A 57,671-nucleotide genomic window follows, 5' to 3' on the forward strand; every position below is an offset into this window, starting at 1 on the left:
TACCGATCAGTTAGGAAGGGAAGTGATTCAGCTAATTAATGAATACAGATCTCCGGGCCGCTATACGTTAACATTCTCAGCGGAAAAACTAAACATGGCATCCGGAGTTTATTTTTATTCATTGTCGCTGGGTGGAACTTATTCGGTTAAAAAAATGGTTTATATGAAGTGAGTCTTATGAATCCTTTCAAAGAATTGTCTATCTAATTGATATCAAAAAAGGAGAAAAAAATGAAAAAAAACGTTGGCGGTGCTGATAAATGGTTAAGAATAATTGTCGGACTTGTAATTATTGCTCTCGGCCTGATATACAGTTCTTGGTGGGGTCTAATCGGCATTATTCCAGTATTAACAGGATTAACAGGATCTTGCCCGGCATATCTTCCGCTCGGGATCTCAACTTGTAAAACCGATTCAGAGAAGAAGTAAGAAACTGGTTTTTTATTCAAGTTTGTTTCAGGGACGGGCGGATTCTAGATTCACCGTCCCTTTCTTCTATTCTAAAAATCCCTCAAACCGAAGTAATTAACTTACCTGCATTATTCAAATTAAGATTTTTCAATACTTTGTCTTAATTGAACACTTTTTTATATTTAGAGCGGAACAATAGCAGAATACTATTTGTGAAAGAATTTGAGATAAAAATATCGAGCGATTATGATAAAGTATCCAAAGTCAACATTGATGTAAGAAGTATACTTGAGGACGAAGGTGTTGAACCTCATATTCTAAACGCCTTTGAAATATGTATTATGGAAAGCATTAACAATGTTATAAAGCACGCATATAAGGGTGAAAATAATAAACCGATCCTGGTAAAATTAAAAACAGATAAAAAAATGATTGAGCTGGAGATTATTGATAAAGGAACACCTAGAACTAAATTTGAAATTCCCGATCTAGATTTTGATCCAAAGGATATAAATAATTTACCTGAAAGCGGAATGGGTCTCTACATAATTAAACAACTGATGGATGAACTGACATACGAATCTCACAACGGTGAAAATCACTTTATCCTCAGAAAGTGGCTCTACTGAAATCAGTGATCACTAATTCCAATCTGCAAGGAAATAATTGCCTCGAAAAATTTTTATACTGTTATTATTAGCAACCATCTTATACGGTCAGGATTCCACACGCAGCGAGGCATTTAAAGATACCCGATATTATAAGCCCCCAATTTTCAAAGCGAAGTATCCTTCATATTCACTTCTTGCCGGATATCTTCTTGTAACCGAAGCGAACAGGGGGGATCCGTTTGCTCAGCATGAACTCGGAATCAGATATCTGATCGCCCAGGGTTTTCAGGCCGATACAGTAAAGGCAGTCTATTGGATCAGAAAAGCAGTTGATCAGAATCTTCCTGCAGCCCGTTTCAATTATGGCATTCTGCTTCATAATGGAATCGGCGTACCCTGGAATCCGTTTGAAGCATACTACAATTTTAAATTGGCCGGTCAGGCGGGTTTACCAGAAGCACAGTTTGCCTACGGAATTCTTCTGACAGATAATTTAACCGTCAACAGAAACCTGAACGAAGCTTATAAACTGATAAGTAAGTCTGCAGCTGCCGGGTATGAACCTGCAAAGGCAGTACTGAAACAATTCGAAAGGATGAATTTTATACCCGTTGCCGAGAAAAGCAACGTTGAAAATACTCCCGTTATTAATGATGAAACGGCTAATATTATTAATCCGGATTGGGATCTCGATTTCTATGATTTTGATGAACCAGTTGAAAAAAACAGTGACGATAATATTGAAGAGATTCTGATGAAGAACACCAAAAATTTAAAAAGAATTCTAGGTCTGGATGAAGATGAAAATATTGGTTTAAGTGATACAACAGGTTTCGGAATCCTTAAATTTGCATCCGACAACGGAAGCCCCGAGGCTCTCTTTATGAACGGCAAGGCCCGCGAGAATGGAATCCTCTTTGAAAAAAACATTGTGCATGCCGCATCAAATTATTTAAGAGGCTATCGGCTCGGATCCTTTAAAGCCGGGGAAAATCTCTTCCGGTTGATGCAGGACGAATCCTTTTCGAATCTTCTTAAGGAACAAATTAAATCGGGAGATCCCGAAGCAAAATATGTCTGGGCAGGTATAGCTGCTCTCGGCTATAATAATCAGATAACGGATAAACAGGCACTCGATTTTCTTAAATCGGCTGTAGATCAGAAACATGTACCTTCAATGATTGAACTCGGACTTCTATACAGTTCTGGCAATCTCGTCGAAAAAAACAGGGAAAGAGCAATTGAATACTGGAAAATGGCCCAGAATCTTGGCAGTAAGGAAGCGGAGGTCAGAATTGCCTTTCTTGAAGTAGCTGAAGATACGGGCAAATCGAATATTCAGAACCAGATACAGATCCTAAGAAAGGCAGCAAATGAAGGTTCAGTACTTGCTGAGGCACTTCTCGGTCTCTGTTATGAGAAAGGTCTGGGTGTAAGAGAAAATAAAGCTGTTTCGGTAAGACTATACAGACGTGCATCGCAAAGAGGAAATCAGGCAGCTATGAATTCCCTTAAGAGACTTTATGATGAGATACGCCCGCCAGAAGAGGAATTTGTTATCTACGAATCCGACTAGACTACTTTCAAAATCACCATTGTGAGATCGTCATTCTGGAGTGCTGATCCACGGAAATTCTCAGCCGCTTTCAACAACGCCGTTTTAATCTCTTCGGCCGATTTATCACAATTACTGCTTATTAATCGTTTAACTTTATCCTCACCGAATAAATCTTTCACAATATTCATTGTCTCCGTTAAACCGTCTGAATAGAAAAATATGATGTCGTTTCTCTTTGGAACGAAAGAAATTTCTTCAAGTGTTTGCTCAAATAATCCTTTGTCATTTAAGCCGATCCCCATGCCTGTGGAGTTAAGAACAGAAAATTCCTTTGTCGCACTTTTGAAATGATAAGCCGGGGGATGTCCCGCCCTTGCAAAAACAATCCGCCCATCCTTTTCGATAGAAGCAATTGATAATGTAAGAAAAAATTCTCTTCTCAGATTCTTGGAGAAATATTTCTTTAGGTTTATCATAATCTCTTTTACGCCGGTGAAAATATCAATTAAAGAATATAATATGGATTGAACACGAACCATGTAAAGTGCGGCAGCCATTCCCTTTCCTGATATATCACCAATAATAATATATGTCCTGTCGGGTGTTTCCAGAATGTCGAAATAATCGCCCCCTACCTCCCGTGCCGGTTCATAATAAGTTGCCACTTCGAATCCTTGAATACCGGCAGATTTTTTCGGAATTAAGTCGAACTGAATTTTACGTGCAACATCAAGTTCCCCCTTTACCGAAAGTTTATCGGCTAATTCAAAAGCAAGTAATAATATTGCAATTAAATAGGCAGAAAAAGTATAGAGGGAATTAGCTTGAGAATAACCAACAAAAAAGAAGAGAAGTGAAATAAGGAAAAAAATTCTCCGCGCAGGAGTCAGCTTAAGTATAAATGCGTTGAAGAGGCTTCTTATAAAAATTAGTCCTCGGATTAATTTGTTTTTCGATTGATCGGGTTTTGGAATATCAGCTTTGAAAAATTCATAAACCTCGCTGGCTTCCCGCTTAATTAACCGCTCAATCTCCTGATAGCTCAGGTCGGATGTATATAAATCAAATATTCTCTTTATAGGATTTTGTCCCGACACACTAATCCCCGGTTGACATCAGTATAATTTAAAACCCCCGGATTTTTAGACGAAACAATCGAAAATTTGTTGGTGAATTTATAATAATTAATTCAGTCTTTCCAGACGGGACCTCAGGTGTCTTTCAGTAATGCCCAACAGCCTGGCAGCCGCGCTTTTATTGCCGTTAGTGCGGTTTAAAGCCTCGGTTATCATGGCTTTTTCGAAGGATTTGATTTTTATCTCGTAACCTTCGTCAAGATTGTACGGATCGAATTCACCATAGGATGCTTTTTCCGTCGGAGTAATGGGAAGATCCTCTTTCCTGATATAGTCGTCACGGGAAAGTACTATTGCTCGTTCAATCATGTTTTCAAGTTCTCTTATATTGCCCGGGAAATCATATTTAATTAACTGGTCCAGAGCTTCCCGGGTTATTCCCTTGATAGGCTTTCCCATATTAATGCTGAATCTGTAAATAAAATGATCGACAAGAACGGGAATATCATCCTTTCTATTTCGTAAATGAGGCAGGTTTATGGTAACAACATTAAGTCTGTAAAAAAGATCTTCCCGGAACTCATGATTCTTAATCATCTCCTCGAGATTTCTGTGAGTGGCAGCTATAATTCTTACGTCGGTGCTGAAGGTTGAATTGCTGCCGATCCTCTGAACCTCACCAAATTGAATTGCACGAAGTAATTTTACTTGAACTGAAAGGGGAATATCTCCCACCTCGTCAATAAAAATAGTTCCACCGTTTGCTTCTTCAAATCTACCGATCCGACGGTTTATCGCGCCTGTGAAAGATCCTTTTTCGTGTCCGAATAGTTCGCTCTCCAGAAGATTTTCAGAAAGGGATGCAACGTTTACAGTTACGAACGGCTTTTCTTTTCTGGGACTTGCAAAGTGAATTGCCTTTGCGATTAGTTCTTTCCCGGTTCCGCTTTCACCTCTGATTAATACAGTCGATTTGGTCTGCGCAACCCTTGAAGCAGTACTCAAAACACTCTCCATCGATTTGGAGCGGGAAATAATCGACTCGAATTTAAATTTATCCTGAAGCTGTTCCCGAAGAAATTTATTCTCCGATATCAAATGTTTCCGTTCTTTAATTTTGTTCAGGATATTCTCAAGTTCATCAAGGTCGATCGGTTTTGTTAAGTAATCGAAGGCACCGTCCTTCATTAGATTCACGGCACTTTCAACAGTACCGAATGCGGTCATTACTACTACATCTATTTCAGGATTCAGAAGTTTAATATTCTTAAGTACGGTATGACCGTCCCAGCCGGGCATTTTGAAATCAGTTAATACAATATCTATTACATTTTCCTGTGCTATCTTAAATCCGCTTTCGCCGTCGCCAGCGGTATAAAGCTGGTAATCTCTTTTGGCCAAGAAGGTTTTTAATGATTGTAGCTGAGAGACTTCATCGTCTATTATCAGAACAGAAAGATGGTTCATATTGATACCTGTGAAAATACTTTTGGAATTGTAATTATAATTTTTGTTCCCTTACCCTGTTCGCTTTCTACGGATATCAATCCGTTATGCTCGGCAATTATACGCTGTACAATACTCAATCCTATTCCGCTTCCTTTGGTTTTGGTAGTGAAATAAAGATGGAAGATTTTTTCTTTATCTTCGGCAGGGATTCCGCTGCCGTTATCGGCAAAGACTATCTCAACACTTGAAGCCGAATTTTCTCTTACTCCAATCTTTATTTGTCCGTCCACATTCACGGCATCAATCGCATTCTCAATCAGATTAATAAATGCCTGGGTGATTTGAGTGCGATCCCATTCCACTTCACCTTTCCAGTTTTCGTATAAATTCAGTTTAATGTTTTTTTCGTTCAGCAAGGCAGAATACTGTCTATATAACTGTTCAAATAATTCGGTGGAATTAAAAACGGAGGGATTCACCGGCTGGGGTTTTGAAAATCTAAGAAAACTTTCAATTGTTTCATTTATTCTTCTTACTTCCCCGTACACAAGTTTTGTTAAATCTCTGAATTCTTTTTCATTCTCTTTAGGTTCGAAATCTTTACCAAGCTGCTGGGTTATTGTGCCGATGGCATTTAATGGATTTCTAATTTCGTGTGCTACCGAAGAAGCCAGTTTTCCCATTTCAGTGAGTCTTTCTTTCCTCTTAATTTGACTCTCCAGCCTTTTCACTTCAGTAAGATCTCTCATTACAAAGATCAGGTTTCGTTCTTTCTTCTCATCGAAAAATTCACTTTTAGATAATAAAAAAAGCCGGAATGCACCGTTTATACTGCACTCAATCTCTGAAATATGAGAAGGGGAATTTATGATTCTGCTGCATTTTTCCTTATCGAACAGTGAGTATAGATTTCTGCTGCTTTGTGTCTCTTTGTTGAATAGTTGAAGTGCTGCGTTGTTGAAGGATTTTATATTGAAATCCGGGTCGATCACTATTATCGCATCACTCACATTGTCAATTATCTCTTTCGAATATTTTTCAATTGCGGTAAATTTATTCTCGAGAAGATTGAAATTCTGTTTAACGAATATAAGTGCAAGTATTATAGATCCGAGTACGAACAGCACGATTCCGAGAATAATGAGACGGCTTACGGTGTCCTCATTGATATCATCCAGAGGTTCAAGCGATAGACCGAGCCGGAAGATTCCAATAACCTCATTATTATGGTAAAAAGGATGAATTGCTTCGAATACTTCTATCGAATCAATCTCGGCAACACGCCATGCATATTTGTCCTCCTCCAATCCTTTTCTTAGAAAGTTGGATGAATCAATCGATTCGAGCCCCTCAACAATCCCTGAAGCTGCAATAATACCTTCCTGATCCTGAAGTGCTACATAATTTATTTGAGGATTTTCTGAAAGACTTCTTAATAAGATTCCGAATCCGACCTGGGCTCTGAACTCCAAAAGCTTGTCGGCATCAACATTTAGAACTATGGCGCCTCCGTCACCCGAACTTATTGCAACTGCAAAACGGTAGTCCTCACTGTATCGGGATTGTTTAATGCCGAAGATCAGCGTATCGGAAATCGAATCGAAAATCGGTAAAAGAAGTTGATCCGGACTTTCGTCATCTTCTCTTTCCGGATGACCTTCTATGCTGTTGGAAAAAATTTTATTTCCTTCTCTATCAAAAATATTTATTCTGAAAATATTATTCTTTTTGGCTATCGATTCCAGAAGTGAGTTTGAAATCATTTTTCTGCTGTAGAGAGTTTTTATCATCTCTGCATTATTAAGAAGCCTGCTTTTCATCTCCTCTTCAATTTTTTCGTAAGAAAGAAGAGCATTGTTTGAAGATACCAGAAGCGATTCAAGTAGTGTTCGGGATTGCTGCTGCATTAGCTGCAGCATCTCTTTTCTGCTTTGATTGAGCTCTACAACTACCGATACGCCAATTATCAGCGCTGTTGCAAGAAAAATCAAAACGAGGTTTTTCGGCTGGATAATTATTTTTTCAAGAAACTTCACTTCCGGTTCCCTTGTTCATCTCTAATTTAGTTAAAAACCTGAAATAATATGAAGCGAAGATTACCGGATGGATTCAATTCTTCTCATGGTCATTTTTAGTTCCGAGAGCGATATTGGCCACTTCCACGGGCATCAAGTTATGCCTTAGTGCGATATCCTTCAATTTATCATCAAGCCCAGCTTCAATTCCTTTCAGTTTCAGGTTGGCTATAGCTGTTTCAACATTAATATCGTTTTCAATGCAGATCTCCTGAATTGTTTTCCTGCCGAATCCTCTCCCTTCGCCGGCTGCAGCATTAGAGTTACTGCCGGTTCTTTTTAACAGGTTATAAATCCGGTTGGGTGAGATGTTGTTCAGCTTTGCAATCTCCTTTATACTAATATCTTCTGAGGGAACGGATATATTTTCGTTGCCGAGCCTATTTTTTATCTCATCAGCCGACATTTTTATTATGGAGGAGAATTCTGTCAGTAATAAATCCTCGGCATGCGGGATGGGCGGTTCATTTGAATCGTTGGACCAGGATTCCTTCAATTGCTCACCGAAATCCATCACCGATTTGAACGGGGCAAAATCATAAATCACCATTACAAAAAAAATCAAAATGACAATGATCGAGAAGATCAGTTCTAATCGTAATTTAATTTTCGACTCGAATTTTGTTTTTAGATATGCTACAAAAGGTTTCCAGTTATAAAAAAGATGGAATCCCGCGGCAATTATAAATATGAATGTGAATATTGTATGAACCGATTGCCATTGACTTTTTAGTAAGCCCAGGAATCTCCAGTATGACCAGTTAGCCACTCTTCCCGGAGGGGCAAAGTAGAGTATAATTCCTGATACGATAATTATTAAAAATGAAATTGTAATGTAAAGACTTATGAAACCGCGCCAGCTGAACCTCTTTTTCATCCTTTCTCCTAAAATTCCAGACTTAAACTAAGGTTTATTGAATTTGTATTGTAGTTAAACCAGTAACTATTGGATTTGTTATTTATTGATTGGAAGTTGAGTCCCACATTTATTCCTACATTCTCTGAAGAATCGAGAGGAAAATTTTTATTGAGAAAAATACTAAAGATGCTCTGTGTATCCGTGCGCATTATTTCAGTGTCGTATAATGATAGCTCATCGTAGACACCCTGGGACGGGTAGGATTTCTTATTAAAATAATAACCGGCTTTAAAAGTCAGATCATCAAAAAGGATTTGAGTCAGTTCAACAGAGATATTATTTCCCTCATAGTTAACAGGGTCATCAAAAATCTCGGATTCGTCACCGTACACCATATTTAACTCTTTAATCTGATCAGCAAACCCGTTCGTAATTGATCTGTTGGTGAATTGTGCCGCGATTCCGGTCTTTTCAGCAAGAGATTGCGCTACCCTTATATACGAAACAAGTTGTGAGATGGAGGAAATATTCTTATCCGTGAAAGTTTCTGTAACGGAATTATTCAATTCGTCGATATAAGTTATGCTCGATTCCTCGGAAGGATTCAGGTATTTTTTATAATTAAACGTTCCACCCAATATTACTGTTGTTTCTGTCTCGAAACCGTGATTAAAATTCGCGCCGATACTCCCTTTTATGTTATCGAGAATGGAGATGTTATTATAAGTTGTTAAGCTGACATTAGGATAAATTGAAAAATAGAGATCGCCGATGTTGAATTGACTTCTGTAATAGGCGGTTAAATTATTGTAATCGAAGTAGGAATAGAGCTCCTTATTAAGGCGCTGTTCGAAGAAAATTCCCAATGAAGAGTTCTCGAACTCTTTCCATGCTGCAACCTGATGCCAGTAGAAATTCCTGTCGGGTACGGCGCTTAAACTTATAAAGCTTCCATAATATCCTATTGCGAAGATGCTGAGATCGTTTTCAAGGCCGAAGTCGTACGATGAAATCATCGATGGAGTCGGGAGGGGGGAACGGAAGGGATTCGAGTTATATTCCTGATCTGTCGAAATTCCGAGCGTCCATTGTGCATTGGAAATATTTGAAAGCAGAATCAGAATTGTAATTGCGAGTATTATTCTACTTAATTTAACTCCAGCTCTTCTTTCTATCATACATTCCTCATCTATTAAAAAGGGACTCTAATAGAGTCCCTCTTGTTAATTTTTCTAGAATAATTAATTTAGCAAATTACTTCTTGCCCCATTTTTTACCGCCCCGGTTTGTATTCTGTGCAGGGTCTCCGGTTCCATCGCTGTTTCCATATTTCTTTCCGATACCTTTGTTACCGGTTCCATCTGCCGGCCCGATACCGCCCTGACCCATTTTGCCTTTTCTACCTTTTCCGGAAGCATTGTCCTTTATACCGTCGCCGTCAAGGTCAACAAACCTGCCGTGTGCATTCTTGTTTTTTAAAGCAAGGTAATCCGGATCTAGTCCGTTTGGAATACCGTCTCCGTCATGATCGGGTGCGTTGTCGTTATATCCGTCTCCATTTTTATCAACAAATTTTTTCCCGTGCTCTTTTGGAGGGGGGGGATTTTGAGTCTGGGCAGAAATATCTGAGTATGCAATCAATATTGCCGAAAGAATAAGAATTGAAAATATCCGTTTCATTTTATGCCTCTCTTTCTATAACACTTATGAATTAAATTCTATTATTCAGCAGAGATTTTCATGCCAGTATTGAAATCACTTAATTCTTTTAATAAATGAATGATTATTTCGTGATTGACTGCCCCTCCCGACAAATTGGTCGTTCGAATTCGCCCGTTTTGGCGTAATAACTTATTTTTTCTTTGTAAAGTCTCAATCAATTGAATTGAGCCAATACAATTCTTCAAAATAAGCATATACTCTATTTTTGCCGGGGAATGGGTCGCTTCATTCTTTGGAAATAATACTCAGCTTTCCTATTTTTGAAATGTCTTAGAGTGAAAGTTCTATTTATCCGCTTTAAGGCACGATTGGAAAAACTGTTTGATTTCAATCGTTTTTCTCTCACAATAGAAAGGTATTATGGTCTGGAAGTTAATCCTTTTCATCCTGATGGCATTTGTAATTGTTGCCGGGATAACGTTTCCAATTGTTCCACAACCCTCTTCATGGTATGAATTCCCCAATATTCCGGGATTAGAAGAAAAGGCGAAGATAATATTTTTTCATGTGCCTACTGCCTGGCTCTCTGTTATAGCATTTCTGATGGCAATGGTATATGGAGTAAGATATTTGAAAAATAAGAATCTGGATGAAGACGCAAAATCGGCCGCTGCATTACAGCTGGGAATGGTCTTTGCCATACTTGCTACAGTTACCGGATCTATCTGGGCAAAATTTACATGGGGCGCATTCTGGCATTGGGATCCGCGGGAGACAAGTATTTTTATTTTGCTTCTGATTTATGGATCTCTCTTTGCTTTAAGATCGGCAATTGAAAATGAAGATAAAAGAGCCCGGCTCTCGGCAGTCTATTCAATTATTGCCTTTTTAACCGTGCCATTCTTTATATTCATTATGCCTAGGATAATGGTAGGACTTCATCCCGGTTCGGCAAACGACGATACGTCCGGTCCGGTAGTTGATTTTAAAATGAATGCAAATATGCAGCTTGTATTTTATTTGTCACTGCTGGCTTTTACAATTCTCTACTGGTGGATGTGGAAGATCCGGTATCGTTCAATAATAATTCACGAAAATCTTTCAAAGAAATAAATTGAGGTAGAAATTGGAAGGCGGATTTTTAGGATTTCTTGAGAACAATTCAATCTACATTGTGATGTTCATTGTTCTTGTTGTCTGGCTCGGTATCTTTCTGTTTTTAATTAACACAGATAAACGGCTAAAAATAATCGAAAAAGAATTGAGTAAAGTAATATCCGAAGGGAAGGAGAATCAGTAATATGAAAAATAAATATATGTTCGGCGGATTTATCATAGTTGTTTTCCTTGGAGTAATGATATATCTGTTCACCCAGACCAATGTTGCTTATGAAAACAGTTTTGCAAAGGTAATGGAAACCGAGAAGACTGTTAAAGCAACCGGGAGCTGGTTAAAAGAAAGAAATTATGAAGTTGATAAACAAAACGGAATTTTTTCGTTTTATATGAAAGACGATCAGGGTAAAATAATGAGAGTGATTTACAATGGTACTATTCCTAACAACTTTGAGTCATCTACCAGCGTGGTTGTAACGGGTAAATACCAGAATGGTGTCTTTCATGCAACCGACATTCTTACCAAATGTCCATCCAAATATCAGGAGCAGCCGGTTCAAAACGCGAGCTCGTAAAATCAGCTAACTAGGAGTATAAGATGATTGGTAATATAGCTTTAACTCTGGCCCTGCTGGCCGGAGTCTTTTCTGTTGTAATGTATTATTTGACCTTCAGGGGTTATCAGAACACTCTTTCACTGGCGCGTATCGGGTATCATACCTCGGCAGTTATGGTTCTGGCTGCAAGCGCCCTGCTTCTTCATGCAATTCTTACTCACCAGTATCAGTATAAATATGTTTACAATTACAGCAACAGCGAACTTCCTATCGGACTTCTCATGTCCACATTCTATGCCGGACAGGAAGGAAGTTTTATGCTCTGGATTTTATTCACAGCAATAATCGGCCTTATTCTGCTCGATTACACTTCCAAACGTGGCGACCTCGAACAACGGGTAATGATGGTTTTCGGATTGGCGTTAACATTTTTGCTGGTAATGGTTAGTCCTCTTTTAAAAACCCCGTTTGAATATATCTGGAATACACCCGATTTCATCGATCTGAAGAGTATTAATCCGGCTTATTATTCGCTGCCCGCACTTCAGAACTTTATGTTCAGCGATCCTCAGTCCAACAAACAGTTTGTACAGATTAGCAGCGAACTTAAAAACATTCTGACGGCAAATAATATCTCTGTAAGCGATTTTATTGTCGAGGGTAAAGGTCTCAATCCTCTTCTCCAGAATTTCTGGATGCAGATCCATCCGCCAATTCTGTTTGTTGGATTTGCAATGTCGGCAGTTCCATTTGCATTCGCAATGGCAGCATTGTTAAAAAATGAGTATAAGGATTGGGTTAAACAGGCCTTGCCTTGGGTCCTATCCGGTACAATGGTTCTCGGCTTGGCTATTATGCTCGGCGGTTACTGGGCTTACGGTGTTCTTGGCTGGGGAGGTTACTGGGGATGGGATCCTGTTGAAAACTCTTCTCTTGTTCCATGGATTGTTGGTGTCGCATCTATACATACACTCCTTGTTCAGAGAAAGACTCAGGAAAAAGGAAGCGGAAGATTTGTTAAAACCAATCTTATCTTAAGCATCCTTACCTTCGTTCTCGTTATTTACAGTACTTTCCTTACTAGAAGCGGAATACTAGGCGATGCTTCGGTTCACTCATTTGTTGATCCCGGTATGACTGTTTATCTTTTCCTTGTATTGTTTCTCGGGCTTTTTACTGTTATTGGTCTTGGAATGGTAATTTACAGGTGGAAGTATCTTACTGCGAATTTCAACGAAGAAGCAAATCTCCTATCGAGAGAACTCGCTCTTTTTACCGGTGCTGTTGCTCTGCTCGCTTCTGCTATAATCGTACTTGTCGGAACTAGCGCTCCAATTTTCGGTCAGACTGTTGAAATTAAATTTTATAATGAACTTAATCTTCCAATCGCTGTGATTATCGGACTCCTTAATGGCGGAAGCCTTCTTTTAAAATGGAAATTGACTGAAACGAAGGATATCTGGAGTCAAACCCGTTTCTCACTGATTGCGTCGGTTATTCTGACTGCTCTTATAGTAATTTTTGGCGGCGTAATTGAGTTAATGCTGATTGTACTTCTCTTTTCCTCCTCATTTACTCTGTTTGTTAACGGGGAAATAATGATTAAGATATTGAAGGGAAGAAAAAGTTATCTTGGCGCGTATATAGCCCATATCGGCATTGCGGTCTTTCTAATCGGAGTTGTTGCCAGCGGTGCTTATTCGGATCAGAAACAGGTCGACCTTGTAAAAGGGGAAAGTCTAAATGTTCTCGGCCACGACCTTACTTTTCTGGGTTATGAACCGATCGATAACGGAAAAAAATATGCTTTTAATGTCGAGATAAATAAAAACGGCTCCTCAAGAGTAGCTAAACCGATTATGTTTATTGCCGAATTTAATAATAGTCTGATGAGAGAACCAGATATTCTCGTTGGGCTTACAAAAGATTTTTATGTCACTCCTGTCGGATATGAGGATGGCACAGAAGAGAACCATAATCACGGCAGTGTATTAGCTCTTACTAAAGGCGAGACAGTCGACTATAACGGAATGAAAATAACATTTGAATCATTTGAAATGCCTAAAGATGGAATGGCGGCTATGTCTGCAGGTAGTGAATTCAAAATCGGCGCTCTTATTAAGATTAATGATAACGGAAAAGAATATTCACTGAAACCCGCAATTGTAATTCAGGGAGACGGTAGAAAATCGGAACCGGCCGTTTTAACCGATAAAGGTCTGACTTTTGAATTATCTAATATGGAAGCAGGTTCTGGTAAAATAGAACTTACTATTACAGATTCTAATGAACAAAACCAGCAGGAACAAACTTCAATAGCTAAAAAAGAAGTGTTGACCGTTGAAGCTAGCATAAAACCATTTATCAGTCTGGTCTGGATTGGTGTTCTTCTGATGGTTGCCGGTTTCTCGGTAGCCGCTTTCCGAAGATCTAAAGAATCTTTATTATAAAGTTATTGATTGAATTAAAGGCGGCTTTTAGCCGCCTTTTTTTTATCACCCGCTCTGTCCTATCAATACGAAATTTGTTCACATTATAGAACAATATTCAGCATTAATACATCAAATAAGAGTATAATTAAGTAATTTATCTGGCACTTTAATTGACACATTATAAAATCTCAACAAAGCCTGGTGATGATTATGAAACGATTTATTCTTTTCATGCTGATAATTTCCTCCGGAATTTTAAGAGCGCAGTTCGATGTTGGAGCTGTTAAGCTTGGCACTTTCAGCCCCTCGGCCACCGATGCCGGTTTTATTATCGGTTATGAGGGCGGCTGGCATATCGATGATAATTTTCTATTCGGATGGAGCGCCGACTGGTTTCACAGAAATTATGTGGACAGGAAACTTGTAGATCAGTACAACGATTTCTTCGGTCCGATTCAGAGCGATCTTAATGAATTACGTGCCAGGACTAATCTCCATTCCATTCCGCTAATGATTTCAGTAAATGCTAATCAGTTGATTGCTCCGCGGACCAGAGCATTTATTACCGGGAGTGCGGGTGTAGAAGTACTCCTGATCTTCTACAGAAATTATCAGCGCCCTCAGGATGACGAATTTGAAGGTGCATTCGATTTTACCTGGCGACTGGGCGGCGGGATTTCATACGAATTGGGAAGACGCTCGGATGCTTTTGTTGAACTCACCTATCATTCATCTCGCCCCGCGTATGAATATGAAGTTGAAGATGCGCAGACGGGAAGGACAAGAATTTTTGAGAGAAGTTTCGACATGAGCGGTATTATGATGAGGGTCGGTTTCAGATTCTTTTTCTAAGAGGGAATGTTTACCGACATCCACTCCTCTTAAGACCTCTTTATTTTTATACCTCCTTGACTTTTTGTCAACCGGAATTAATATTTCCAAACATTAATTCTAAAACAAATCGGAACAGATCATGTCAAATCGAACGATACCACAAATGTTTGAAGATAGCGTTAAAAAATACGGCAAGAACGTTTTAATGTGGGAAAAGAAAGGTGATAAGTTCAGAGGGACTACGTATGTGGAAATGCAGGAAATGGTTCATCTATTTGCCGCAGGGTTGATCTCTTTAGGAATTAATCATGGCGATAGAATCACGCTGATTTCTGAAGGAAGGAATGATTGGGTAATGGCCGAGCTCGGTATTCTTTTTGCAGGCGCGGTTAATGTACCTATCTCCGTCAAAATTGAAGAACCGAATGATTTAAAATTCAGAATCGCTCATTCGGGTTCGCGTATGGTTATCGTATCAAGAAACCACTATCAGAAAATCCGGAAGATTAAAAACGACCTCCCCGATCTAGAAAAAATCATAATCCTCGATCAGATGGAATCCTATGACGAAGATGAGTGCAATTCTTCGGAAGTATTTTTAGCAGGGAAAGAATTACTCAAAAATCATAATCCGGAATTAGAGAAACGCTGGCAATCCGTCAAGGAAAGCGATTATGCCACTATATCTTATACATCCGGAACTACTGCCGATCCGAAAGGGGTTGTGCTTACGCATAGAAATTATACTGCCAACGTCGAACAGGCAACAGCACTTCTCCCAATTCCCGAATCATATGTATCTCTTCTTATTCTTCCCTGGGATCATTGCTTTGCCCACGTTGCGGGAATTTATACACTGATGAAAAATGGCGCCAGTATGGCCTCAGTTCAGGTAGGCAGCACTCCTCTTGAAACACTTAAGAATATTCCTGTTAACATTAAGGAAATAAAACCAACTTTTTTACTGAGTGTTCCGGCACTCGCAAAGAATTTTAAAAAGAATATTGAAAAAGGAATTCGCGATAAAGGGGAGAAAGTAGAAAAACTTTTTAATGCTGCATTGAATACCGCGTATGAATATAATAAGGAAGGATGGAATAAAGGGAGGGGATTCCAAAAACTGAAGAAACCTCTTCTTACTCTTTATGATAAAATAATATTTAAAAAGATAAGAGAAGGATTTGGCGGCCGGCTTGAGTTTTTTATAGGGGGAGGCGCTCTCCTCGATATAGAACTTCAAAAGTTCTTTTATGCCATCGGGATCCCGATGTTTCAGGGTTACGGCTTATCGGAAGCTACACCGGTAATCTCTGCAAACGTTCCGGCTCTTCATAAACTTGGATCTTCAGGAAAACCGGTTATAAATCTTCAGGTAAAAATCTGCGATGAAAACGGTAAAGAGTTGAAGCAGGGTGAAAAAGGAGAGATTGTTGTGAAAGGCGAAAATGTTATGGCGGGTTATTGGAAAAATGAAAAATCGACTGCTGAAACAATTAAGAATGGATGGCTCTATACGGGTGATATGGGATACCTCGACAAAGACGGATTCCTTTATGTCCTGGGCCGGTTTAAGAGTCTCCTTATCAGCAATGACGGTGAAAAATATAGCCCCGAGGGAATTGAAGAAGCTTTGACCGAGCTCTCCCCATATATTGATCAGGTGATGCTCTATAATAATCAATCATCCTACACCATCGCCCTTATTGTACCTAACAAGGAAGCGGTTAAGAGATATCTTAAAGAGAAAAATCTTACACACCATAACAAAGAAGGCCAGATTGCCGCTATTAAATTATTTGAGGATGAGATCAATCAATTTAAAGATGGAAAATATAAGGATATGTTCCCTTCAAGATGGCTGCCGTCGTCATTCGCGCTTCTGGGAGAGGCATTCACAGAGCAGAACCAGTTTATGAACAGCACTCTTAAAATTGTTAGAGGCAAAATAACAGAGTTCTATAAGAACCGGATCGATTATATGTACTCTGCTGAAGGGAAGGATATATTTAATCACCAGAACACTACTATTGTAAGCCGGTTTGATTAAAAATATTTGACTTTTTTGATTAAAGAAATCACGGTTTTTGTCGATAATGAAGTAACAAAAACCGTGATTTATTATGAAACGAGCCTTGATAGTTGATGATGACGACCAGTTCAGACTTTTATTAAAAAGGATGCTGGAAAGATACTATGATTTTCAAGTTCATGAAGCTACGAATGGAGAGAAAGGATTGGAGATTTATAATAATTCCAAGCCTCATATCATCTTTCTAGATATTAACATGCCGAAGCTTAACGGTCTCGGTTTTCTTGAAAAAGTGAATCCATTGAATTCCAGTATCCCGATTGTTGTACTGACAAATACAGATGATAAAGAATGTGTTCAGAAAATTTTGAATTTCGGTATTGAGGATTATATTCTAAAAACAAAATTTGTTACTATGTTGAAGGAAAGATTGGAGTTCACAATTAAGAAAATAAGAAGAACTACAAAGATCTTTGCTTGAGTCTCTATTTTTTTGTTTCTATTCCGAAAGGATTTTCACGACTTTTATTAAAATGGGGAAGATAGTTTTCGCTGCTGTCAAATTCCTGTATCCATCCGTTTTCAAGTCCGTATTTATCCATCAATCTTAAAACCTTTTCATATTCGGATTCTCTGAGTTTTCGGTCCAAAAGAATTTCTTTATTCACTTTGTTTGCGGGAAAATACTGGGACATCAGAGATATGTGAACTCCTGTGCTCAATTCCTCTGCAATAAATCTGAATATTTTTTCGCTTCCGGCTAAATCGTTCGGCAATACCAGATGACGGATTATCAATCCCCTTACTACAACTTCACCATCATAAACAAGTTCGTCTCCAACCTGACGGTACATCTCCTTCAATGCTTCGGAAGTATGCTCAAAATAGTTTTCTGCGTTCGAATATTTTTTTGCATACTCATTGTCGCCAAACTTAAAATCCGGCAAATAAATATCCGCAATACCGTCGTACAGTTTTAGAATCTCAACCGAATCATATCCGTTTGTATTATAAATGATCGGGAGTTTTAATCCCTTTTCAACTGCAAGGTTAATCGATTTCAAAATTGCGGCAGAAAAGTGAGTAGGTGATACAAGTCCGATGTTATGACACCCACGGCTCTGGAGTTCTATCATTATTTCTGCTAATTGTTCATGGCTTACTTCATGGTACCGTTCAACTTTCCAGTTCTGACTGATCTCATAGTTCTGGCAGTAGACGCATTTAAGATTGCAATTACCGAAGAAGATATTCCCGGCGCCGCGGCTGCCGGATAAGACCGGTTCTTCGCCATGATGAGCGGTGTAAGAGGATACAATTGGCAAATAGCCGCTAGCACAGACACCGTATTCTCCCTCTATTCTGTTTGCTTTGCAATCATGCGGGCAGCACCGGCAAGTTTTAAGCAGACTCAGGGCTTCACCGGCTCTTCTGCCCAGCTCACCTGAATCGTACAGTTTTTTATATGACGGAGTAAAATCCATCGTGCCCGGGTTTATAAAATTACTTTGAAAGCTTCATTGCTTGCTTCGATTGTTTTATCAAGATCCTCTTTAGTATGAGCGGCCGAAACGAACATCGCTTCAAACTGTGCCGGCGGTAAATAGATCCCGCGCTTAAGCATTTCGTGGAAATACCTGCCGAATAATCCGGTGTCGGATTTAACTGCCGAATTATAATCAGTCACTTTTTCATCGGTGAAAAAGAGCGTCATCATTGAGCCGACACGGTTTAGCTGGTAATTTTTATTAGCTTTCTTTATAGATTCTTTAATTCCTTCAGCAAGGTAGGCGGATTTTTCTTCGAGCTGATCATAAATCCCGGGATTCTCTTTTATATACGTCAATGCAGCATAACCGGCACTCATTGCCAGCGGATTTCCGCTCAAAGTTCCAGCCTGGTAAACCGGTCCGCTTGGTGAAACCATTTCCATGATTTCTTTTCTGCCGCCGTAAGCTCCAACCGGTAATCCTCCGCCTATAATTTTCCCGAATGTGGAAAGGTCCGGTTTTATTCCGAATATACCCTGGGCACCGGATTGCGAGAGCCTGAACCCCGTCATGACTTCATCAAAAATTAGAACAATTCCTTCTTCACTGCATAATTTCCTGAGGTCGCCCAGAAATTCCTTTCCCGGTATAACAGTCCCCATGTTTCCAACAACCGGTTCAATAATCACCGCGGCAATTTCATTTTTATTCTGCTCAACTACTTTTTGAACAGACTCAATACTGTTATAATCAGCAACAAGTGTATCGGCGGCATTCCCTTTTGTCACACCAGGAGATGTGGGAACTCCGAAAGTAAGAGCTCCACTTCCGGCTTTGATCAGAAAAAAATCACCATGTCCGTGATAGCAGCCTTCGAACTTGATAATTTTCTCTTTACCTGTAAAACCTCTAGCGGCTCGTATCGCGCTCATTGTTGCCTCGGTTCCGCTATTTACCATTCTTATCATTTCAATTGAAGGAACCAGTTCTGTAATCAATTGCGCCATCTTAACCTCTATTTCGGTCGGGGCACCGAAACTAGTGCCCGCATCAATTGCCTTTCTGAGCGCTTCGGTTATAAACAAGGGATTATGACCGAACAGATGCGGTCCCCAGCTTCCGATATAATCGATATATTCATTTCCATCCACATCAAACATTTTTGAGCCGCTTCCGCTCTTCATAAATACAGGATTTCCTCCAACCGATTTAAATGCGCGGACGGGTGAGTTGACTCCTCCCGGTATGAAATTCTTTGCCTGTTGAAATAAAGCTTCACTTCTTGTCATTATTTCTCCTAATCAAATTTTTCGTGGTGCAAAATAGAAATTATACTTATCAGATAAAAAATTGCCCTAGAAATTGTTCTATTTAATAAATGATTTCAAAAAAATCATTCCGGTGAGGCTTTTGTATAAGGAATTGTTTTCCAATTCTTTTCTAAATTAGAGTGTAGAAAATATCATTTGAGGGAATTAATGATTCATAAAATTACCGGTAAACAGAATAACTCCAAATTGTGCTTTGTCTGCGGATTGAAAAATAAATTCGGGATACACACACATTTTTATGTTACTGAGAATAAGGAACTGATAGGCCTGTTCACCCCTTCGGAAGAACACCAGAGTTATCCGGGAAGGCTTCACGGGGGAATCGCATCCACAGTCCTGGATGAAACTATCGGCCGGGCGATACTTAACCGATACGAAGAGGAAGTATGGGGCGTTACTGTTGAGTTAAATGTGAAATTCAAAAAACCTCTTCCGTTGAATGAGGAATTAAAAGTAATAGGACGGATAACAAGCGAGAACAGCCGTATGTTTGAAGGGACCGGTGAGATTATTCTGAAAAACGGGGAAGTGGCTGCTACTGCAACAGGTAAGTATTTGAAAGTACCTCTCGAAAAGATAACAGACTTTGACATAGAGGAAAATGAATGGAGAATTGTTAAACTTGATTCGGATCCGAAGGAAATAGAGGTATAGATTAACGCAGAACCGAGATATTGCTGCTACGGATTTTAAATAGCAGAAAGAAAAGAAAAAGTATAACAGAATTTATTAATACGGCACTGGCAATACCGAAGTGTTCGGCGGCATATCCGATCCAGAGCGACCCGAGAGGATAAAGAGCAAAAAAAGTAAACGTATAAAAACTTAATATCCTTCCCCTGAATTTTTCATCAACATTAGTCTGAATTAATCCGTTGGACAGATTATACTGAGTAATGATCATCCCGCCTATAAAAATGAGCAGAACAACAGAAAGAACAAATGAACGGTTGAATGAGAAAAGGAAAATCAATACCGGAAGCGTAATAACGCTGTAAACAAGGTACCTGCCCCTATCTATGTATTTATTGACGGTTGCGATTACCAGTGCGAAAATAACGGCTCCAAATCCGCGGGCTGATTGAAGAAATCCGTTGGTCGTTGAGTCGCCGTGTAATATATCCACAGCCCATGCCGGAAATAATGTTACAAGTCCCATCCCGAAGAAACTCAGCATAGCGGTTATCAGAAGGATCCCTGAGATCACTTTGTTGGTTCTCAGATATTTTATAGCATCAGCAACTTCTGAAAAAACAGAATTGCTGTTTCTAGTAATCTCGATCCTTTTTAATTTCATACGAGTTAAACTGTACAGAACTGCAGTAAATGAAATTCCGTTAATTGTAAAACACCAGGCAGGCCCGAAGAGAGCGTAAACAATTCCTCCCAGGGCAGGGCCAACGGCTGTTGCCGTATTAAACATTGTAGAGTTAAGGGCTATTGCATTAACAAGATCTTCTTTATCAACAAGTTCGTTTACAAAAGCGTGACGAGTAGGTGCGTCAAACGCGTTTGTTATTCCACTTAGAAATGCAAAGAGAAGCAGGTGCCACGGTTCGATTATGCCAGAAAAAGTAAAGATGGCAAGAATAAATGCCATTAACATCATTGCTGTCTGTGTTGCAAACAATATTTTGATGCGGGGGAGCCGGTCTGCTGCAACACCCCCGTAGAATGAAAAAAACCATGCTGGAATTCCGCTTGCAAATCCTACGTATCCGAGATATGCAGGCGATTTTGTAAGCTCGAATATGAAGAACGCGAATGCGGTTGACTGCATCCACGATCCGAAAAGGGAAGTCATCTGTCCCCAGAACCACAATCTGTAATTAGGATAGGAGAGCGCAGCAAACGTATTTTGAATGCTGAATTTTTTCTCCGGCAGGAACCTTCTTAAACTTCCATCTTCCGGGGGAATAATAACATCGGAAATCTCTTTACCGTTTTCTTTCTGCAGCATTAATTTTGATCATACTCTTACCCTTAATGCGAAAATTTTATTAAGGGATTCCTGATTCAACAGATATTATTTTCTATCAAGGTATTTAGCTACATCCTTTGCAAAATAGGTCAGAATCATATCGGCGCCGGCACGTTTAATAGCAATTAAAGACTCGATCATTACTCTTTCCTCATCAATCCAGTTGTTTCTCCCGGCGGCTTTAATCATAGCATATTCACCGCTAACCTGATAGGCGGCAGTTGGCATACCAAATTTCTCTTTTACACGCCATATAATATCGAGGTAAGCGCCGGCCGGTTTAACCATTATCATATCAGCGCCTTCTTCAATGTCGCTTTCGGCTTCGCGGAGGGCTTCGTTGCTGTTGGCTACATCCATCTGATGCGATCGCCTGTCGCCGAATGCCGGAGCAGACTCAGCAGCATCCCTGAACGGCCCGTAGAATCCAGAAGCATATTTAACTGCGTAACTCATAATCGGTATATTGGTGAATCCCTTATAGTCGAGAGCTTTGCGGATAGCGCCGACGCGTCCGTCCATCATATCCGACGGGGCAATTATATCGGCCCCTGCCTGGGCATGAGATACTGCCTCTTTAGCGAGAAGTGATACTGTTTCGTCGTTTAGAATATTCTCGCCGTCCAGCACCCCGCAATGTCCGTGCGAAGTATATTCGCAAAGGCAGACATCTGTTATAACGATTAATTTTTCTACGTTGGACTTTATAGCCCGAACAGCCTGTTGAATAATCCCGTTTGGATCGTAAGCGCCTGAACCGACTTCATCTTTATGATCCGGAATTCCGAATAGAATTACTGCGGGGATACCGAGTTTTTCGACCTCTTTACACTCTTCAACCGCGACATCAATGGACATCTGAAATACTCCGGGCATCGACCTCACTTCATTTTTAACATAACTGCCCGGAACAATAAAGAGCGGGTAGATAAGATCATTTTTTGTTAGAATTGTTTCGCGGACCATATCGCGCACAAGCGGATTATATCTGAGTCGCCTCAATCTTTTTGTTGGAAATGTAGCCATTGATTCTCCTTCTCCGTGTTGCTGTGTCTCTTAGGTATAGACAACCGCAGAGTCACACATTTATAGATGCTTTGATTTTATTAAACACTATTTCAGAATTTTTTACACAATCCCCCACAGAGATTCCGCCGCGGAAGTTACCGCTTATAAAAATTCCGGGATTCTCTTTCTCAAATTTATCAAAATAATTTTCATGCTCTATGTAGCCAATGTTGTACTGCGGAATCGCTTTCTGCCACAATCGATTTTTTATATAAACAGGATCTGAATTTATTTTCATTATCTGTTTAAATTCACTTAGGACAATATCAACGAGTTTGCTTTTATCAATGTCGAACAGGTGAGGCGACCTTGCACCTCCGACAAATAGCGTGAATGCGGCGTTATCTTCATCGCATCTGCCCGGGAAAATTGTAGAGCTCCAGATTGCACCAAGAAAATTCTTTCTCTCTTTAGATGGAATCAGAAAACCGAATCCGTCCAGGTCCCTTCCTATCTCTTTTTTTCTGAAGCCGAGATAAAGTACCATAACCGGAGGATAATAAATTTCTTCCGAATGTTTATTAAACTCCTGATCTATTTTACCGAAAATCCCTGCTGCAGTCTGAACCGGTACTGTAGATAAAACCAGATCGGTTTGAATTTCCGATATGCTGCCGTTAATTTCATATTTAACCAGCCACTTACCGGAATTTTTTTCAATGCTTATTACTTTGCTGCCATATTGTATATTCGATTTCAATTTGTCTGCAATAGCGATAGGGAAGGACTGCATTCCGTTAATAAAAGAAAACATTTTAGCGCTCTGCTTCGATTGCTCGGCGCGTTTCTTCCTTTCCCTTGAACCTTTGATCATCCCTTTAACAAGTCCTCCGTATAACTCTTCCAGCCGGTAAAGCTTCGGGAATGCCGATTTAACGCTCAATTTTACCGGATCTCCCGCGAATACACCGCTCACGAAAGGATCAATTGCATAATCCAGAAATTCTTCTCCCAATCTTCTCTTAACAAACTCTGACATACTCTGGTAATATCCGTCGCTCGATCTTCCGATGAATGGTTCGCACATAATCCGGAATTTTGCACGTGTTGAAAATAATCCGGTAGTTATAAAAGCCGGAGGGGAAGTAGGAAGGGCGTGTAATTCGTTATTCCTTAGAATATATCTTTTATTTGACGACTCGTTTGCATAGATCATTTCGCTGCTAAGCCCGGCTTCATCAACGAGTTGACGGATTAATGGAGTTGTTTCCAGTCCCGAATTAGGGCCGTAGTCAATCAGAAATCCATTCTCCTTCGATGTTTCCATTGCACCGCCGGCTTCATTTTTAGATTCAAGGATTTTTACATCGAAACCTTCCTTGCTAAGCCAATAAGCGGTAGCCAAACCGGAAATCCCGGCTCCGATTATAACAACAGATTTATTAATACTCATTTATCTTTCCGTAAAAAATGAAAGGGAAAGCTTTGGTAGCTAATCCCTTTACTCAATAATCAATTTAATCCTCTTCTTTTAAGCAGGGCATCAACTTTCGGTTCGCGTCCTCTGAACTTCTTGTAAAGAACCATTGAATCATCAGATCCGCTGACCGCGAGAATAAATTTTCTAAAAGCATCGGCCGTCTTCCGATCGAATAGGTCTCCTTTTTCAACGAAAGCTTCGAATGCATCAGAATCGAGAACGGCAGCCCAGATGTAGCTGTAATATCCGGCAGCATATCCGCCAATTATATGGCCGAAGTTAGTACTCTGATACCTCGATTCAATTTCGGGAATCAGTCCGATTTTTTTGAAGGATTCCTTTTCGAATTTTTCGACATCCCGGCCTGTGTTATCTGTAAGCATATGCCAGTCCATATCAAGGAATGAAGCTGCGAGGTATTCAACTGTTTCAAATCCCTGATTAAAGAGACTTGAGTTGTTCAATTTTTCAATCAGCTGATCCGGTATAATCTGTCCAGTCTGAAAATGCATTGCATATACCTTCAGTACTTCCGGTTCGAGAGCCCAGTTTTCCATAATCTGTGACGGGAGTTCTACAAAATCTCTTGGAGTATTTCTCCCGCCCGGATAATCGAAATTGGAGAAGAGGGAATTAAGCCCGTGACCCAATTCATGAAACAGCGTTTTTACTTCGTCTATGCTCATCAATGCCGGTTTATCCGCGGTCGGTTTTGAAAAGTTGCCCACGTTATAAACAAGGGGAGTAATAAGCCTTCCGTCGATATTAGACTGTCCCCTGAAACCGCTTGACCATGCACCGCTTCTTTTACCGTCTCTGGGGTAATAATCGCTGTAGAAAATTCCGATATGCTTTCCATCGGATTCCTGCACCTCAAATACTTCAACGTCTGGATGGTAAACTGCAATGTCGTTTCTTTTAATAAATTTTATTCCGTACAGTTTTTCAGCTACATAAAAAGCTCCGGCTCTTACATTTTCCATTTTAAAATATGGGCGGAGCATCGACTCATCGAGATCATATTTTTCTTTTTTCACTTTCTCTGCATAATGCCACCAGTCCCATGCCTCAAGTTTGAAGTTACCCTTTTCCTTATCAATTATTTTCTGCATATCTGCAACTTCCATTTCAGCACGTTTAATTGCAGGTGTCCACAAGTCGTGAAGAAACTTATAAACGTTTTCAGGATTTAGTGCCATGTTTCTTTCGAGAACATACTCGGCATAGTTTTTATAGCCGAGAAGATTAGCCCTGTCAACCCGGAGAGATGTAACGCGCGAAACAATGTTTTTGTTGTCGAATTCGTTGTTGTTGTTTCCGCGGTTAATATATGCCTTAAATAATTTTTCTCTGAGTTCGCGCTTTTTCGAATACTGAAGGAATGGAATAAAACTCGGCTTCTGAAGTGAGAACGCCCATTTACCTTCCATGTTTTTCGAACTGGCAAGCTCGGAGGCAGCATTTATAACATCTTCAGGCAATCCGGTCAGATCCTCTTTCTTATCGATTACAAGTGCAATTGCATTTGTTTCTTTCAGGGCATTCTCGCTGAACTTCAGCCCGAGCATTGATAATTCCTGATTGATCTTACGAAGCTTCTCTTTTCCCGCCTCATCCAATGCGGCACCGTTTCTTACTGCGTTCTTGTAATAGCTTTCGAGAACATTTCTCTCGATCTCTGTAAGATTCGCGCTTTCCAGATATATCGATTTTATCCGTTCAAAGAGTTTTTCGTTCAGTGCGATATCATCACGATGCTTGGCAAGCATTGGAGTCGAAACCCGGGCGATCTTCTGGAGTTCATCATTCGTATTTGCACCGTTTAGAGCGCCGAAGACTCTGTTTACACGGCCTAGGAATTCACCCGATTTTTCGAGCGGAATGATTGTATTGTGGAAAGTCGGTTTTTCCGGATTGTTTACAATGGCTTCTATTTCGGCTTTTTCGAGTCTTATTCCTTCTTCAATTGCAGGTAGAAAATGATCTGTTTTAATCTGGCTGAACGGGGGAGTTTCATAGGGTGTTTTCCATTCTCTGAAGAACGGATTATCCTGATTTCTGTTTTGTGCGTTATTCATAGATGTTATTAATAGAATGAAAATAATAATTAATTTGGCATTCATTTTTTCCTCTTCGTTTCATTTTATATTAACGGGAAAAGTGAAACACCGGACTGCAAATAGATATACAATTGACTTATATCTCACTTTTCACGAGTTCGACTAATGCATTGATAAACAATTGAGAATCGTTTAATCCTTTCATCACGGTATAATTTTCGATTCCGCTCTCATCGGCTACGTGTCTGTATTCAATATCCAGTTCAAAAAGAGTTTCAATATGATCCGAAACAAAACTGATCGGTATTATCAGCAGATGCTTATAACCTTTTGACGCAAGCTCTTCGATCATCGTATCGGTAGCAGGCTCAAGCCATTTCATGGGTCCGACTTTGCTCTGGAAGCATAGATGATGATTGTGTGAATATTCCCGGTCTCTCATTACTGCATCAACAGTTTCGCTGATCTGTTTACTGTACGGATCTCCTTTTTTAACAAGGCTTACGGGAGTTCCGTGCGCACTGAAAACCAGTTGAACATCTTTTCTTACATTATCCGTAAAAGAACTGAGGGATTCATTAATCCGCTGGTTCAGCGCCCGGATATAGCCGGGATTTGTCTGATAACTTTCAATGTATACCAGTTTTGAATTATCCCCGCGGTAATGTCTTTTCCACTCATTAAATGAAGATCCTGTTGTTGTAATAGAATAATGAGGATAAAGCGGAAGCAGAATTATTTTCGCGTAATTACCCGATTCAATTTTTTTTGCAACTTCATCGGTCAGTGGTTTCCAGTACCGCATTGCGGTATGAACCTCGACTGATGGATTAATCATACTTAATTTTTTTTCGAGTTCTGCTCTCTGTATTTCAGTCCATTCATTCAGCGGTGACTTACCGCCGATAAGTTTGTATTCTTCGGATACCTTTGGTGCCCTGCGGCTTGAAATCAAACGGGCAAATGTTTTCTGGCCAAATGGAAGTTTGAAAATATCGGGATCGCAGAAAAGATTATATAAAAACGGTTCAACAGATTCTATTCTATCCGGGCCGCCAAGGTTAAAAAGTACAACAGCAACTTTAGACAATAAAAATCCTTTCTTATATATTCATTAAATGTGGTGCAAATTTAAGCAATTCCGGCTAAGTTTTTAATGCAAAATTGAGGAACAAATGAAGTAAGGTGACTTCTTTTTATAACTTTTTAATTGTGTTATTGTGCTTATTTGCATAAAATAAAGCCGGAAAAATTGAGCGGAGTTATTATGAATAATCTTACAATACTTTGCATCTCAAGTTATGAAAAGGGATTCGATTTCATGATACAGGCTAAAGAGGAAGGTTGCAGGGTTCTGCTTTTGACTTCCCGAAGTCTGCAGGATTCGCCGTGGCCGAAAGAATCGATTGATGAAATATTTTATATGCCCGATATAAATAAAGAATGGAATATTGATCATATGATCAACGCTGTCAGTTTTCTTGCTAGGACTGAAAAGATTGAGAGAATTGTTGCACTTGATGATTTTGACGTAGAAAAAGCCGCCCGCTTAAGAGAGCATCTCCGTGTGCCGGGAATGGGCGATACTACCGCGCGTTATTTCAGAGATAAACTGGCCATGCGGATGAAGGCCCAAGAAGATGGTATTAACGTACCGCCTTTTGTTCACATACTGAATTACGACAATATTAAAAACTATCTTAAAGAGGTTGAACCTCCCTATGTATTAAAACCCCGTATGCAGGCCGGGGCGATCGGAATCAAAAAAATAAATAATGAGAATGAACTCTGGCAGAATCTCGAAATACTCGGCGACAGGCAATCATATTTTTTGTTAGAGAAGTTTATTCCCGGTGATATTTTCCACGTTGACTGCATTATTGTAAATAAAGAGGTTCTTTTTGCTGTAGCAAGCCAGTATGGTTTGCCTCCGATGGAAGTAGCGCATGAGGGAAGAGTCTTTTCCAGCAGAACTATGAAACGCGGATCGAAAGATGAGAGAAAATTGATAAGTATGAATGATCATTTACTTAAATCGCTTGGATTGTTAAAGGGGGTTTCCCATTCGGAGTTTATTAAAAGCAGCGATGGAAAATTTTACTTTCTTGAAACGTCTGCGAGAGTCGGCGGTGCTAATTTAGCTGATCTTGTCTATCATTCTACTGGAGTTAATTTGTGGCGTGAATGGGCTAAACTTGAAATTAACGACAGATACAAAATTCCTAAATCTAAAAACGATTATGCGGCAATTCTTCAATCCTTAGCCAGACAGGAATGGCCCGATATGGATTCCTTTAATGATTCTGAAGTTGTATGGCGATTAAAGAAGAGATTTCATGCCGGTCTTATAATTGCATCACCAGGTTATGAAAGGGTAGAAGAGTTGACTAAGAATTATACTGAACGGTTTTACAGCGAATTTTTTACATCAGCTCCGGTTCCTGAAAAGCCGACAGAATAAATGTGTGATATGCAACATTTGTATCTGAGTTGATTCAAGGTATTTTATATCGAACAAAATGGAGGCTATATGAAAAAACTTCTGTCAGTTTTACTCTTATTGGGCTTTATTATGATGAATGTTGCCTGTTCCGAAGAACCGCCGAGCATTCGTGTAAAGAATGAACGGTCTAACAAAGCTAATGTCCAGATTAAACAATCGGACGGAAACACTATAAATATAAACGATGTTAATTGGGGAACAACTACCGGATACAGAGATGTGCTGGAAGGTGTAGCACTGGCTACTGCGGTTATTCAAAACGAAACTGTGTCTCCAACAAAATCATTTACAATTACATCCGGAACAAACTATACAATTGTAATAACAAATTCGAATATTCCCGAATTGAGAATTGATTCTGTTGTTAAATAAGATCATTTCGATACGATCGATCGGGCTTTTGCAATTAAACCGTTCTTGAATATTTGGCCTTGTCGGACTTCTGTTCTATGTATTTATCGAAATTCATTGCGATATTTCTAATAAGCAATCGTCCCATCTCTGTTACTACGATTTTTCGGTCATTTATTTCTACCAGGCCGTCATTCATGAATTCTTTTAATCCTTCGATACTTACGGCAAAATATTTCTCGAATTCAACCCGATAAAGTTTTTCGACCTCGCTGAAATCGAGTTCAAAATCGCACATTATCCTTGTAATTACATGCCTGCGCAGAAGGTCGTCATCGCTTAGATAGTAGCCACGCTCAACCGGGAGCCGCCCTTCGTTAAGAAGCGAAAAATATTCATTCTCCTTCTTAACGTTTTGTGAATAACTTCTCCCGATCTGGCTTATGCTTGTAATTCCGAATCCGTAAAGATCCGCCCCGGCGTGTGTACTGTATCCCTGGAAATTCCGGTAAAGTTTTTTATCACGCAGGGCAATTGCCAGTTCGTCGTCCGGTTTGGCAAAATGATCCATTCCGATGAATATATATCCTGCCGATGTAAGTTTTTCAATAGTCATTTTCAGTATTTCAAGTTTCTCCTCCGCCAGTGGCAGATCATCCGGCTTAATAAGCGCCATATGCTTCTTCATCCAAGGAACATGAGCGTAGTTGAATACCGCAATCCTGTCGGGCGAAATGTCGATGATTGCTTCAACTGTTTTAGCAAAAGATTCTGCCGATTGAAACGGTAATCCGTAAATTAAGTCGAGGTTGATGCTTTCGAATTTAAGTTGACGGATCCATTCTACTACTTCTCTTGTCATTGCCTCGGGTTGAATCCTGTTGACAGCTTTCTGGACTTTCTCGTCGAAATCCTGAACTCCCATACTGATCCTGTTAAAGCCTCCGTTTCGCAAAGCCTCGAGATGAGCTTTCGTCAATCCTCGCGGATCAATTTCGCATCCCTCTTCCGCATTCGGTGAGAATTTGAAACTACCGTTTATGTAGGAAATCAGATCGGTTATTTCATCTGGATTAAGATGGGTTGGTGTGCCTCCGCCCCAATGAAGCTGAACTGTTTGCCGGCCTTCTACTATGAAAGATCTGAGAAGGTCAATTTCATTCTTTACATATCGCGTGTATTCTTTTATACGTTCCCTGTTGCGTGTAATTATCATATTGCAGCCGCAGAAGTAGCAGAGTGTATCGCAGAAGGGGATATGAAAGTAGAGAGATAAATCCGGGGGATTCTCCTGATTGTTTGTACGGATAACTTCATCGAGATATTTCTCCGGTGTAAACGAATCATTGAATTGCGGAGCCGTGGGATAACTGGTATATCTCGGTCCGGGCCGGTCGTATTTTTTTATCAGCTCTAAATCAATATTAAACATTTTTTTACCTTCTTCTTTCCTTATTGCATTTAATGAAAACGTACACTCTCTTCTTTTACAACTTTTACAAGATACTTCAGTTTTTCCGGATTAACGTCCGGCAGTATTCCATGACCAAGATTGAATACATGTCCGCTTCCTTTTCCGAAAGACTCCATAACCCGATTAGCTTCTGTCCTGATCTTCTCTTCGGTTCCGTAGAGTACAGTTGGATCCAGGTTCCCCTGCAATGCTGCTTTATTGCCGACCGATGATCGGACATCATTAAGATTCATAGTCCAGTCAAGACCAATAACGTCGGCACCGGTTTTGACGAGTTCTTCCATTTTGTAATGAACTCCTTTTGCGAAAACAATTACCGGCTGGTCTTTTCTTCTGATCGATGAAATTATTTTCGAAATATAACGAAGTGAAAATTCTTCAAAATCGTTTGGAGAGAGTATACCGCCCCATGTATCGAAGATCTGAACAGCGTCTGCACCCGATTCTATTTTCGCTGAGAGATATTCGGCGACAGAATCCGCAATCAGATCCAGTAACTGATGAGCAGCGTCAGGTTGATTATAAATAAACTTTTTTATTTCGGAAAAGTTCTTTGAACCCCCTCCCTCAACCATGTAAGTCATTAAAGTCCATGGCGAGCCGGAAAATCCGATCAAAGGCACTTTACCATCGAGTTCTTTTTTGGTAAGAGAGAGAGCATCAAGGACATATTTCAAATCCCTGGAAGGATCAATCCTCTTCAGTTTATTAATTTGATCGGCACTTCGTATCGGATCAAAAAGTTTTGGGCCTTTGCTTTCGATCATTTCGAGCTTCATTCCCATTGCTTCGGGTATTACAAGAATGTCCGAAAAAATAATAGCCGCATCAACACCTATAAGATCAACGGGTTGAATTGTTACTTCGGCGGCCAACTCGGGTGTTTTACACATGGTTAGAAAATCATATTTATCCCGTACGGCCCTGTATTCTGGGAGATATCTTCCCGCCTGGCGCATTACCCAGATGGGAGTTCTCTCTACAGGGAGACGTTTACAGGCTCTTAAAAACAAATCGTTCTTCAAATTATAACCTCCTGCTAAACCACGTTGCGAGTATTATGGTAGAATGTAAGAATTGATTCGGCAATTCCTCTTAAGTTAAATGTTGAAGGGACAATATTTACAACCAATCCGGAATCCCTTATCGCTTCTTCTGTAGTTGTGCCGATAGCACAAATAATCTTTCCTTCAAAATATTTATGGCAGTCGGTAGTATTCATCAAATTACAATATCCCCTGAAGGAAGAAGGGCTTGTAAATATGAAAAGATCCGGCTTAATATCGAGATGATTCAATAATTCTTCCGGCACCTCATCCTTATTAATCAGCTGAGTCTCATAGATAGGAAGACTAACAACGTAAGCGCCGAGGTCCATCAATCCATTACTTAATTCGTCTCTTGAAATAGCCGAACCCGGGATCAGAATTTTTTTGCCTGAGATATTCAGTTCCGAAAACTTTTTAATCAATCCTTTCGCACTGAATTCCTCCGGCATAATATGTATATAGATGCCGTGAGATCTGCAAGTTTCCGCCGTACCGCTTCCAACTACTGCAACCCGGGTGCGTGATAAGTCCGGTTTATAATCCGCAACTAGATTCGAAAATACTTCCACGGCATTCGATGAAGTAAATATTATAAATTCAAATGCGGATGAATCCGATATCAATTCAGTAAGATCCAGCGAATTGTATGAAGGTATTATTTTAATAGTAGGTAAGCAGATTAATTCAGCTCCGGAATTTACAAGAGAATTGAATGCGGTGCCGCAATCTTCCGAAGACCTGGTAATTAAAATCTTTTTCCCTTTTATCAAATTCACCTGGTTCTTTCCCTGTCATATATTTCTTTTAATATTTCCGAAGCACCGGCATTCAGTAATTGTCCGGCGAGTTTTATACCGGTTCTTTCCGGATAACGGATGCCACCTTCAATTTTTTTTCTGAAAGTAATCGATCCATCAACAGAACCTACTACAGCTTCAAGAATTAATCTTTCCGATTTCACCTGGGCATAAGCCCCGATAGGGACCTGACATCCGCCTTCAAGAGCTTTTAATAATGCCCGCTCGGCTCTAACAGCTAAGAATGTTTTTTCATGATGAATCTTTTTAAGCATTTTTGCGGCCAGGAGATTGTCCTTGCGTATTTCAATACCGAGGGCTCCCTGTCCTACTGCCGGAAGGAGACGATCCTTATCAATTATTGATGAGATATATTTATTCAGTTTTAAACGTTCAACGCCGGCTCTTGCAAGTACTATAGCATCCCAGTCAGATTCAAGAAACTTTTTGATTCTTGTAGGTACGTTTCCTCTCAGTTCCTCGATCTTAACATCGGGACGTAAATGGAGTATCTGGGATCTTCTACGTAAAGAACCAGTTGCAATGACTGCATTATCCTTAAGATTATTTATGGTAGTCCCTTTTTTCCGAGCGATAAGAACATCCTCCACCGGATGCCTTTTTGTAACGGCTGCAAGGAATAATCCTTCGGGAATTTCTGTCTGAAGATCCTTGAGACTGTGCACTGCAATATCTATTGAACCGTTCAGTAATTCGTTTTCCAATTCCTTTGTAAAGAGTCCTTTATCTCCAATCTTGGAAAGAGCTACATCAAGTATCTTATCACCCTTCGTATTAATAATTCTGATTTCTACAGAAAGGTATTTATTTTTTCTTTCAAGTTCTCTTTTAACGAAACGTGCCTGCCATAAAGCCAATTCACTTCCGCGCGATCCGATTATCAGTTTATTCTTTTTCAATTTTCTTTCCTTCGTTTTGAGATGAGTCCAGATTAAAAAGCTCCTTTAAAATTATTGAGTTGGTCGTAACCTTTTGAATGTCGTTTCCGGATTCGGCCAGTTCGCGCAATTTAACTGTTGGATTATGAAGAATTCTCCCCATCATTCTGCGGGTCATGTCCTCAATCTTAGCAAAATCCTCTTCACTGATTTTATGTTTTAATTTCCCGAGTTCATCAGACCGGATTTCATCGAAAAAATTCCTGAGGGATTTAATTGTCGGAACTACTTCGAGCGCATTGTACCAGCCGAAGAATCCCACCATCTCTTCCATTATAATTTTTTCTACGGCGGGAATCTCATTCTTTCTTTTCTGAAGATTCTGTTCAACAATGATTTTTAAAGAATCCATGTCGTGATAAAACACGTTATCTATCTTCCGTACATCGGGATCGATATCACGCGGTATTGCAATGTCCATAAGAACAATGGGTGCGCCTTTCCTTCTCTTAATTGCGGATTCAATTTCTTTGTAGGAGATTATATAACTGTCGGAGCTTGTCGCGCTGATTATAATATCGAAATTATGGAAGTGATTATTCAGGTTCTCAAAAGGTATTAATTCGCCTCTAACTTTTTCCGCAAGAGTCCGGGCTCTTTCTAAAGTCCTGTTAGAAATGGAAATCCTGCCGATTCCCTTATCTCTTAGATTAATAGCAGCCAGCTCGCCTGTTTCACCAGCGCCGATAACCAGAGCGGTCTTTTTTTCAAGTCCGGCGAATATTTTTTCGACTACCTGCACAGCGGCATAGCTTACTGTTACAGCCCCTTCGCCGATCCCGGTTTCTTTAATAGTGCGCTTTCCTACTTTAATTGCGGTATCGAAGAGGCGATGAAGCACAGGCCCGGAGAATGCAAGGTCTTCCGAAATTTCGAATGCCTCCTTAACCTGTCCGAGTATCTGGCTGTCTCCGATTATTAAGGAATCTATTCCGGAAGCCACATTGAATAGATGTTTTACAGCCCCGCAGGAAAAGTATTTGCTGAAATATTCCGGTTTAATTCCGGTTACGGGTTTAAGGCTCAAAAGAGTTTCTATGATGGAGCTTGTATTTAATGAATAGCTGGTCGGCAATCCGAATATTTCCGTACGGTTGCATGTCGAAATAACAACTCCCTCCGATAAAACCTTATTAAGCAGAGGAACTAATTCAATAATTTCGTTCCTGTTCAGATGGAGAGCTTCACGGATTTCGATAGGTGAAGTATTATGATTTATTGTAATGCCGATTAAATTCATTGCCTGAAATTCTTTCAATAAAACGAATGAAACGTATTAGCGAGTGTGCTGGTAAGTATTAAAGAAATTACAGCAAATAAAAATCCTGCAAGTGAAAAGTAAATAACTTTCCTTCCATACCACCCGGCAGCTATTTTACTTGTAATCCCTGCGCCGTAAATTATCCAGACGAGTGCTGTCCCGATCAGTTTGGGATCGCTGTACCTGAAATCAGGGAAAGCCGAGGGAAGCCATATAATTCCTATAACTATTGCAACCGTAATCAGGACGAATCCGATTACAAGCGAATAGAAACTTAATTTCTCAAGTATCTCGAGGCTCGGCAGGCGGTTGAATACAAGTCCGAATTTACTTGCCCGCAGATTTTTGTAAAGGAGAAGAAAGAGCAATCCGTAAACAGCAGAAATCGTAATTCCGGAATAACCGAGTAATGCGCTTATTACATGCAGTCCGAGCAGCCTGTTCCTTAGTACATCGGGGACAATATAGTTGTGCTCAATAAACAGTGAGGAGAAGAACTGAAATACGAGCGCAAAAAAGAGAATGAAAGCGCCGGTTCCTCTTACGTCTGTAAGCAATTCGAGGATGAAATAAGAAAAGCCGATCGAAAAAGCCAGAATCGAAAATATTTCGAATTTGTTCGTTATCGGTGTATGGTCGAATTCGATGGTTCTGATGATCAGATAGAATAAGTGGACTATAAGAGTAATGAAAAGAAAGATTCTTTTTGAGTTGGCAAGGACTCTCTTCTCATTTATAAAATCGATTGCATATACCATAAAAGTAATAAGGTAGGCAAGCGGTAATATTGTATTTAATAGCTCTAATGCTGAGATCATAATTCACTAAATAAGTAATATTATATAATAAATGAGTAAAACTTCGGGTGACAAATTTAAGAATTTATTGGCCTAAAAACTTATGGTTATAAAGGGAAATTGAGGCAGAAATTGAGGACTTGTTATAAAAAAAGGGAAGCTCTGCTTCCCTTTTTTTTGGTATTTGTCGGCCGGTTATTTGAGTATAATCATCTTTTTAGTTTCAGAATACTTACCTGCCGTAATTTTATAGAAATAGATGCCGCTTGTTAGCCTGGAATTTTGCAATGAAAATTGAGAATCATAATTCCCCGGCTGTTTGAATTCATTTACGAGTGTAGCCACCTCTTTGCCCTGGAGGTCATATATTTTCAGTGATACGAAACCGGCTTGCGGAATTGAATAACGAATAGTTGTAGAAGGATTAAAAGGATTGGGGTAATTATTGAACAACTCAAAATCTATCGGTAATTCATTTCCGGTTTTAATGCCGGTTACAGAGTTAAATCGATTGAAAAATAGTTTCCCGCCGTTTTGATCCCAGCCAAGCCATATGACCCCAAGGTCATAAGAAGTCGAAAATTGTAATGGAACAATTTCAGGTTTTGGATTGCTGGATGTCCAGTAGGGAGGATGTGAAGATAAACTTGCATTATAAATAAATTGCGAGCTGTTGCCGGTGGCATTGAAGTTATAAACAATTTTATCAGTTGAATTTGTTGCCTCACCGCTTTGAGGTTCATCATAATAATAGACTAAGTCGAATCCGTCTTTATTTTTCTTAATGTTCGGCCAGTAATTATTTGAAGCGGGAAGTGTCGCTATATCAATCGGTATGCTGAAACTGCTTCCTCCATTAGTACTGAATGTACCCTTGACCAGCAATTTGTTGTTAACGCTTTCAGTATAAACAACCCAGACTTTTTCGCCATTTAATGCGCACTTATATTCTGTTTTAATTATGTTTTCTGCAACCGCATTTACCGGTGAAAAGGGAACTAATATTCCGTTCATATTAAATTCGCCCACTGAATAAGCAATAGGAGAAGCTTCTTTAGGTAAATAATAATTGTACATGTATGCAATTCCAACTTTTCTGCCGCTGATAACAATTCTGGGAGAATGAGTATTATAATCAAGATAGCCAAAGTGCTTTGTACTAAACTCACCGTTAATAATTTCCGATTGCAGGAACTTTAGTTCGTTGTCAAAAGGATCAGTATAAAGAAAAAAGAAATTGTTTAGTTCTTCAGAGTAGACAGCATCAAATTCTCTTGCAAGCATTTGAGAAGCCCAGATGCCCCCTGGCTCGTCAATTCTCTTACAGGTAATCATATTATCTATCAAAGCAAACAGATAAATTGAATTATTGGGACCGTTGAGAAGTTTAAAATCTCCGTATGTTCCATCAATTGTCATCCATGCATCACTCTGGGTTGCTTTCCAGTTAACTCCCAGATCATCGGAAAACATAATTATTATTCCACCGGAGGGGAACATTACGAGATTTTTAATTGCGACATAAATTTTTCCGTCGGAATTCTGTACCCCGGAAAATGATCCTAAAGGGTCTTTATCTAAAATCATTCTATCATTTCCCCACAGTGCATAACTTGAAATATGACTCTGTGGATATCCAATTGTAGTGAATACCAATGTTAGAATATAAAGTGACAGATATTTTATTTTCATTTTTTTCTCATACTGGTTATTACTTTAATAAAAGTAGTTTTTTTATTGAAGTGAAATTCTTTGTCTGAAGTTTATATAAATAGACACCGCTCGCTAATTGAGAATTGAAAATGGCAAATTGAGAATTGTATGTTCCGGGTTGTTTGAATTCGTTGACTAGAATGGCAACTTCCTTACCAAGTAGATCATATACTTTTAGCATAACATAACCGGCTTCCGGAATTGAATATTGGATTGTTGTAGAAGGATTGAAAGGATTGGGGTAGTTTTGCTCAAGTCTGTATTCCAAAGGAATTACTTCTTTGTCGTTTATTGAAGTAACAAGCTCGCTCAAAGGTCTTTTGTATACACCATATGTACTTGTGCCGGCATACAGGAAATTATCCAAAACTTCAATGCCGTAGACATCCAAGGGCAAACCTTCGTTCTTAAGAACCCAATTAGCACCGCCATCCTTACTGCTGTATACATTAGCACCGCTAGCAACATATACATTATTGTTATTATCAAATGTAATGGCATAAATCAAAAGGTACGTCATGCCATTATTACTTTGCGTCCAGGTAGCACCATTGTCATTAGAAATATATACCCCGTCACCCCAGGTACCGGCAAATATTTTGTTATTATTAGCTTTAATTGTAATAATATTTTTCCCTTGCAGACTAACCTGACCCCAGGAGGCTCCATAATCTGTAGTAGAAACAATGCCGGCAGATGTAGCTGCGAATAACTTAGTCCCGACAAATGTAAGCATGTTTATATTTCTCGCTGTCAAATTATTGTTTGTCACAGCCCAGGTTGCACCGTTGTCATTAGAGACATAAACGCCATTGGTTGCAGTCCCTATAAAAATTTTGTTATTTCCTATTGCAGCAGTGTAAACACTAAGCAAGTCCGCATTGTTACTCGTAAGCGGAGTCCAATTAACTCCGTTATCTACGGATCGGAATAATCCCCAGCCGGCTGTAGCGGCATAAATGTCGTTGTTGTTATTTACAAGCTGAACGACGTTACTAACAGAGGGATAACTATGATTCCAGGTGGTGCCTCCGTTGGAAGTATTGTGAACACCACCCGAATAATAAGCCCCTGCAAATAAAGTTGAACCGATTTTAAGTAATGTTTTTATTGTGGAATTGGTTATGCCTTTATTGCATTGTGTCCACAATGTTCCATTATTTGTTGTCTTATAAATTCCTCTTGTACTGTTAGCAACAAAAATATTATTGCCGATTGCAGCAAAATTATTAGAATAGTCAGATAGAGTTCCGGTGTTGGTTTTTGTCCAATTAGTACCTCCGTCTACAGATCTGTGTATACCTGCGTCGGTGCTTATAAATAGATCAGTCCCGGTTGAAAATATTTTTCTTGCATTAGTGGTTTGCAAACCCTGGTTAACTGCTGTCCAGTTTTGTCCATTGTCAACTGATTTATGAGCACCTCCATAATTGCTGCAGACAAAAATATCATTCCCTATTTTAGTAAACGATTTGAAACCGGATGAATTAGCAGATATTCCTGTATTTGCAGTTTGCCAGTTTATTCCCTTGTCCGAAGAAGAAAATATCCCGGTATTAGTACCTATAAATATCTTCGAATCAGTTACCAGAATTGCCCAAATAGTTTTATCCGCAATTCCTGATGTATAAACAGTCCATGTTAAACCTTCATCACCGGAACGGGCAATTCCGGAACCATGTAGAGCCGCATAAAGATATGTTCCGTCGTATGCAACAGCTTTAACATCATAAGTATTATTCGTTGGTTTGATATTCTGCCAGCTTTCACCATTATTTGCGGAAATGTAAATTTCGTTGTAAACAGCAGCAACGATTTTTTGTCCGAGCAGGCAAAAACCAAATACTTTTCCTCGATATTGAATTCCACTATTTACAGCAATCCAGTTGTCTCCATTATCAACTGTTCTGTAAATGCCACCGTTACCGGCCGTACCTGCAAAGAGGGTGGTTCCTTTTGCAAAAAGCGGATCGATAGTTGTCTCATTTGGGCCGCCGGTAAGAGTCCACTGTGCATTAAGTGCTGATAAAAGAACAAAAAAACAGATAATTAATAAGTAAAGACTCTTTTTCATAACTAATACTCCTTAAATAATTTGCTCGTTGATAATTTTTTCAATCTTGCTTTTTAGATCAGTAAGATTTTCCTTATTAAGGTAGTCCAAAGCACCGGCATCAAGAGCCGCCTGTTTGTATTCCTCTTCCTGCAACTGGCTTATTACAATAATTTTAGAAAGGGGGGAGTGTTTTTTAATCTGCCGGATAGCTTCGAGCCCGTCCATTCTCTCCATCATAATATCCATCAGTATCAGATCCGGATTTTCGTCCCTTTGAAGCCTAACCGCCTCATCACCGTCGCTGCACTCAATGATAACGGGATTATCAAATGATTTTTCGAGAAATCTGCGGATTACGTCTCGTATGAGAGGGCTGTCGTCTGCAATCAGGACTTTCAAGTTCCGGTTCCTTTCTTTTCACACGCAAGTTATTTTTTGCCAGGGAGGAACGAAATAGAGAGTAATTCTCAATTTGAAATGAGTAGAACTACTTAGATAAATTGATAGACTTTTTTACAGTAAATACGATATCAAATAAAGCGGTTAAAGGAAATCTTTTTACAAAAGGTTTTTATTTTCGATAGCAAAGAGAAGAAGTTTGTTGTAACCGCTCAACCCGAGTTTGTGTGCAATATTATTTCTGTGATTTTGAACTGTGCGGAAGCTTACAAATAATTCGCCTGCTATCTGGGCGCTCGTCTTATTCTGCGAAATCAGTTTAAGTATCTGAATCTCAGCAGGAGTCAGTTTTTTAACCAGACCGGTAATATCGTTTCCCTGTTTCGGTTTTTTCCTGTTCATAATCATTTTATCAACCAGTTCTTTGCCTACATAGAACGAGCCTTTCATTACGGCGTTAATGCAATCAATTATCTCAATATCAGTCGAGTTTTTCAGAAGGTAGCCGTGGACTTCACTTTCCATCGCCTCTTCAAAATATTCCTCTTCACTGTACATGGTAAGAATAATCGGACGGGTAGGAAGGTTCTGTTCGAATATTTTAGAGGCAATTTGAATGCCGGATAAGCCGGGCATCGAGATATCCAGAATAGCGACAGCGGGCTTTTTTGTTTTTATTATTTCCCAGGCTTCAATTCCGTTTCCGATACTGTAGCAGACTTTCAAATGCTTTTCTTTTTGAATTATTTTTATAAGCCCTTCCCTGTAAACAGGATGATCGTCGGCCACTAAAATTTTTGTCTCTTTTTCCATTTATTCTAGATTGAATGTGAGAAGTATTCTGGTCCCACTTCCAGATTCCGATTCTATTTTTAAATCGCCTCCCAGAATCCGGGCTCTTTCGTTAAGACTTTTTAAGCCGAGGCCTTCGGTTGTATTGGAAAAGAATTCCGCTCCGGAAAAATCAAAACCTTTTCCATAATCTTCAACTCTTACTTTAATCAAATTCTCAGACTTCAAAATTTCAATTAGTGCTTTTACGGAGTTCGAATGTTTTACGATATTATTGAGCGACTCCTGAATAATCCTGTATAAATTGATCTCCCTGTCTCTGCCTAAGAGTCCCGTAATATCATCTGATATTAATTCAATAGCAATATTGCTCGATGCCGATATTTTGTTGATCATAGACTGGATAGCCTTGTTAAGCCCGAGTCTTTCAAGCTGATGCGGGTGAAGATTGGAGGAGATTTCCTTCACTTCGTCGATCGAATCTTTTATAAGGTCGGAAATATCATTTATTTCCGCCGGATCGGGTTTCCCGTTCATCTGGTATAATGCCAGCCTGTTTTTAATTACGAGAAGATTCTGGCCTAAGCTATCGTGTAGTTCTTTCGATAACCTCTTCCGCTCCTCCTCCTGGGATTCGATTAGCATTTTAGAAAACTGGTCGCGGCGGCTCTTTTCCGCTTTAAGCCTTTTAACTTTAGAATTGAAAAAACCGAATAGAGCGGCAATAATAAGGAGAGCGGCCAGTATTCTGAAATATGAATTTTCCCAGAGCGGGGGAGAGATATTTATACTCAAGCGGATTCCTTTTTCATTCCAGAGTCCGTCGTTATTCGATCCGATAATTTTCAGATTGTAGCTGCCGGAAGGGAGGTTTACAAAATCGATTACAGAACGTTTACCAAGCGAGATCCAGTCTTTACTGTATCCTTCCAGATTATACTTATAGTTATTATTACCCGGATTGATGTAATTGAGCGCGGCGAATCCGATCGAGAGATTATTCTGATCGTAATCAAGATCGATGCTTTTTACCTGAGTTATATCCCCGGCAGCAATATAATCTGCACCGTTGATTTTCAGTGATGTCAGGTAAACCGGTGGGACAATAAGATTTTTATTTATCTGATCCGGATTGAAAAAAAGATACCCCGACCTGCCCGGGAAATAAATATTTCCGCGGCGGTCTCCGGATGCGTCACCAAGGTAAAAATCGTATCCGTCCACCTCTTGAATCATGGAGTAAAATTCAGTTTTACCGCTTGAGGGAGTATAACTTCCGATCTCGGAATTCAAAGTAGAAAACCAGAGTGTTCCGTTTCTATCAATAAATAAAGAAAATATTGAATGATCGATGTTACTGTAAACAGTTTCAAATCTGTATGGTTTTTTAGTCAGATCGATTTTTCCTAGTCCGCCGAAAGTCCCCAGCCACAAAATATTGTTGCCGTCTTTTACCATACAGGTTACACTGTTCATCTGTTCTATGGTGTTTACATCATCGCATCTTATCATTTCGAAGAGGTTCTTCTCGAAATTAACATGCTGCAATCCTTCGGAAGTTGCCAGCCAGAATTCATTGCCCGGTTCAATTAATATGTTGTCAATAAAATTGCTTGCAATGCTTTTATTTGGTCCATTATCCGGAAGAAATCTTTTGAAAATAATTTGATTACTGTTTTTGGAAACCGAACCAATCATGTTTAAACCGCCGTTCCAGGTAGAGATCCAGAGATTTCCGTTCCGGTCTTTGGTAATTGAGCGGATAAAGTTGCTGCTGATTGAAGTAGTATCACCGGGATTATTTAGAAAATTCCGGAAAGAAAGTTTATCGCCCGGAGAGAAATTATCCGGCAATGTGAATCTTGTTAATCCTCCGCCCCAGGTAGCAGCCCACCAGGTATTTCCGTCGACAAAGAATTTTACTATTTCCTCGTTGCGGTGGTGCAGACCGGATTTGGGGGGATTATAATGATAATATTTTCCCGTCCGGGCCTCCCGGATATCAATACCCTTTGATGTTCCAATCCAGAGATTTCCGGACTTATCCTCTAAACAGTGATTGACAATATTGCTGCTGATAGAATTTGGCGAATTAATGTCCTGTGAAATTTTTGTAAACCGGTTTTGCGAAGTATAAAGCTCGCTTACTCCGCCGAATGTGCTGATCCAGAGTATTCCCTGTGAATCGAGAAATAGTTTATTGACGTGATTATTTGACAGAGAATAAGGATTCTGAGGATTATGAAAATACCTTGTGATTAAATTCGATTTTAAATTGATTCGCGCAAGCCCTTCTATTGTACCTGCCCACAACAATGTGTCGTTCTGTAAAAGTAGTGATGTTATCCTGTCGCTTGGAAGAGAAGCGGGATTCTTTTCCTGAAACCGCCAGTTATAATAAGAGAAATTATTAATGTTAACTTTATAAATTCCTTCGCCGGCTGTTGCAATGAAAATATGATTTGAATCGGCTGACGGGATAATTGAAGAAACCTGCTGAAGAGGGGGGAGGAATCCCGCTACTTCATCGAATGAAAAAATTCCGGATTCCGGATCAAACCGTAATATTGTTCTGCTGTACATACCGAGCCAGAAGATACCTTTTCTATCTTTGTGAAGGGTCAAAACCCGGTTGCTTACATTTAATCCTCTGAAGTTTGACGGCAGTAGGGATTCTTTTTTTAATTTAAATGTACTGTCCGTAAGTATAAGTCCGTTTTCTGTACTTAACCAGTATCTGTTTTTGGTTTCCCTGTAAATGAATGAGGGGTTTCTGTTTTTCAATGAAGAGTTATTAAGACTTATATTTTCAAATCTTCCTGTCGAATACTTGAAAGAGAAAAGAGAACCGTTATAACTTAGAAAGAGGATCTCGTCAGAATTCTTTTCAAAGATAAAAGTAAAATTAGATTCGGTAAGACCCTGTGCCGCAGGCTGCGAGCTGCTGAATGTTGTGTTTCTTACACCATCATAACGGCAGATTCCGAAATCTGTAGCAATCCAGACGAATCCCCTGGAATCCTTTAATATGTGCTGAATTCTATTGGAGGGTAATCCGTCTTTTAATGTAAGGTTGTGGAATCTTCTCTGGGCTGCCGATTCAGATGAAAAAACCAGCAGAGATATTAAGATGATTAATAGCCGGGCAGTGGATCTTTCCAAGGAAATAGTCCCAAAAACTAATAGCAAATTACAGGATTTTTTACGACTTGCAATAGGAGTGAAGGTAATGAAATCAGATTTCTTACATTTTAGTGTGTTGTAATAAAATTTTCGATCCGTTCAATGGATAATTGAATTGTTTTATTGAGGGGTTCCAGCTCATGCAGCTTCTTAAAATATTCAAGTGATTTTTTCTCATCGCAGTAGAGCCAAATAATCGCGAGAATAAGAAGATGATCGAATGATGATTCGAGATGCTGATTTTTATCCTCAATTTTTTCAATCAATTCGGCACAGGGGCAATCGTCGAGTGATGGGTCAGTATTGATAATAAACTCAATATTTTCGTTCAGAAGATGATTGAAAAGTTCTATTGCTTCATTAATTCTTCCTGTCTGTGTGTAACAGATAAGGAGTTTTTTCATAACAGAAATATTGGAAGCTTCCCTGGAATAGACTTCCTCAAGTTCTTTTTGAGCGGCAGGATAATTCCTCGCCATAAAAAACTGATTTCCCAGCATTTCGCTCATCTGTTTGCTGTCCTGTTAATGTTCACTGAAAAACAAAGCCCTCCACTTTCATGGAGGGCTAAACTCTTATCTACTATTTTACAAATGGATATTCTTTACATTCAGTCTGTTTCCATTGTGTAAGCCCATTTGTTCCCATCCAATCGTAAGCCATAGTATTTACACCAAAAGATAATGATTTTGCATCATATCCCATTACTTTTAAAATGGCTGCCGTCTGTGCCGATGTCTGGCCAGTGTAGCAGTAAATTACTACGGTCTTATTTGTAGGAAGAGTCTTAAGGCTTGTCGCGAGAGCTAAATCTGCTTTGGGTGTATACTGGATAGCTCCAGTTAAGTGTCCCAATGCATAATGATTTGTTGGCCAGTAATTAACGATGTAATAATTGGAAAGATTACCGGTTACGGTTGTCCATGTAGTGCTGATATCTCCGAAAGGATTGGTCGAAGAAAGGAGAGTATTAATTCTTGCTTCAAGAATTTCCTTTCCGGATGTTTTACCGGTATTCAATGTCGGTAGACTGCCTGCAGCTCCTTTTGGATAGCTGGTTGTAACAAAATTAGTATAGTTATTGCCAACATTCGTAGTCCAGTTTGTAGCTACCTGGCTGTTCCATGAGCACATTCCGAATTTCAATGAATAGACATTGCTATAACCTAAAAGTCTTAATAATGCTGTAGCATAACCTGAAGTCTGTCCTGAATAACAAGCAACAACAATTCTATCGTAACTTGTTGCATTAATGCTTTTAATATGTGTAACAAGATTATTTACCGTAACATTAACAGCACCGTCAATACGTCCTTTTCCCGTAAAATCAGCTGCTGATCTTACGTCAATAATATGCAGTTTGGTCGGATTGGATAACTGCAAAGCTCTTACATCGTCTGCAGAAATGATTGCAGGATTTGCGGTGTTTAGGTAATTCCCGTTTGCTTCAAGATATTCAACAAGAACCTGTGCTTCGTTAACCGGAGCGGTTGGTTCAGTGCCGTTATCGTCACTGCTGCAACCGGTACTGATAATGAATAATGGAAGTACTAAAAGAAGATAAAATAATTTACGCAGTTTCATTTGTACAACTCCCTTCTCTGTTATTGTGATTAATTATTGTTGTTAAATATTTATTGAACATTCCAGCGTGTCGGAAGTTTTCCGTCCACAGTTATACTCTGGGTCGCTGTAATCTCCCACGACTCGAGGTCGCTTCTAAATAGATATAAATTCTTGTTCCTGTAAGTCCCGTCATTTTCTTTAATAATATGACATGAATCGTAACATGGTTTACCCGTTGCAACTTTTGTACGTGTTGTCCACCTAATTATATTATGCGGTGTAGCATATTTGTAAGTAGGGGCCACATTGAAATTAGTCAGGCTGGCAATACCGTAGTTCTTCCAGCTGTCAGGAGCCATTAGAGATCTTCTAAGCACAGCGTACTTGTAAGGACGTGTAGTGGAAATCGGATTCATACCGATTTTGAATCCCTGATATGAAGGTACTCTGGCACCATCGCCTCCGATATGACAGCTTCCACAATTATTATAGTCCTGCGAATGGCATGTGTTACAGCTGAATGAGCTTAAGTGAGCAGAGTGATATGCATTGGTGTTCGACAAACTACCATGACAATCAGTACATTTCGGCAACAGTGGCATTTTGTATCTTTGATCATAAATATTTCCATCACCATGGATTTCATTTTGAGTATGGCACCTGATACATGTGAATTGCCGGCTCGTTAAATGCACATCTGGTACTGTTCCGGTTGCCTGACCAAAATAGGCGTGACCTCCGCGGCTTACATGACAGGTAACGCAAACATTCCGCATATCAGGAGTTTTAGTAAATGCATGACCGTTTGCTAGACCACCGCCTCCGGCTTTTGGCCTGTTAACATGACAGTCTCCGCAGGATGCATGGCACTTACCGCAGTTTACATCGTATCCTTCCTTCATTACTTCGGATAACTGGCTGAAACCCGATGGAATATTTGGTAACCCGGCACGACGTAGAACCATCGATTTCTGACCCCATCCCTGCTCGTGCAGACTGTTTTTAGCTCTCTGAGCAATATCAGTATGGCAGGCTGCACACTTCTGTTCAGAATACGCAGAAGGTTTCTTGATGAAGTCACCGGAGTGAGCCTGTGCTTTGTTATCAGTTCCGTCAACGCCATTATGGCAAGAAGTACAGGGCATTTTACCGTGAACATCTTGTTTAAATGCCTGATATCCATCGCCACCCAGATAAACACGATCGTATGGTTCAATATGAGGTGTTTCACCGCCGCAACCTCCACCTCCTGTACTTGGTGGATCCGGTGTGTAAACGCGTTTAAGATTTTCATAACTGGTATGGCATCCTTCACAGGAAGCTACAGATTTCGTAATTACCTGTTCGTCACCTGAAATCGGTTCTTCAGTCCGGTCTTTGCATCCCAGAATTGCAAGTGAAATAATAATTGCTGAAGTGAAGAGTTGGAATAATTTCTTTTGCATGACAGTTTCCAATTTTATCAGAAAAGTTGAAAATTAAATGCAAAAGAAATGCCATATAATTCATTTCATTTTCGGACAAAATTGATAGTCTGTTGAAACAGTGTGTTCCGGAAGAATAATTAAAAGAAGCAAATAATTAGATTTTTAGAATGAATTCACATAAAAACAGTAATTGAAACGAAATGTTTAGTTCTTTCTAAGTGAAACAGATTATTCAACAATTTTCAGCTCTTTCATCCTTCTCCAAAGAGTAGTTCTTCCTACTTCAAGTTCTTTGGCTGCTTTAGTTTTATTCCACCGGTGCTTTTCAAGTAAAGCTAAAAGATCTGTTTTCTCCCGATCGTAGGAATTTATCCTTGCCGGTATGTTTAATTTAACAGAAGGTCGGTTTTCTAGAAGTGAGGAAGGGAGTTTTGACGGAATTATTTTGTTCTGCTTTGTAGTCCTTACGAATGCATATTCAATCGCATTCTCGAGCTCTCTTATATTTCCCGGCCAGTTGTACTGAAGAAGTATTTCGAGAGCGCTTTCATCTATTTCCGTAATTTTCTTCTTATAGATAAGTGAAAATTTATTAAGAAAATGTTTTGAAAGAGGGACAATATCTTCAGTCCGGTTTCTTAATGGGGGAACTTCAATCGGAATAACATTGAGACGGTAAAAAAGATCTTCCCTGAATTTCCCGTTCCTGAGAGCATCTTTAATGTTAATATTTGTCGCAGCAATTATTCTTACATCTGTATGTCGTGAAAGGGACTCGCCGATCCTCTCGAAAGTCCCTTCTTGTAAAACCCTAAGCAATTGAATCTGTGTCTGCAAAGGCATCTCTGCAACTTCATCCAGGAAGATTGTACCTTTATCAGCTAATTCGAAACGGCCTGCCCGGTCTTTAATTGCATCCGTAAACGCACCTTTAACATGACCAAACAGTTCACTCGCGAGCAGGTTGGAAGGAAAAACAGAACAATTGAATTTTATATAAGGGAAATCAACACGGGTGCTCGATTTCTGAATAGCATTTGCAACAAGTTCCTTACCGGTACCGGACTCACCGTGAATGAAAACCGGTGCGTCCGAATCTGCAATCTCCTGTATCAGATTAAATATGTTCTGCATCTGCCGGCTGTGGCCAATCATCGCATGGAACTGAGTCTCTTTTTGAAGATTTATTCCAATCTCTTCGAATATACTGATGTCCCTGAAGGAGACAATTCCGCCGGTCGGTTCATCATTTTCATTATAGAGAACAGCGGCATTAAGTTTTATCGGTTTACTCTCACCTACACAACTTTTAATATTTGATTCAAAGTCATAAATATTTTTTCTTGTCTGAAGTACTATTGCTATTGGGCATTCCGAGAAACAGAACTCCGATTGAAAGACGTGCTTACAGAACTTTCCCATTACTTCTTTACGATGATGGCCTGTAATTCTCTCGGCGGCTTTATTGAAGAAGTTTATCTTGAAATTTTTATCGACTGTAAAGACACCTTCGGCAATCGAATCGAGTATATGATCTTTAAGATTCTCGTTAAATGACATATTGTTTCACTGTTTCAAATTGTTTCATTAGTTAATAAAAAAAAGCCGCACAAAGCGGCTTTAATAGCTTCTAAAATTACTAATTGCCAAATACGTTGATTACGCCATTGATATGTTTCGTTTTATCAATAATATTTCCCTGACCGTCTACAATACCTTGATGACAGGTTGCACACGATCTTAACTCCGAAGCCATATGTCCTGTTGGAGGAAGTCCGTGACATGTACCGCATGCATCCTGTGTTCCGTCAACTTTTTTCCAGTCGGGACTGAAGTTATTACCAACCATAAAATCAGCAGTGTAAGCAAATGGATAATTAGAATTTGCTTTTGCAAAAGAGAAATTTCCATGGCAGTATGTGTTTGAACACAAGTTTGTTCCAAAGTTGTATGCTGAAGCTGATTGTCCTTTATTAGCTATCGAGCCGAATACAATTTCCGATAAAGTTGTTCCGTCATTAACATGGCCTGCAGTAAATAATCCTCCCGGGACTTTGTGACATTCGTTACATAAAACGGCCGCACCGATTTGAAGGGAGTAAAGATGTGCTGCATGAGCGCCTACTCCGGGTGTGGAGGTGTTTACAGAACGGTTCAAAGACCTTGGAGGAGCAATACGGTTGATGTTGCTGAAATCACCGTGACATGTATTACAGGCTTCGGGACCATTTGGATTCTTATGGCATGAGTTGCAAGTCGGACTTACAATACCTCCGTTATAATTAGAGCCATGGCATTGAGTACATTGCTCCATATTCCAGGATCGGGCTTCAATAAAACTACCGTGAAATGCCGGGCTGTTAGGATTCATAATATCGGTTGTATGTACAGTAATTCCGGGATGGCAATTATTTGTGGAACATCCAACCCGAGCAGTTCCGCCTCTGTAGTCTGATGAATGGCAATCTTTGCACGATTCCATCGAGTTGTTTACAAGTTTGCGACCGTGGAAATTATCGGAGCTTTTTTTCATGAAATCGATACCATGCACACTTATATTTTCTGCAGGTGTAATCTCATCCTGTATTTCACTGCAAGCATTAAAAACTAAACCGAGCATTAAAACTATTAACAGGTAAATTTTTGTGTATCTCATAGTTTTTCCAAGAAATTAAATTTTAATTGTGACAGTAACCGCAGAACCCGACTCCTTTATTTCCATTCGGTTTTGCATTTGCATCAATATGACAAGAGTAGCAGACCGAATTAAAATCATTGTGCCAGTCGCCGCCGCTAGTATTTTTCATAAAACCGCGTAAATGAGTTTTAGGATTCGTTCCTTTAATACCATCATTATCAACGTGGCATAGAATGCAATTCGGATCGGCACCCTGAACATCGTGACAGGCAGAACATCTTTCAATATCCTTTTTAGCAACCTCAGCATGCAAACCGCCCCCAGTACCTACTCCAATTGTTACAAAGTTCGGTTTCTTATGATTGCTCGGTACTATTCCACCCATCGCAAAATCGCTCTTCGTAGAAGCATGGCATTCAACGCAGAAGGTCTCCGTCTGGTGACAGGTCTGGCACTGTGCGGATTTTTCGTCGGCATCAATTCCGTGAGTAAATCGGTAATTTAAATCGTGTACCCTTGTGATCTGCTGCTGTTTAACATTGTCCACATATTTGTGAGGGGAATATGGTGTATAGAAATCCTTTGCACTGTTCGCTTCTGTAATCATTGTCGTTGAAGCATGACATGCTTCGCAGAAAGTATTATCGTGGCACATTTCGCACTGGTTATTCATCGAAGCAGCTTTGAATTTATGCGATTTGAAAAATCCTACCTGTCTATGATCTTCCGGAATAAGATTTACGGTTGATATGTGGCAGGTTTCGCAGTTGTTGGTAGCAACAGTCTGATCATTATGACAAGTGTAGCAGTTCGACATCGGAGGATTTAAATCCTTCGATTCAAAACTGTAAGCTACTTCGTCAACTCCCTTATGACATGCTGTACATTCCATTTTCTGGTCGGTCGTATGATATTTGTGATTGAACATGAGTTCGGACTTTTCCAAAATAAAAGGTTCCATCACATCTTCATAATGGCAGAAAGAACAATTATCCGTATCTTCAACATCATGGCACGTAGCACAGACCGGTTTTTCCGGCAGCAGACGGTCATTAAGCGAAGTGCTTTCCGGTACTCCTGTGTGGCACGATGCACAATCGGTAACATCTTTATGAACGGCATGTGAGAATTTTATTATGTCTTTATTGGTTTTACGAGGTTCATCGCTTGTGCCGGCATCGATTGCTGCAATAGTAAGAAAGAAAAAGATAAGCAGCGAAATTGTACTGTAAAGAATTTTTATTTTCATATCGTTCTAAAAGTTTGTATTGAAGAGGTGATTTACTTTCAAGAGAATTCTCATATCGTTCTTGTAAATCTTGTTATCGAAATATTGTCCCTGCAGATCGAAAGACCAGGTTCTCCACGGACGGAAATTTATGCCGGCCAGAAGGGAGGTAATGCTATTCGATTCAGCATCTTTCGATAATTTGTAATTTGTTAATGATACACCGATCGAAGGTGTAATCAGTCCGTCAAAGAATGATCTTGCAGTGAAGATGGAAACAGCGTCCATTTCTCCTGCATCCCCGAAATTCTTGCGGTAACTTAAACTGCCGTATTCGGACGATGCACCGACAGTAACACGCGAGGAATTTTCATTTTCGAACAGAACGTTTCCGAACCGCGCAAAAAATGTTGCTACTTTAACAAAACGGTAATCAATGCCGCCTTCAATTTCCTGAGAATTACCGAAATTGAAAACAGAAAAGATCGAGTTATAACGGATCTTCGGTTCGCGGTAATTGTAATATGCATTCACACCCAGATTATCTGTAATATTGACTCGTCCGTCAAATTCAATTTTGGATGTCGTATTAAAATTGAGATCGTATTCATATCTTGTACTAAAATCGAAAAGTTCGTTCAGGGAGTAGGAGAGATCAGCCGAAACGTATTTATACTGATTTGATTTCGATTGAATTAATACTTTTATCGGATCGAGATCGCTGTTAAGTCGTAATGCATAGTAATCTTCAGCTTTGAAATTTTTATCGATATAGCTAACACCAATGTTCAAATTATCAAATGGCATTACTTCCAGACGGCCGCCCAGGACATAATTGTTGGCGAAATCTTTTGTCAATTCCAGCTTCTGATATGCTGGAACGTTGCCGCCGTAATATCCGCTAAGAGCGAATCCGCCGTATTTTACCTTCATATTAACACCGTCAAATAAGCCACCGGCAACAGGAGTAAACAAGGGCTGCCGGCCGAGTTTAAGTGTTACGGCACCGAAGAGTTCCCTTGCTTCGAGATACAAATTGTAGAAACGGAAACGGACATCCTGATCAAGAGCGTTGCCGATGTTGGCTTCCATTCCGGTTCGGGTTCTTAATGAAAAACTGCCGTAGTTTAAATTCAGGTTTAATGAGTTAAATGTTCTTATGAAGTTTTCTGAGGTGGTACTATTATCGAATCTTTCAAAGGAGTAGAATGATGATGTAAATCTGCCGTTGAGATTCTGGGCAGAATTTATCAACGGCAGAAAAAAAATGAACAGCAAAAAGATATGTTTTTTCATTTTTAGCCTATAAATAATTATCCTTTCGGAACAGGATGAGCAATTTTAGCCCACATTTTTTCAAAATTAAATTCTTTGTAGGTAGGACTTTCAGGGTTATGGCATTTTACGCAACCTGCTTTAATTTCAGCCATATCTTTCCAAACAATCAGGCCATTCTTAACAGATTCTTCACGGCTCTTCATAACTTTAAGTGATTTATAAGCGGATCCGGCGCCATGGCATGTTTCGCATTGAACGCCGTCTTCAACTTTAAATTTGGCTCCGATTAATTTTTTATCTGTTACATCGTATCCGGAAGCATGGCATTTTAAACAACCGGGAGAATCGACAGCTTTCTTTCCGTATTTTTCCATAGCAACTTTATCTGCTTCCGGTGTCTGAAGAGTTTTATATGCATTGGAGTGTCCGCTTTCCTGCCAGATTTTTAATTGAAGTCCCTGTTTTTCTGTTTTATGGCATGTACCACATACCTGGGTTCCTTCGTAACCGAATGTCTGAGCGTAAAGCTGAGTAGGAAGTACTAAATAAAGTGCGGCAATTATCAATAATGAATAAAACACTCGTTGGATCATGATATCCTCCCGATAATTAATTAATGAAATAAAAAAAACAGCAATAATACTTTTATTAAAATAGCTTATAAGAAATTAAGAGGCAATAATCTCTTTTTATTTCTCCTTTGGTAATTCAATCGATTCTTCCGGATTTGGATTTAATTTTTTATCGAGCCAGTCTCTTAATTCGGGATCGTTATTCAATTCTCCTTCAATAATCTGATCCGGATTCAATCCCTTTTCCTCTAACGCTTTTGTAAACAGTAATGTTGAATGGCTGACTTTTTTCAATTCCCGCTTTCCAGACTGATACTCTTTCCATTCTAAAACTACTCTTCTAAAATGTTTCTCGTGGTGATGTCTGTATGTGTCGAGTGTCATTTTACCATCAATCCATGTTAAGCTCATCGGGTACTCATGTGGGTGGAAAATAACAAAGAACCAGTGCCAAACAACTATGGCAAGTGTAGCTAATATAGCTTCGTAGAAATGGATAAGTTCGCTAACCTTTATTAACCAGGTTGGAGCCCAATTACCGACTATTGTCGGGAACCAGAGAATAAAACCGGTTGCGCCCATGATAATTGTTCCCCAGATTAGTGCCCAGTATTCCGCTTTTTCAGTATAATCGTATTTATCATAGCGGGGTTTACGTTTCTTTATTCTCAGGTAGTAAAGAATAGAATCGCGTGCTTCCTGCAGGTCGCTTAGTTTTGGAATCAGATTCAAGAGTACATCTCGGCCGCGCGGCGTAAATAATAAGTACCAGATATGATATAAACCGACTGCAATCATCACAACAGCCGCGCCACGATGAATATATGATCTAGCAATTTCAGTCATACCAAGTGCCTGAAGCATTTCTGCCCACCAGCTGCTGTGATATTTAAGTGCAAATCCGGTTATAGCAAGTGTTATAAACGAAATTAGCAATAATAGGTGCTGGATTACTTCGTTCTTTGTAAATCTTGGGATTGTAATTTCTCCCTGCATATTTCTTCTTTTCTTTTTTACTTCGTAAATAAAGATTAGAAGATTGTGAAGAATCATTGCACCAATTACCGAAACAATGAGCCAGAAGTAGAGATTTGCAACGAAATTTTCAATTTTAGCCGACGTTTCATTCATTGTACGGTGTGAATAACTCTTAGAGAAAACAGGAGTAGCATCAGGATGGCATTTTTGACACGTTGCTGTTACGTTTTCCTCACTTACAGAAGATTCCGGATGGTCACTCGGAAGAATTTTATGAACATTGTGGCAATCGATACACATAGCAGATTTTTCACTTCCTCTCATTACAGCAAGGCCGTGGTAGCTATCCTGGTATAGGGAAGCCTGTCCGCCTTCTTTTCCGAATCTTTCAGCTATACGCGGACTTTCATGGCAAACAATACATGTCTTCTCTTGAATAATTTTGGCTTCTCGTCTTTCATTCTCAGTTGTTATTGCCTGAATACCATGTTCACTATGGCAGTCGCCGCAGACCGGGGATTCCCGGAATCCTTTTTTTGCCCGAATCCAGTGGATCGACTGAGTATATTCGTCGGAGATTTCTTTGTGACACTTTCCGCACATATCCGGTGCGTTGAAAGTTGAAATTTTACTTCCGGGCTGAACTTTATTCTTAATATCGTGAACACCGTGACAATCGCTGCAATTCGGCGCATCAGTTCTCCCTTGAAGAACAAGTTTTCCATGAACTGATCGTGAATAAACAAATCCCGGATTCGGAAGAGCTATATCAAATTTCTTGGCAAGTTCCGGATTATCATGGCAGTTACCGCATGTAGCAGCAAGTTTAGTCGGATGTACTTTACTTGACGGATCGTCTACTTTTTTGATATCATGAGAACCATGGCAATCCCAGCATTTTGCTGCTTCATCAATCCCTTCGCTTAATGCAATTCCGTGAATACTTTCTCGGTGAATTTTTGCAATATCGCCGTGACATATATAACAGTCAGCAGATTGAGTAGCTTTTAGATTTTTAGGATGGTTTTTTAGGTTATTTGCAATGAAGTTATGACAATCGGAACAATCCAGATTTTTGTGTACTGACGAGGGGAGCGTCATTCTTGTATCGATAGTTTTATGGCAGCTGATACAATTGTTTTTATCAATTTTTGTCATTGCATGATAATTACCAACAAGAGTTGCCGATGTATGACATTTACCGCAGTAATCCTTTGTCTTTTGTCTGTTATCCGAAGGAGGTTTTTGAATTTCATGATTTCCGTGGCAGGAGACACAGGAAGGTGGATTCTTAACCTTTAGCCGATGATGAATATCAGAATTTACAGAACCTACATATTCCTCGTGACAGGTTGCACAGCTTACTTTTTTCGCCCCTTTTTCTATATGCTCTTCATCAGTAACATCTTCATGGCAGCCCTGACAATCAATTGCTTCCTTATGAACGGAATTAGCGATTGATATTTCATGGCAGTCGGAACAATTGAAGTCTTGTGCCAATGTCGTATTATTTGTAAGGAAAAACAGACTTATTAATAAATAAACTACTGATGATGACAAAATTCTGAATTTATTATTCAAATCGACCTCAAAAGGATTTTTTGTTGTTCCATATTTCATTACGTCAAAAATCATGCGGAAATTAACCGCTGATTTTGATTCCATTTATTAAATATTTGCCCGAATTTATATCAAAACTGGAAAAAATTTATCCAGGTTAATGTCCTATTTCTCACAAATAAGATAACGGACTAATATATCTTTTCTCAAGATATTTAGATAAATCGTTTTTGTCAAATAAAGCTTCAAAGTGGTAGAAGCTTTACTTAATAATAATTAAAAGAGGGATCTATCACTAGAATAGATCCCGCAATAACTCTCTATTTCTTAAAAAATTCACCCGTAATGATGTACCAGTCTTTTTCTTCCAGTTTTTCGATCTGACCCCATTGTAGTTCAAAGTTTTCTTGCATTTCGGTTTTTGTAATTTCTTTAATATGCCTAACATAATTATCGATTTCATCCTGATAAAATGTAACCGCGTTCTTTCCGATTTTTAGTTGTGTCAATTCTGAATCAAGTTTATCGGCATCGATTGAACAGATCCAGTTCCTTTCATAGGGTGTGAAGTCGAGAGCTTCAAGATCTTCTGCCAACTCATGATTAATACTTTTTACCTGTCCGCTAATGGGGGAAATAAACTGAATGGTTCTGTTTCCCTGCTTGATCGTGAATAACGGTTGACCTTTTGCAATATTCATTCCAAGGTTAGGAAAATCGATTCCGGAAATTTTTCCGATCAGTTTCTTTGCAAAGTCGTCTATCCCAACTTTAACTGTACCATCCTGACCAACGGAAGCCCAGCAATGTCCTTCTGATATGAAGACACCGCCCGGGATTGCAAATTCACCGGCACCTAATTTCTCTTTTTCTGTTAAATGAGCAATATGGACTCTTGGCTTTAATTGTTTTTGAATCCGGTCCTGGCGCTTTATAAGTGACTTTTTGGTAAACTCAAGCAACTCATCTTCAGTAAATGGTTTTTGAACATAGTCCATAGCGCCTAGTTTCATACAATCCACGGCTGTTTCAACTGTAGCATAACCGGTAATTATTATTACATCAATATCAGGACGGAGGTGTTTTACTAGTTTGGTTACTTCAACGCCGTCCATTTCAGGCATTTTAAGGTCTGTAAAAAGAAAATCGTAATGAAGTGATTTTATAAGATTAACTGCTTCTGAACCTGTATTAACTGTATCTACAGAATAACCGTCCAGAACAAGAATTTTTCTGAAGCTGTCGAGTATTACATCTTCGTCGTCAACACATAAAATTCTGGCTTTAGGATTTGGTACATCAGCACGTTTCAGCGAGACGGCTTCTTTACTGAAATCAAGATTAATGCTTTCATTCAGAACCTCTTCCCGTTCTTTGCGGAGTTTTTTCTCGTTCATTCTTTTAATTGAAAATCTTATGACTACATCAGCGACGATGAACAATACTAATGCTAATATGAAGAGAGGCATAATATTTCTCCTTGTTTTAAGTCCTTTGTTTATCGATCCGAACTGCAGGGTGTGAGCAGACTTTTTTCGTAGTCATACTGACTCGGTATCATTCTGTAAAACCACCCTTCGAAGTAAGGATCTTTTTCAAGCAAAGTTATATCATTTAATAATTTCTGATTACATTCAATTATTCTTCCGCTTATAGCAGAATAGAGTTGGTTAATTGTTCCGTCCTCGGAAGTCAATTTAATTAAAGGTTCGGCTTGATTCAGCATCGTGTCTATTTCCAGAAATTCAATTGATTGTATGTTTTCAATTGTTTTCAAGAAAATATCGGTAGCGCCAACATAAACGGATCCATCGTGAAATTCATTTACCCAGCAGGAATATCCCAGGCGAAAATATTTAGCCGGGCACGGGACGTGTACAATGGCCTGATTTCTGGTTCTTGCCGGATCTGTAAGGTCACGGTACTTTAAACATCTTTTTATTACACCTGTTATTTCATCGAAAGTGAAAGGTTTCGGGATAAAATCGAGGGCCCCGCCATAAAGTGATTTAACCGCATTCTCGATTGTAGAGTACCCCGAGGTTATTACAACCGGAGTATCGATGTTCCTGCTGCGAAGTTCCGACAGGAACTGGAAACCATCTATACCCGGCATCATAATATCGCAAATAATAATTCTGTATTCTTCCTTTTCGATTTTGTTTAATGCAGCTTCAGCATCGAGTGCGGAATCTGTTTTGTAGTTGTTGATCTCACAGATTTTTCTTATTGAATCAATTACTACCTGCTCGTCGTCGACTATCAATATTTCGGAAACTTTATTCATTTAATTCATCGGTAATCTGATTGAAAAAGTAGTCCCTTTACCCGTTTCACTTTCTACATCAATAGAACCGTTGTGGTTATCGATTATTCCCCATACAATTGCAAGTCCAAGTCCGGTTCCTTTCTGACCTTTTGTAGAGAAGAAAGGTTCGAATAGTTTTGGAATGTTTTCTTGGGGTATACCGCAACCTGAATCCTTAATCATTATTTCAACAAACTTCCTGTCGCCGCCCCTGTCTATGAATTCCCATTTCTGCCAGTTGTCATTAAATAATGCGCAACCGAGGAGATGACCCTGGTTTGGTAATATGATTTTGTAAACCGGTCCTCCGCATTCGGGGCATTTTTCATTTTTTTCGATCATGGAAATGTCGCAGGTAGGACATGTTAAATTGATCGCTTGATTTTTTGAAAGCGCAATACCGAAGAAATGTCTGTCGCTTCCATAAGTCGGATCGAGATTTATGAATCCTTCATTACCATTCGATTTGATCTTAAGATGGATTGACGGTGAACCTCCAATCTTAAATTCCTTGAAAATGAGGTTGTGATTCTTTGAACAAACTGCCGACTTAATTTGAGTATTACCTTTTGGAGAAAGGCTTGTAATTTTGGTCATAATTTTTACAACTCCGCCCTTTTCTCCAATTGCATCGATCGCATTTAGCAACAGATTAAGACAGACCTGCTGGATCTGATTTGCATCTGCAGTAATCTTAGGAAGATTTTCATCAAACTCGGTTTCAAGATTAATTTTGCTATATTTCAACTGATTATGTGCTACA

General features: G+C 39.5%; 50 protein-coding genes (2 of these 50 running past the window's edge). 14 read left to right on the forward strand and 36 right to left on the reverse strand.

What is annotated here, in order from left to right; genetic code table 11:
* The 4 genes from PLZ15_11900 to PLZ15_11915 form a co-directional block, all read left to right on the forward strand.
* Nucleotides 1-172: the end of a glycosyl hydrolase family 18 protein gene (locus PLZ15_11900; protein HOI30449.1), read on the forward strand. The gene continues 1,304 nt to the left of window position 1, outside the view; 172 of the gene's 1,476 nt are visible here — the last part of the coding sequence; its start codon lies beyond the left edge, outside the window; it ends in the stop codon at nucleotides 170-172.
* Between the two features lie 59 nt (nucleotides 173-231).
* Nucleotides 232-429 (forward strand): DUF2892 domain-containing protein, encoded by a 198-nt coding sequence (locus PLZ15_11905; GenBank protein ID HOI30450.1) that lies wholly within the window; start codon nucleotides 232-234, stop codon nucleotides 427-429.
* A gap of 194 nt (nucleotides 430-623) precedes the next feature.
* The gene (locus PLZ15_11910; GenBank protein HOI30451.1) at nucleotides 624-1,040 is read left to right on the forward strand and encodes an ATP-binding protein; all 417 of its coding nucleotides are present in this window, start codon (nucleotides 624-626) and stop codon (nucleotides 1,038-1,040) included.
* 37 nt (nucleotides 1,041-1,077) lie between these two features.
* Entirely contained in the window at nucleotides 1,078-2,598 is a 1,521-nt protein-coding gene (locus PLZ15_11915) for a tetratricopeptide repeat protein (protein HOI30452.1), read from the forward strand.
* Here PLZ15_11915 and PLZ15_11920 read toward each other — a convergent pair.
* The 6 genes from PLZ15_11920 to PLZ15_11945 form a co-directional block, all read right to left on the reverse strand.
* Nucleotides 2,595-3,677, reverse strand: coding sequence for a SpoIIE family protein phosphatase (locus PLZ15_11920; protein HOI30453.1), 1,083 nt, complete (start codon nucleotides 3,675-3,677; stop codon nucleotides 2,595-2,597). The genes PLZ15_11915 and PLZ15_11920 overlap by 4 nt on opposite strands.
* An 87-nt stretch (nucleotides 3,678-3,764) precedes the next feature.
* Entirely contained in the window at nucleotides 3,765-5,123 is a 1,359-nt protein-coding gene (locus tag PLZ15_11925; GenBank protein HOI30454.1) for a sigma-54 dependent transcriptional regulator, read from the reverse strand.
* Nucleotides 5,120-7,141 carry an ATP-binding protein gene (locus PLZ15_11930; protein ID HOI30455.1) on the reverse strand — a complete coding sequence of 674 codons (2,022 nt, stop codon included), beginning with the start codon at nucleotides 7,139-7,141 and terminating at the stop codon, nucleotides 5,120-5,122. The genes PLZ15_11925 and PLZ15_11930 overlap by 4 nt, the downstream gene beginning before the upstream one ends.
* A 73-nt stretch (nucleotides 7,142-7,214) precedes the next feature.
* A complete protein-coding gene (locus PLZ15_11935; protein ID HOI30456.1) occupies nucleotides 7,215-8,057 on the reverse strand; it encodes a DUF4405 domain-containing protein in 843 nt (280 codons plus the stop codon).
* 8 nt (nucleotides 8,058-8,065) lie between these two features.
* Nucleotides 8,066-9,217 carry a hypothetical protein gene (locus PLZ15_11940; GenBank protein HOI30457.1) on the reverse strand — a complete coding sequence of 384 codons (1,152 nt, stop codon included), beginning with the start codon at nucleotides 9,215-9,217 and terminating at the stop codon, nucleotides 8,066-8,068.
* 76 nt (nucleotides 9,218-9,293) lie between these two features.
* On the reverse strand, nucleotides 9,294-9,719 hold the full coding sequence (locus tag PLZ15_11945) for a hypothetical protein (protein ID HOI30458.1): 426 nt from the start codon (nucleotides 9,717-9,719) through the stop codon (nucleotides 9,294-9,296).
* 402 nt (nucleotides 9,720-10,121) lie between these two features.
* On the opposite strand from PLZ15_11945, the gene PLZ15_11950 reads away from it, so the two are divergent.
* From PLZ15_11950 to PLZ15_11980, 7 genes are all read left to right on the forward strand, one after another.
* The gene (locus PLZ15_11950; protein ID HOI30459.1) at nucleotides 10,122-10,814 is read left to right on the forward strand and encodes a cytochrome c biogenesis protein; all 693 of its coding nucleotides are present in this window, start codon (nucleotides 10,122-10,124) and stop codon (nucleotides 10,812-10,814) included.
* 13 nt (nucleotides 10,815-10,827) lie between these two features.
* Complete coding sequence (locus tag PLZ15_11955) at nucleotides 10,828-11,001, forward strand: CcmD family protein (GenBank protein ID HOI30460.1); 174 nt, start codon at nucleotides 10,828-10,830, stop codon at nucleotides 10,999-11,001.
* A gap of 1 nt (nucleotide 11,002) precedes the next feature.
* The gene (locus PLZ15_11960; GenBank protein HOI30461.1) at nucleotides 11,003-11,392 is read left to right on the forward strand and encodes a cytochrome c maturation protein CcmE; all 390 of its coding nucleotides are present in this window, start codon (nucleotides 11,003-11,005) and stop codon (nucleotides 11,390-11,392) included.
* Nucleotides 11,393-11,415: 23 nt separating this feature from the next.
* Nucleotides 11,416-13,824 carry a cytochrome c-type biogenesis CcmF C-terminal domain-containing protein gene (locus PLZ15_11965; protein HOI30462.1) on the forward strand — a complete coding sequence of 803 codons (2,409 nt, stop codon included), beginning with the start codon at nucleotides 11,416-11,418 and terminating at the stop codon, nucleotides 13,822-13,824.
* 192 nt (nucleotides 13,825-14,016) lie between these two features.
* Nucleotides 14,017-14,658: a hypothetical protein gene (locus PLZ15_11970; GenBank protein ID HOI30463.1), complete on the forward strand. Its 642-nt coding sequence runs from the start codon at nucleotides 14,017-14,019 to the stop codon at nucleotides 14,656-14,658.
* A gap of 121 nt (nucleotides 14,659-14,779) precedes the next feature.
* The gene (locus PLZ15_11975) at nucleotides 14,780-16,687 is read left to right on the forward strand and encodes an AMP-binding protein (GenBank protein HOI30464.1); all 1,908 of its coding nucleotides are present in this window, start codon (nucleotides 14,780-14,782) and stop codon (nucleotides 16,685-16,687) included.
* A gap of 73 nt (nucleotides 16,688-16,760) precedes the next feature.
* Entirely contained in the window at nucleotides 16,761-17,150 is a 390-nt protein-coding gene (locus tag PLZ15_11980) for a response regulator (GenBank protein HOI30465.1), read from the forward strand.
* Nucleotides 17,151-17,154: 4 nt separating this feature from the next.
* Here the strand turns inward: PLZ15_11980 and PLZ15_11985 are convergent, their stop codons facing one another.
* Nucleotides 17,155-18,153, reverse strand: a complete 999-nt coding sequence (locus PLZ15_11985) for a radical SAM protein (protein ID HOI30466.1) — start codon at nucleotides 18,151-18,153, stop codon at nucleotides 17,155-17,157.
* 11 nt (nucleotides 18,154-18,164) lie between these two features.
* Nucleotides 18,165-19,448 (reverse strand): glutamate-1-semialdehyde 2,1-aminomutase, encoded by a 1,284-nt coding sequence (hemL, locus tag PLZ15_11990; protein HOI30467.1) that lies wholly within the window; start codon nucleotides 19,446-19,448, stop codon nucleotides 18,165-18,167.
* Nucleotides 19,449-19,637: 189 nt separating this feature from the next.
* Here hemL and PLZ15_11995 point away from each other — a divergent pair, with 189 nt between their 5' ends.
* Nucleotides 19,638-20,144, forward strand: a complete 507-nt coding sequence (locus tag PLZ15_11995) for a PaaI family thioesterase (GenBank protein HOI30468.1) — start codon at nucleotides 19,638-19,640, stop codon at nucleotides 20,142-20,144.
* A gap of 1 nt (nucleotide 20,145) precedes the next feature.
* On the opposite strand, the gene PLZ15_12000 is transcribed toward PLZ15_11995, so the two are convergent.
* The 5 genes from PLZ15_12000 to hemH all read right to left on the reverse strand — a co-directional run bounded on the left by PLZ15_12000 (nucleotide 20,146) and on the right by hemH (nucleotide 27,109).
* Complete coding sequence (locus PLZ15_12000) at nucleotides 20,146-21,450, reverse strand: MFS transporter (GenBank protein ID HOI30469.1); 1,305 nt, start codon at nucleotides 21,448-21,450, stop codon at nucleotides 20,146-20,148.
* A 66-nt stretch (nucleotides 21,451-21,516) separates the two neighbouring features.
* On the reverse strand, nucleotides 21,517-22,497 hold the full coding sequence (gene hemB, locus PLZ15_12005) for a porphobilinogen synthase (protein ID HOI30470.1): 981 nt from the start codon (nucleotides 22,495-22,497) through the stop codon (nucleotides 21,517-21,519).
* A gap of 52 nt (nucleotides 22,498-22,549) precedes the next feature.
* A complete protein-coding gene (gene hemG / locus PLZ15_12010) occupies nucleotides 22,550-23,932 on the reverse strand; it encodes a protoporphyrinogen oxidase (GenBank protein HOI30471.1) in 1,383 nt (460 codons plus the stop codon).
* A gap of 59 nt (nucleotides 23,933-23,991) precedes the next feature.
* On the reverse strand, nucleotides 23,992-26,082 hold the full coding sequence (locus PLZ15_12015; GenBank protein HOI30472.1) for a M3 family metallopeptidase: 2,091 nt from the start codon (nucleotides 26,080-26,082) through the stop codon (nucleotides 23,992-23,994).
* Between the two features lie 73 nt (nucleotides 26,083-26,155).
* Entirely contained in the window at nucleotides 26,156-27,109 is a 954-nt protein-coding gene (hemH, locus tag PLZ15_12020) for a ferrochelatase (GenBank protein ID HOI30473.1), read from the reverse strand.
* A 177-nt stretch (nucleotides 27,110-27,286) separates the two neighbouring features.
* On the opposite strand from hemH, the gene PLZ15_12025 reads away from it, so the two are divergent.
* A complete protein-coding gene (locus tag PLZ15_12025; protein ID HOI30474.1) occupies nucleotides 27,287-28,480 on the forward strand; it encodes an ATP-grasp domain-containing protein in 1,194 nt (397 codons plus the stop codon).
* 69 nt (nucleotides 28,481-28,549) lie between these two features.
* Nucleotides 28,550-28,894: a hypothetical protein gene (locus PLZ15_12030; GenBank protein HOI30475.1), complete on the forward strand. Its 345-nt coding sequence runs from the start codon at nucleotides 28,550-28,552 to the stop codon at nucleotides 28,892-28,894.
* A gap of 34 nt (nucleotides 28,895-28,928) precedes the next feature.
* Here PLZ15_12030 and hemN read toward each other — a convergent pair whose 3' ends face one another.
* The 23 genes from hemN to PLZ15_12145 form a co-directional block, all read right to left on the reverse strand.
* Nucleotides 28,929-30,305 (reverse strand): oxygen-independent coproporphyrinogen III oxidase, encoded by a 1,377-nt coding sequence (gene hemN / locus PLZ15_12035; GenBank protein HOI30476.1) that lies wholly within the window; start codon nucleotides 30,303-30,305, stop codon nucleotides 28,929-28,931.
* A 29-nt stretch (nucleotides 30,306-30,334) separates the two neighbouring features.
* The gene (gene hemE / locus PLZ15_12040; protein ID HOI30477.1) at nucleotides 30,335-31,372 is read right to left on the reverse strand and encodes a uroporphyrinogen decarboxylase; all 1,038 of its coding nucleotides are present in this window, start codon (nucleotides 31,370-31,372) and stop codon (nucleotides 30,335-30,337) included.
* 14 nt (nucleotides 31,373-31,386) lie between these two features.
* Nucleotides 31,387-32,172 (reverse strand): uroporphyrinogen-III synthase, encoded by a 786-nt coding sequence (locus PLZ15_12045; GenBank protein ID HOI30478.1) that lies wholly within the window; start codon nucleotides 32,170-32,172, stop codon nucleotides 31,387-31,389.
* Complete coding sequence (gene hemC, locus PLZ15_12050) at nucleotides 32,169-33,113, reverse strand: hydroxymethylbilane synthase (protein HOI30479.1); 945 nt, start codon at nucleotides 33,111-33,113, stop codon at nucleotides 32,169-32,171. The genes PLZ15_12045 and hemC overlap by 4 nt, the downstream gene beginning before the upstream one ends.
* Nucleotides 33,100-34,392: a glutamyl-tRNA reductase gene (gene hemA, locus PLZ15_12055; GenBank protein ID HOI30480.1), complete on the reverse strand. Its 1,293-nt coding sequence runs from the start codon at nucleotides 34,390-34,392 to the stop codon at nucleotides 33,100-33,102. Before hemA ends, hemC begins: the two co-directional genes overlap by 14 nt.
* Before the next feature lie 14 nt (nucleotides 34,393-34,406).
* A complete protein-coding gene (ccsA, locus tag PLZ15_12060) occupies nucleotides 34,407-35,231 on the reverse strand; it encodes a cytochrome c biogenesis protein CcsA (protein HOI30481.1) in 825 nt (274 codons plus the stop codon).
* A gap of 174 nt (nucleotides 35,232-35,405) precedes the next feature.
* Nucleotides 35,406-36,902 carry a T9SS type A sorting domain-containing protein gene (locus PLZ15_12065; protein ID HOI30482.1) on the reverse strand — a complete coding sequence of 499 codons (1,497 nt, stop codon included), beginning with the start codon at nucleotides 36,900-36,902 and terminating at the stop codon, nucleotides 35,406-35,408.
* A 19-nt stretch (nucleotides 36,903-36,921) separates the two neighbouring features.
* Nucleotides 36,922-38,997, reverse strand: a complete 2,076-nt coding sequence (locus tag PLZ15_12070; protein ID HOI30483.1) for a T9SS type A sorting domain-containing protein — start codon at nucleotides 38,995-38,997, stop codon at nucleotides 36,922-36,924.
* Between the two features lie 12 nt (nucleotides 38,998-39,009).
* Nucleotides 39,010-39,378 (reverse strand): response regulator transcription factor, encoded by a 369-nt coding sequence (locus PLZ15_12075; GenBank protein HOI30484.1) that lies wholly within the window; start codon nucleotides 39,376-39,378, stop codon nucleotides 39,010-39,012.
* A 159-nt stretch (nucleotides 39,379-39,537) separates the two neighbouring features.
* Nucleotides 39,538-40,191 carry a response regulator transcription factor gene (locus tag PLZ15_12080; protein HOI30485.1) on the reverse strand — a complete coding sequence of 218 codons (654 nt, stop codon included), beginning with the start codon at nucleotides 40,189-40,191 and terminating at the stop codon, nucleotides 39,538-39,540.
* Nucleotides 40,192-43,332, reverse strand: coding sequence for a two-component regulator propeller domain-containing protein (locus tag PLZ15_12085; protein HOI30486.1), 3,141 nt, complete (start codon nucleotides 43,330-43,332; stop codon nucleotides 40,192-40,194). It lies immediately after the preceding gene.
* A gap of 89 nt (nucleotides 43,333-43,421) precedes the next feature.
* Entirely contained in the window at nucleotides 43,422-43,862 is a 441-nt protein-coding gene (locus PLZ15_12090; GenBank protein HOI30487.1) for a tetratricopeptide repeat protein, read from the reverse strand.
* Between the two features lie 73 nt (nucleotides 43,863-43,935).
* Nucleotides 43,936-44,937 (reverse strand): rhodanese-like domain-containing protein, encoded by a 1,002-nt coding sequence (locus tag PLZ15_12095; protein HOI30488.1) that lies wholly within the window; start codon nucleotides 44,935-44,937, stop codon nucleotides 43,936-43,938.
* 50 nt (nucleotides 44,938-44,987) lie between these two features.
* Entirely contained in the window at nucleotides 44,988-46,364 is a 1,377-nt protein-coding gene (locus PLZ15_12100; protein ID HOI30489.1) for a hypothetical protein, read from the reverse strand.
* Nucleotides 46,365-46,574: 210 nt separating this feature from the next.
* Complete coding sequence (locus PLZ15_12105; protein HOI30490.1) at nucleotides 46,575-47,906, reverse strand: sigma 54-interacting transcriptional regulator; 1,332 nt, start codon at nucleotides 47,904-47,906, stop codon at nucleotides 46,575-46,577.
* A gap of 79 nt (nucleotides 47,907-47,985) precedes the next feature.
* Nucleotides 47,986-49,002 carry a CxxxxCH/CxxCH domain-containing protein gene (locus PLZ15_12110; protein ID HOI30491.1) on the reverse strand — a complete coding sequence of 339 codons (1,017 nt, stop codon included), beginning with the start codon at nucleotides 49,000-49,002 and terminating at the stop codon, nucleotides 47,986-47,988.
* A gap of 22 nt (nucleotides 49,003-49,024) precedes the next feature.
* Nucleotides 49,025-50,233 (reverse strand): cytochrome c3 family protein, encoded by a 1,209-nt coding sequence (locus tag PLZ15_12115; protein HOI30492.1) that lies wholly within the window; start codon nucleotides 50,231-50,233, stop codon nucleotides 49,025-49,027.
* A 6-nt stretch (nucleotides 50,234-50,239) separates the two neighbouring features.
* Complete coding sequence (locus PLZ15_12120; protein ID HOI30493.1) at nucleotides 50,240-51,508, reverse strand: hypothetical protein; 1,269 nt, start codon at nucleotides 51,506-51,508, stop codon at nucleotides 50,240-50,242.
* A 17-nt stretch (nucleotides 51,509-51,525) separates the two neighbouring features.
* The gene (locus PLZ15_12125; GenBank protein HOI30494.1) at nucleotides 51,526-52,083 is read right to left on the reverse strand and encodes a cytochrome c family protein; all 558 of its coding nucleotides are present in this window, start codon (nucleotides 52,081-52,083) and stop codon (nucleotides 51,526-51,528) included.
* A gap of 96 nt (nucleotides 52,084-52,179) precedes the next feature.
* Entirely contained in the window at nucleotides 52,180-54,705 is a 2,526-nt protein-coding gene (locus PLZ15_12130; protein HOI30495.1) for a cytochrome c3 family protein, read from the reverse strand.
* Between the two features lie 215 nt (nucleotides 54,706-54,920).
* The gene (locus tag PLZ15_12135; GenBank protein ID HOI30496.1) at nucleotides 54,921-56,069 is read right to left on the reverse strand and encodes a response regulator; all 1,149 of its coding nucleotides are present in this window, start codon (nucleotides 56,067-56,069) and stop codon (nucleotides 54,921-54,923) included.
* A gap of 29 nt (nucleotides 56,070-56,098) precedes the next feature.
* Complete coding sequence (locus tag PLZ15_12140; protein ID HOI30497.1) at nucleotides 56,099-56,887, reverse strand: response regulator; 789 nt, start codon at nucleotides 56,885-56,887, stop codon at nucleotides 56,099-56,101.
* A protein-coding gene (locus PLZ15_12145) for an ATP-binding protein (GenBank protein ID HOI30498.1) crosses the window boundary here: on the reverse strand, nucleotides 56,888-57,671 show its end. The gene runs 1,100 nt beyond the window's last position; 784 of the gene's 1,884 nt are visible here — the last part of the coding sequence; its start codon lies beyond the right edge, outside the window; its stop codon occupies nucleotides 56,888-56,890.

The sequence above is a fragment of the Melioribacteraceae bacterium genome, assembly GCA_035362835.1.
Taxonomy (GTDB): domain Bacteria; phylum Bacteroidota; class Ignavibacteria; order Ignavibacteriales; family Melioribacteraceae; genus DSXH01.

What these genes read in the sequence shown, in the direction of transcription:
- PLZ15_11905 (HOI30450.1), top strand. Translation starts at nt 232, where the DNA reads ATGAAAAAAAACGTTGGCGGTGCTGATAAATGGTTAAGAATAATTGTC.
- PLZ15_11925 (HOI30454.1), bottom strand. Translation starts at nt 5,123, where the DNA reads ATGAACCATCTTTCTGTTCTGATAATAGACGATGAAGTCTCTCAGCTA.
- PLZ15_11935 (HOI30456.1), bottom strand. Translation starts at nt 8,057, where the DNA reads ATGAAAAAGAGGTTCAGCTGGCGCGGTTTCATAAGTCTTTACATTACA.
- PLZ15_11940 (HOI30457.1), bottom strand. Translation starts at nt 9,217, where the DNA reads ATGATAGAAAGAAGAGCTGGAGTTAAATTAAGTAGAATAATACTCGCA.
- PLZ15_11945 (HOI30458.1), bottom strand. Translation starts at nt 9,719, where the DNA reads ATGAAACGGATATTTTCAATTCTTATTCTTTCGGCAATATTGATTGCA.
- PLZ15_11950 (HOI30459.1), top strand. Translation starts at nt 10,122, where the DNA reads ATGGTCTGGAAGTTAATCCTTTTCATCCTGATGGCATTTGTAATTGTT.
- PLZ15_11960 (HOI30461.1), top strand. Translation starts at nt 11,003, where the DNA reads ATGAAAAATAAATATATGTTCGGCGGATTTATCATAGTTGTTTTCCTT.
- PLZ15_11965 (HOI30462.1), top strand. Translation starts at nt 11,416, where the DNA reads ATGATTGGTAATATAGCTTTAACTCTGGCCCTGCTGGCCGGAGTCTTT.
- PLZ15_11970 (HOI30463.1), top strand. Translation starts at nt 14,017, where the DNA reads ATGAAACGATTTATTCTTTTCATGCTGATAATTTCCTCCGGAATTTTA.
- PLZ15_11975 (HOI30464.1), top strand. Translation starts at nt 14,780, where the DNA reads ATGTCAAATCGAACGATACCACAAATGTTTGAAGATAGCGTTAAAAAA.
- PLZ15_11980 (HOI30465.1), top strand. Translation starts at nt 16,761, where the DNA reads ATGAAACGAGCCTTGATAGTTGATGATGACGACCAGTTCAGACTTTTA.
- PLZ15_11985 (HOI30466.1), bottom strand. Translation starts at nt 18,153, where the DNA reads ATGGATTTTACTCCGTCATATAAAAAACTGTACGATTCAGGTGAGCTG.
- hemL (HOI30467.1), bottom strand. Translation starts at nt 19,448, where the DNA reads ATGACAAGAAGTGAAGCTTTATTTCAACAGGCAAAGAATTTCATACCG.
- PLZ15_11995 (HOI30468.1), top strand. Translation starts at nt 19,638, where the DNA reads ATGATTCATAAAATTACCGGTAAACAGAATAACTCCAAATTGTGCTTT.
- PLZ15_12000 (HOI30469.1), bottom strand. Translation starts at nt 21,450, where the DNA reads ATGCTGCAGAAAGAAAACGGTAAAGAGATTTCCGATGTTATTATTCCC.
- hemB (HOI30470.1), bottom strand. Translation starts at nt 22,497, where the DNA reads ATGGCTACATTTCCAACAAAAAGATTGAGGCGACTCAGATATAATCCG.
- hemG (HOI30471.1), bottom strand. Translation starts at nt 23,932, where the DNA reads ATGAGTATTAATAAATCTGTTGTTATAATCGGAGCCGGGATTTCCGGT.
- PLZ15_12015 (HOI30472.1), bottom strand. Translation starts at nt 26,082, where the DNA reads ATGAATGCCAAATTAATTATTATTTTCATTCTATTAATAACATCTATG.
- PLZ15_12025 (HOI30474.1), top strand. Translation starts at nt 27,287, where the DNA reads ATGAATAATCTTACAATACTTTGCATCTCAAGTTATGAAAAGGGATTC.
- PLZ15_12030 (HOI30475.1), top strand. Translation starts at nt 28,550, where the DNA reads ATGAAAAAACTTCTGTCAGTTTTACTCTTATTGGGCTTTATTATGATG.
- hemN (HOI30476.1), bottom strand. Translation starts at nt 30,305, where the DNA reads ATGTTTAATATTGATTTAGAGCTGATAAAAAAATACGACCGGCCCGGA.
- hemA (HOI30480.1), bottom strand. Translation starts at nt 34,392, where the DNA reads ATGAATTTAATCGGCATTACAATAAATCATAATACTTCACCTATCGAA.
- ccsA (HOI30481.1), bottom strand. Translation starts at nt 35,231, where the DNA reads ATGATCTCAGCATTAGAGCTATTAAATACAATATTACCGCTTGCCTAC.
- PLZ15_12065 (HOI30482.1), bottom strand. Translation starts at nt 36,902, where the DNA reads ATGAAAATAAAATATCTGTCACTTTATATTCTAACATTGGTATTCACT.
- PLZ15_12070 (HOI30483.1), bottom strand. Translation starts at nt 38,997, where the DNA reads ATGAAAAAGAGTCTTTACTTATTAATTATCTGTTTTTTTGTTCTTTTA.
- PLZ15_12080 (HOI30485.1), bottom strand. Translation starts at nt 40,191, where the DNA reads ATGGAAAAAGAGACAAAAATTTTAGTGGCCGACGATCATCCTGTTTAC.
- PLZ15_12090 (HOI30487.1), bottom strand. Translation starts at nt 43,862, where the DNA reads ATGAGCGAAATGCTGGGAAATCAGTTTTTTATGGCGAGGAATTATCCT.
- PLZ15_12095 (HOI30488.1), bottom strand. Translation starts at nt 44,937, where the DNA reads ATGAAACTGCGTAAATTATTTTATCTTCTTTTAGTACTTCCATTATTC.
- PLZ15_12100 (HOI30489.1), bottom strand. Translation starts at nt 46,364, where the DNA reads ATGCAAAAGAAATTATTCCAACTCTTCACTTCAGCAATTATTATTTCA.
- PLZ15_12105 (HOI30490.1), bottom strand. Translation starts at nt 47,906, where the DNA reads ATGTCATTTAACGAGAATCTTAAAGATCATATACTCGATTCGATTGCC.
- PLZ15_12110 (HOI30491.1), bottom strand. Translation starts at nt 49,002, where the DNA reads ATGAGATACACAAAAATTTACCTGTTAATAGTTTTAATGCTCGGTTTA.
- PLZ15_12115 (HOI30492.1), bottom strand. Translation starts at nt 50,233, where the DNA reads ATGAAAATAAAAATTCTTTACAGTACAATTTCGCTGCTTATCTTTTTC.
- PLZ15_12120 (HOI30493.1), bottom strand. Translation starts at nt 51,508, where the DNA reads ATGAAAAAACATATCTTTTTGCTGTTCATTTTTTTTCTGCCGTTGATA.
- PLZ15_12125 (HOI30494.1), bottom strand. Translation starts at nt 52,083, where the DNA reads ATGATCCAACGAGTGTTTTATTCATTATTGATAATTGCCGCACTTTAT.
- PLZ15_12130 (HOI30495.1), bottom strand. Translation starts at nt 54,705, where the DNA reads ATGGAATCAAAATCAGCGGTTAATTTCCGCATGATTTTTGACGTAATG.
- PLZ15_12135 (HOI30496.1), bottom strand. Translation starts at nt 56,069, where the DNA reads ATGCCTCTCTTCATATTAGCATTAGTATTGTTCATCGTCGCTGATGTA.
- PLZ15_12140 (HOI30497.1), bottom strand. Translation starts at nt 56,887, where the DNA reads ATGAATAAAGTTTCCGAAATATTGATAGTCGACGACGAGCAGGTAGTA.